This window comes from Peribacillus sp. TE19612 (assembly GCF_056279465.1).
On sequence record NZ_JBWCCL010000005.1, the window covers coordinates 1 to 57,671 of the forward strand.

A 57,671-nucleotide genomic window follows, 5' to 3' on the forward strand; every position below is an offset into this window, starting at 1 on the left:
CTCGTAATTATCCTTAGAAAGGAGGTGATCCAGCCGCACCTTCCGATACGGCTACCTTGTTACGACTTCACCCCAATCATCTGTCCCACCTTAGGCGGCTGGCTCCATGAAGGTTACCTCACCGACTTCGGGTGTTACAAACTCTCGTGGTGTGACGGGCGGTGTGTACAAGGCCCGGGAACGTATTCACCGCGGCATGCTGATCCGCGATTACTAGCGATTCCGGCTTCATGCAGGCGAGTTGCAGCCTGCAATCCGAACTGAGAATGGCTTTATGGGATTCGCTTACCTTCGCAGGTTTGCAGCCCTTTGTACCATCCATTGTAGCACGTGTGTAGCCCAGGTCATAAGGGGCATGATGATTTGACGTCATCCCCACCTTCCTCCGGTTTGTCACCGGCAGTCACCTTAGAGTGCCCAACTGAATGCTGGCAACTAAGATCAAGGGTTGCGCTCGTTGCGGGACTTAACCCAACATCTCACGACACGAGCTGACGACAACCATGCACCACCTGTCACTCTGTCCCCCGAAGGGGAAAGCCCTATCTCTAGGGTTGTCAGAGGATGTCAAGACCTGGTAAGGTTCTTCGCGTTGCTTCGAATTAAACCACATGCTCCACCGCTTGTGCGGGCCCCCGTCAATTCCTTTGAGTTTCAGCCTTGCGGCCGTACTCCCCAGGCGGAGTGCTTAATGCGTTAGCTGCAGCACTAAAGGGCGGAAACCCTCTAACACTTAGCACTCATCGTTTACGGCGTGGACTACCAGGGTATCTAATCCTGTTTGCTCCCCACGCTTTCGCGCCTCAGTGTCAGTTACAGACCAGAAAGTCGCCTTCGCCACTGGTGTTCCTCCAAATCTCTACGCATTTCACCGCTACACTTGGAATTCCACTTTCCTCTTCTGCACTCAAGTTCCCCAGTTTCCAATGACCCTCCACGGTTGAGCCGTGGGCTTTCACATCAGACTTAAGGAACCACCTGCGCGCGCTTTACGCCCAATAATTCCGGACAACGCTTGCCACCTACGTATTACCGCGGCTGCTGGCACGTAGTTAGCCGTGGCTTTCTGGTTAGGTACCGTCAAGGTACCAGCAGTTACTCTGGTACTTGTTCTTCCCTAACAACAGAACTTTACGACCCGAAGGCCTTCTTCGTTCACGCGGCGTTGCTCCGTCAGACTTTCGTCCATTGCGGAAGATTCCCTACTGCTGCCTCCCGTAGGAGTCTGGGCCGTGTCTCAGTCCCAGTGTGGCCGATCACCCTCTCAGGTCGGCTACGCATCGTCGCCTTGGTGAGCCATTACCTCACCAACTAGCTAATGCGCCGCGGGCCCATCTATAAGTGACAGCGTAAACCGTCTTTCCATCTTCTCTCATGCGAGAAAAGAACGTATCCGGTATTAGCTCCGGTTTCCCGAAGTTATCCCAGTCTTATAGGCAGGTTGCCCACGTGTTACTCACCCGTCCGCCGCTAATCTCAGGGAGCAAGCTCCCATCGATTCGCTCGACTTGCATGTATTAGGCACGCCGCCAGCGTTCGTCCTGAGCCAGGATCAAACTCTCCGAAGAAATGTTTGACTTGCTCATTTGCTTTTTTGATAGTGTGTGCTCACTTAAAATTTAACGTTGGCGCTTTGTTTTGTTCAGTTTTCAAAGAGCAATTTCGATGTTGTCTACTTCGTAAGCGACTTTTACATCTTATCATGTTTTCAACTCTGTTGTCAACATGTTTTTTTAATTTTTTTGTTTTGATGAAGCTGCGAAAGCTGATGTCCCGCAGCGACATGTATTAATATAACACCTATATTATTATTGGTCAACAATAAAAATGCATTTTTTTAAAAGTTTTTTGATACACGATAAAACCGATGATATACATCGTGCCCTTTTGTCTCCGCTTTGATGACGTCGATTACCTTCTTCTCTATCAAATATTCCAATAAAACGCCTAGGTCGACTGAATAAAACTTAACTTCCGGATGCTCCATAAGCTCCGCAATCGTCCACGGATCTTCTTTCATCCCCATTATTTCGACCAAATGCTGTGAACCTGCATTCGTCCTCGAATATATAAGAAATTCGCTCGCAAGGAATAGAAGCTCCAATCTTTTTTCGAGCGTTTCCTCACTGCTGATCAATTCTTTGTACAACTTGTAAATTTCAGGTTCCATATGCTTCACTTGGTTCCAGACAGTAACCTCCGGATAAAAGCCCTGTTCTATTATCTCCAAACGGGCCAAATGATGCAGGGAATGAACGATATGATTGTATGCCTCAAGATGATGGCCCTTTTCAAAGAAGCTTTTCCCATCCATGTACCTGCGAATTAACTTCGCGAACTCCATCCCCATCTTTAACTTCCTTCCATAGAAGGGGAACTCCCGGATTTCGGTTTTCAAACGATCCAAATATTCATTCCGGTCAAAAAGGACCTTCCCATTATATATCCAGTCAACCACTTTGCGGTTCGTGCCTAATAGGAGCCATTCTTTTAATTGGTCTTCCTTTACGATATGCAGGGCCGCCTTTTTATCCTGGTATGTGTAATGTTTTAAAAACACGGCCTCTTCTGCTTCGTCTGCAATTACAAAAAGGATGTAGTCAAACGTATCGGTAATCGGGCTATTATCATCTCTTTTTTCTACTAACAAGATTCCAAGTGTAGATTTTAAACTTGCTCGCTCTTGATAAATCGGGCGAAGGATATCTTCCATCATAAATTCCTCCAAAACCTTTTTTTTAGATTTTCGACAAAACTCTTCAAATTCCTGCTTAGTTCACTTACCCCAAACCATTTCAATTCAAAAGTAATATGTATCCTTTATTTCTTTTTTGTTCCATCCATTGTTTATGTTATAGTTAAAGTTATATTTTAGGAGGGACAATCCATGGCTAAATATTCTAGCAAAATCAATAAAATACGCACTTTTGCTTTGAGTTTGATCTTCATTGGCTTTATCGTAATGTACCTTGGGCTTTTCTTCAAAACACATCCTGTTGTCATGACGATTTTCATGGGGCTGGGCCTTTTATTCATAATCGCAAGCACAGGGGTTTATTTCTGGATTGGAATGCTTTCTACAAAATCGATCCAGGTTGTCTGCCCTAACTGCAGCAAACCTACAAAAATACTAGGACGTGTAGATATTTGCATGCATTGTGAAGAACCATTGACACTTGACAAAAAGTTGGAAGGCGAAGAATTCAATGAGAAATATAACCGAAAAAGCCTGCATGACTAAGTCGATTAGCTGAATTCCCTTTCAAGAAGGCTTTAACAATTGTATCATTTCTTCATAACATGAAAAAAAAGTTCCAACCAAGTGGAGGAACTTTTTTTAATGCGATTCTTTTTTCGCACAATCCATACAGTCGCCGTAGATTTCCATCCGATGGTGACTAACATTGAAACCAGTGACTTGTGCTGCGAAATGCTCGACTTCATCCAAAGCAGGATAATCGAAGTCCACAATTTTCCCGCAAGTTTGGCAAATTACATGATAATGATTCGTCGTCACAAAATCAAACCTTGCCGAAGAATCACCATACGTAAGTTCTTTTACCAAACCTACCTCACGGAACACACGCAGGTTGTTATAAACCGTTGCCACACTCATATTCGGAAACTTGCCTTCCAGCGCTTTATATATATCATCAGCGGTAGGGTGGGACATGCAGCTTATCAAATACTCAAGTATCGCATGGCGTTGAGGAGTTATTCTTACACCGGTATCTTTTAAGGAATCCAACGCTTCTTTTAACTGAACTTCAGACACCGTCATCCACCTCTTTTTCTCATTAAGTATGCATTCTTAAATTATAATGTTTATAAATAGTGTACCTTTTATGCGTTGAATTTGTCAATAATTCAATGGCTTAACCATTCTTTTTTAGTTTATTCATGAAGACTTTGATTCTTTCCCATTTTTGCATTGGGTTTAGTATCCCCTAGATAAGTCGATTACGTTGGTGAAGTCTTTTCCAGCTCTCAGGTATTCAAGCATATTTTTTTCGAATATGGCAAAGGTTCTTGGTAAATATTCTCCGCTTTCACTTGAAAGATGCGGTGTGACTGTAACATTCTCCATCCTCCAAAACGGATGCCCTTTTCCTAAAGGTTCCGGATCAAATACATCCAAGATGGCATGAGACAATTCCCCGGCATCCAGGGCTTCGATCAGCACTTCATCGTTAATCAGGTCGCCGCGGCCAATATTCACGAATACTGCAGATTCTTTCATGGCTTTGAAGTGTTCTTTTTGCAGAAGGCCCTTCGTTTCATCCGTACTTGGCAGGACGGATACAATATAATCGGCTCCCGGTATGGCTTCCAATAAATGCTCCAGGTCATAAAGGTAATCGATGGATTCCACCGGTTTCCCGCTCCGGTTCATTCCTATCGTCTTCATCCCAAAGGCTTTCCCAAGTCGAGCCACTTCCCCTCCAATTGCACCCACACCCATTACGAGCATAGTCTTGCCATTCAATTCCCCGACTTCAATCTTTCTATCCCACAATTCTTCCTTTTCATTCTTCATAAGCAGCTTCAATTTCTTTTCATATTGCAAAAGCATCCCTATCGTATACTCGGCCATCGGGATTTTATGAATGCCTCTAGCGTTGGTCACTATAATGCCTCGTTCCTCGATGGCTTTAAATGGCATTAGTTCCATCCCTGCACTCATGACCATGATCCATTTCAAGTTCGCTGCTTTCCCAATGATTTCTTCAGTTAAATCTTCACCATATGTAATTAAGATTTCCGCTTCAGGAAGCGGCCCATCCTTCCATCCTTTTTGATAAATGAAGTTCAAATCAGGAAAAGCTTTCATTATTTTCGTTTGGATACCTTCATTCGGAATGACAGTCGAAAGTATTAACATGTTTATCTCTCCCTTTTAATTAACATAAAAAAACACGGGCTCTATGTGTCCCGCGCAACTTTCTCTGAGGAGGTATTCCCTTAATAAAGCATATTCGGGTGTCCCCTTTTTGAGTTGGACAAAAGCCTTACCCTTATTAAAAAAGGCTTTATTTTAAAGAATTTGGGTTTAATGCATGTAATTCCGGCAAAACAAAAAAGCCATCCCTTCTGATCAGGACGTCGTCGAAATAGATGTCACCGCCCCCATATTCCGGACGCTGTATCAAGACCATATCCCAATGTATCGATGACCGGTTTCCATTATCCGCTTCATCATAGGCAAGCCCAAGAGCCAAGTGCAGACTCCCGCTTATTTTCTCATCAAACAAAATATCGTCCATAGGTTCCAATATGTATGGATTGATTCCAATAGCGAACTCCCCTATAAACCGGGACCCTTCATCAATATTCAGGATTTGGTTCATTTCAGGGTCACGATTGGAAGTCGCTTTAATGATTTTCCCCTTTTTGAAGTTTAATTCTATGTCACTAAAGGTGATTCCTTCATAGGTTGTGGGTGTGTTGAAGGATATCCTTCCATTGAGACTATCTTTTATGGGTGCCGTAAATACTTCCCCATCCGGTAAATTCTTTTTTCCGGCACATATGACGGCCGTCATGCCTTTGATGGAAAAGGTCAAATCTGTCCTTGGTGAAACGATCCTGACTTTGTCAGTACGTTGCATCAATTGTTTTAACGGCTTCAAAGCCGCCTCCATTTTCCCGTAATCCATTGTGCATACGTTCAAAAGAAAGTCTTCGTACCTATTGAAGGTCATGCCGGCTTTTTGCGCTGATGCCTTGGTGGGGTAATTAAGTAAGACCCAACGTCGGTTGTTTACATAAAAAAGTGTAGGGGAATTCATGGCCTCCCCTTGAAGACGGTGCCTCTCGATGGGAACATCAGTCATTTCCGCATTGTTTTCTTCCCCAGTGATGATGATGACCGCATCGATATCCGTATATTTCTTCAAGGCCCATTGTGAAGCTGTGTCAAGCTGCTCCTTCACATTCCCTAGTAACAGGTGGCGGCTTATCTCATCGTCCTCGAGTTCCACATATGGATAAGCACCCACTCTGTATATTTCATCAATCAACTCTTTCAATAATGGTTTCGTGTTGATATGCCCCCGTATGAGGATTCTCTCTTTAGGCTGTAATTGTATCGAATGATGAATCAGCCTGGCTGCAAGCTTCGTTATCCTCTCATCCTTCATCTGCCTATCCCTTATTTTTCGAGTTCGCGAAGAGTTTCAAGCGCTTCTTCGACGTGGCCTTTAACCTTTACTTTACGCCATTCTTTGACTACATTTCCAACCTTATCAATCAGGAAAGTTGAACGTTCAATGCCCATATACTCCTTGCCGAAGTTCTTTTTCAATTGCCAAACATCAAATGATTCAGCTGCTTCATGATTTTCGTCAGCCAGCAGCAGAAAAGGCAATCCATGTTTTTCGATGAATTTTTCATGACGTGCCGCTGGATCTGGGCTGATACCAAGGATGACCGCGTTCAATTCCTCGAATTGCTCATTATGGTCCCGGAAATCACAGGCCTCCGTCGTGCAACCTGGCGTCATGTCTTTTGGGTAAAAATATAAAACAATGTTTTTCCCCTTAAAATCCGATAGGGAAACCATTTCACCATTGTTTGCAGGGAGTTTGAAATCAGGTGCTTTTTCTCCAATTTTAACAGTCATATTGAACCCTCCATTTCTTTCATTATGGTAAGAGTACCCAATAATCGAAAGAAACACAACTTTCATTTATCCTTCCTATCTTTCTGCTCCAGATCGATCACCGTACGAATCACGAACGCTGCCGGCAGTGTATACCCAATGAAGGCCTGAATGGTAGCTATCATCCTGCCCATGCCAATCGGGGCTATATCTCCATACCCTACAGAAAACATCGTCATCGCACTAAAATAAAAAGAAGTCTTCAATTGTTCATAGAAAGTCCCATCCAACCGATTGCCCATATCAAGAATCACCGAATGATTCTGAAGCTCGTATAATAAATATATCAGTGCAAATCCAACTAATATCGTCGCATATAAATTGCCAAGCCACAGCATATCCTCAAGAGAAAACTTCTTTCCTCCCGACTCAACAAGAAATAACGTACGAATGCTCATCACCATGCAAAAAATGATTCCTGCAATCAAGATGTAGAAAGTCATCCCCCACGCCCCATTTCAAAACGCCACTCCCTCTATACATACTCCCTGTCCAAACAATATATTCTTTTTTAGGAATCAGCCTTATCACCGACAAACTTTAAACGGAAACTTTCCCGAATCTTTTTTCCATGTTGACCCTTTTGGTCGGATATGTTAAGATTGTCTAAATTTTTATAATAATTTTTATTTTATAAATATTTGACCTGCAAACAATTAACAAGGCAGGTTTTGCAAAATTTCATATGTGGAAATAGGTTCCTAATTTTCATTAGGATTAAAAGGGAAGTCCGGTGTAATTCCGGCACGGTCCCGCCACTGTAATGGGAATGTTAGCGTCAATCAATATGCCACTGATCAACGGATCGGGAAGGCCAGCCGCTAATGATATTCCCTAAGTCAGGAGACCTGCCTATCTCGACAACACTGTTTTAACCTACGGGAGATAGGGAGGTGTTAGGGACCTTATAATTGTAAGGGGCATTTTGCATGCCTCTTTATTTTAAGCATTTCTAACTTTCTTTTTTGACGGTTAGGAATGCTTTTTTTATTGTTCGAACAAATGAATGTAGGAGGATGGGAATTTTGAAAAGCAGCAGTTTGGGTTACCCTCGAATCGGGGAAGATCGTGAATGGAAACGTACATTGGAAGCTTACTGGTCCGGTAAAATCGATGAAGCGGAATTTACGTCACAACTAAAAGCCATCCGTTTAGGCAACTTACAAAAACAGAAGCAACAAGGCATTGATATCATCCCTGTCAACGACTTCACTTTTTATGATCAAATGCTCGATATGTCCGTCATGTTCGGTCTTGTTCCTGAACGTTATTCAGCATATGAAGGCGGAAGCGTCCCCCTTTCCGTTTATTATTCAATGGCCCGCGGAAACAATGATGAAGTCGCTTCCGAAATGACGAAATGGTTCAATACGAACTATCACTATATTGTCCCTGAATTAAAACTGGCACAGCTTACTTTAACAGAAAATAAACCACTTACAGCATATCGGGAAGCCAAGGAAAAGCTAGGAATCGAAACAAAGCCCGTTTTGATCGGACCTTATACTTTCCTCTCCCTTTCAAAAGGCTTCAATAAACAAGAAATCCCTGGCATCATCCTGAGCCTGCTTCCCCTATACACGCAAATCCTGCGGGAGTTGGAGCAAGAAGGCGTGAAGTGGGTTCAAATGGACGAACCTTCCCTTGTTTCATCCATTTCCAAGGATGATATGCAAACCGTTACTTACCTCTATGAAAAACTGAATGAAGCAGCACCAAACCTGAACATCATGCTACAAACATACTTTGATGCGGTGGAACATTACCAAGAAGTCATCGAATTACAAGTCCAAGGGATCGGTCTTGATTTTGTACATGATAAAGGGAGGAATTTAAGTAACCTTGAGGCATTCGGTTTCCCGAAGGACAAAGTGCTTGCAGCGGGTGTGATTGACGGAAAAAACATTTGGCTATCTGATTTATCCCAAAAAATCGAATTGATCGAGACACTTAAGAAACAGGTAGCCGAGGACCAAATCTGGCTACAGCCCTCTTGTTCCCTGCTTCATGTCCCGGTGACCGTTCGTAATGAAACCGCCCTTTCAAAAGAAGTGAAAGAGGCCCTTGCTTTCGCTGATGAGAAACTTGAGGAAATCACACTTTTGGTCAAAGGGAATAATCAAGGCATTGAAGCAATCGCCGAAAAAGTCGATGCCAATATATTTACGATTCAAACGTTAGCCAATTCAAATGTCCGTAATCACGGGTCTGTACAATCCAATGTCGAAAAGGTTAAAACCAGGACCGCCGGCCGTCAGCTTCCATTTAAAGACCGTTACCAAAAACAACAGGAATTTTTCAAATTGCCTTTTCTCCCTTCGACTACAATCGGCAGCTTTCCGCAGACATTTGAAGTTAAACAAGCACGCGGGAAATTCAATAGAGGAGAATGGACAGCCCAGCAATATGAAACATTCGTTAACGAAGAAATCGGCAGGTGGATCGAAATCCAAGAAGAAATCGGTTTGGATGTTCTCGTTCACGGGGAATTCGAACGGACGGATATGGTTGAATACTTCGGCCATAAATTAGGCGGATTCGTCTTTTTAGAAAAGGGTTGGGTACAATCCTATGGGTCCCGCTGTGTGAAACCGCCAGTCATCTACGGCGACATCCATTTCATCGAACCGATGACAGTCAAGGAAAGTGTATACGCACAATCACTGACGAAGAAGACGGTGAAGGGAATGCTGACAGGTCCTGTTACGATTTTGAACTGGTCATTTGTCCGTGATGATATTTCCAGGGAGAATGTTTGCTATCAGCTGGCGCTCGCTTTGGAAAAAGAAGTCATTGCCTTGGAATCTGCTGGAATTAAAATGATTCAGGTTGATGAGCCTGCACTTAGAGAAGGTCTGCCATTGAAAAAAAGCGATCGCGACGAGTATTTGAACTGGGCAGTGAATTCATTCTTGATATCCACATCAAGCGTGGAGGATACAACCCAAATTCACACGCATATGTGCTATTGCGACTTCAACAGTTTCATGGACGTCATCTCCTCCCTCGATGCCGATGTAATTTCCATCGAAACATCCCGCAGTCATGGGGAGCTCGCTTCCGCATTCGAGGAAAAAACATATGAAAAAGGCATTGGCCTGGGGGTGTATGATATTCACAGCCCTCGTGTGCCGGCAGTGGAAGAAATGGTCGATATGATTGAACGGGGCATAAAGGTATTGGATAAAGACCAGTTTTGGATTAATCCCGACTGCGGCCTGAAAACAAGGGGTATCCCGGAAACCGTCGCTTCCCTGAAAAACATGGTCGAAGCAGCAAAAATCGTCCGTGAAAACCTTTTAGTAAACCAACAGGCAAATGATTGAGAAAAACGTTGCCCATCCAACACAGCAGTCACGGACTTTTTTAACCGACCTTGTTTTTCCACCGGATACAAATCATCATAATACCATCTTTGGCGGAAAAGTAATGGCCTATGTTGATAAAATAGCTTGCATTTCCGCTATGCGCCATTGTCGAAAACCCGTTGTGACTGCTTCAAGCGACTCTTTTGATTTTTTGGCCCCCATCAAAACAGGGGACGCGATCAACCTTGAAGCTTATGTCACCTGTGCTCATCGCACATCAATGGAGGTATTCGTGAAAGTGGAACGTGAGAACCTATTAACAGGTGAAAAACAGCTAACGGCACGCGCTTTTTTAACGATGCTTGCCATTGATGAAGACGGTAAGCCGACAAACGTACCTCAGGTCATTCCGGAAACGGAAGAGGAAAAACAGCAATATGTTCAAGCCCAAGCAAGATATATCGAAAGAAAGAAAAAACGGAACTAAACAAAAACCCCTTCAACATGAATGCTGTTGAAGGGGTTCTTTCAGTTCCCTGCCCCGCGGTACCTCTTCACTCCCTGATTCCATATGAAAACGGATATCACGAAAAAGGCAACCCCAATTACAGGTGTGGCAAATGCATATGCATACCACTCTTCTTTTCTTAGGAAATAAGATGCCGGATAGACACCGACAAACGCAAATGGCAGCACCCATGTAAGGACAAAACGGATGACCTTATTATAAATATCAACAGGATAGCGCCCGTAGTTCCCGATATTGTACATCATTGGCATGATGGATGTTTTCGCATCCGACCAGAACCCAATGCTTGCTATCGCAACGAATATGGCTGCATAGGCAAGGGCACCGCCTATTGCAAAAATGATGAAAAGAATCGGGTCATACCACGCAAGCTGCAGATCCAATGAAATCCCCGAATAGAATATGATGATCAAACCGGTCACAACACCAAATAACGCTTCAAGTTCGATTCTTTCTAAAATGACTTGAAACAGGCTATGGATCGGTCTTGTTAATATCCGGTCCATTTCACCTTTGACGATATAGCGGTCATTAAAGTCCCAGATGTTGAAAAAGGCTGAAAAAAGGGCGAATGGGATAAGGAAAAACCCATAAATGAATATGATTTCTTCACGGCTCCAGCCGCTTAAAAATTGGGTATGTCCAAAAACGACTAAGATAAATACCAGATTCACGACCTGATTGAGCAGGTCAGATAGGATTTCCATGAAGAAATCCGCTCTGTATTGCAATCTTGTTTTCATATATTGACTCACATATTGAAAAAACATCGATACATAAAACATCCCGTCAACCTCCTTGAATAATCAGCTGTTTTTTTGCGACTATCCATAAAAGCTGAATCGGTATTATGAGAATGATGCACCAAATTAACTGCTGTAAAAGCGCCATGCCAATTTCGCCTGAACTGTAACCGTTCGTAAAAATCATGCTTGGTACATAGCTGATCCCTTGAAAGGGTAAATATTTCATCACTTCCTGCGCCCATATCGGGTAGAAACTGATGGGCAGCAGCAGACCGGAAAATAAATCAATGATAACCCTTTTAGCGCGGATTAATCCGGCATTATTATATAAGAAAAAGGTAGTGATTCCCGTCAATAAGTTAATTTGTGTATTGATGATGAAGCTGAACAGCAATGAAATGCCGAACATCCCCCACGTAGCCGGCTCATGCGGCAATTCGATAGGAAAAATGAAAGCTACCAGCAGCATCCCCGGAATCGAGAAGAAGAAGAAACGGAATATCCCTTCCCCAAGTCCTTGCATCGTTTTCATGCCTAAATAGTTATAAGGCCGGATCATCTCAATGGCAACCTTGCCGTCTTTAATCTCAGTGGCGATTTCGCGGTCAATATTATTGAAATAAAAAGCGCGCGCCATCCATGCAACTGCGACATAGGTTGTCATCTGCATGCTTGAAAGTCCTTCGATGGAGCTTTTTTCTCCATATATCGCATTCCATAAGAAATAATAAGCACCGATATTAATGCTATAAATTAAAATGCCAGTATAATAATCCGTTCGATACGCAAGCATCATTAAAAAACGCATGCGGATCATGGCAAGATACTTCCCCATGGCCCTCCCCCTTCTTGATAGACACGTTGTTTCTTAATGATAAGAGAGTCAGACAGTGCCTTCTTCGTAAATATTGCGAACGATCTCTTCAATGGACGTTTCATGTATTTTGATGTCTTTTATTTTAAAATGAGATACGACAGCTGAAACAAGCTGTGAAATATGATCACCTTCTTCTTTCAACAAGGCAATGTAAGTTTGACTTTTCTCATCATAAACCCAGTTAGCGGTAAATGGGAGCGCTAATGATTGTAATTCCTTCAATGCGATCGGCTCGATGAATTGAAAATGGATCTGTTTTTCCTCAGCCCAGTTATCTTTCAAACTCTGCAATTCCCCATCATAGATGATTTGCCCTTCATCAAGCATGATTACACGCTCACATAATGCTTCAATGTCCCCTAAATCATGGGTGGTCAAAAGGATTGTCGTATTATATTTCTCATTGATTTCTTTCAGGAACTCACGAATCTTCATTTTCACGAGCACATCAAGTCCAATTGTCGGCTCATCCAGGAACAGCAAAGGCGGATTATGGATCAAGGCTGCCGCAAGTTCGCAGCGCATTCGCTGACCAAGCGAGAGTTTACGCACTGGTTTGTCCAGCAAAGGACCGATATCAAGCGTCTTGATGACATGTTCCATATGATCGTTATATTGTTCATCCGTTACCTTATAGACCTTTTTTAGCAGCCTAAACGATTCTTGAACTGCAATATCCCACCAAAGCTGTGAGCGCTGACCGAATACGACTCCGATAGTCTGAGTGAACTTTTCCCTCTCTTTATGTGGATTCATGCCATTGACCGTGATTTCGCCTGCTGTCGGTTCCAAAATACCTGTCAGCATTTTGATCGTGGTCGATTTCCCTGCACCATTTTCCCCGATATAAGCTACCATCTCACCCTTTTTTACAGTAAAATTGATATCATTGACGGCAGGGACGACCTTATAATTTCTGGTAAGTAAATCCCGGAAGGCACCCTTTAGCCCTGAACGGCTTGATGCCGACTTAAATTCCTTCCGAAGCTGTTTCACTTGAATTGCATCACTCATCCTGTTACATCCTCCGTAATCTCTTGTCCTAATGAATTAGTTTATCCAAACCAACCTTTTTAGACAATAAAAATGCTTGGATGCTATATACCATTTTCAGGGAGGAAATGGCCGTTGTACCAGATACATATATAAAGGAGACGAGTATGCTATGAATATCAAAAAATTATTACTATCCCAAATTGAAAAGGTCGTTTTCGACCTTCGATATGACTTCCTTTATGAAGATGAGTACGGTGAATTATTATGCCAGGTCATCCAAAGGGATTCCAGCGGGTCGATCGAAAGCACACCCATCAGTTTCCACCTTCGCATTAATGAAGAGAAAGGAACCGGGCAGCTAATCTATTACCAAGCCCAGGGCGAAATGAACCGCCAATCCTTCGACATCGAAAATCCTGACACCATCTTGGCCATCCTTACTTTCATAACAGGAGTTTTGGGATCCCCCCAAAAAAATGTTGGCCCGGAATCCTGATTCTTCTGGGGGCGCTGCGTTTCCACCAGGGTACGAATCACATTTCCTAGCCTTCCACCCCAGATTTCCGGAGAGAAAAGTGCTATGATTAAGGGGAAATATGTTTATATTTATAGGAGGTTTTAAGATTGGATTTTAGAAATTCGGAGCTTTTACATAAAGAGGCATTGGAACATATCGTTGGCGGGGTTAACAGCCCATCCCGTTCTTACAAAGCTGTAGGCGGCGGTTCGCCAGTTGCGATGGATCATGCCAAAGGGGCTTATTTCTGGGATGTTGATGGCAATAAATATATCGATTATTTAGCTGCATATGGCCCGATCATCACAGGGCATGCGCATCCACATATTACGGAGGCTATCGTTAAAGCAGCGGAATCCGGCGTTTTATACGGCACTCCGACAAAACATGAAGTCAAATTTGCCAAAATGCTGAAAGAAGCCATACCTTCCATGGATAAAGTCCGCTTCACCAATTCAGGCACCGAATCAGTCATGTCCACCATCCGTGTTGCCCGCGCTTATACAGGGCGGGATAAGATCATCAAATTTGCAGGCTGTTACCATGGACACTCCGACCTTGTTCTCGTCGCTGCAGGTTCCGGCCCGTCCACTCTAGGTACACCGGACTCTGCAGGCGTTCCAAAAAGCATTGCACAAGAAGTCATCACGGTACCTTTCAATGATATCGGTTCATTTAAAGAAGCACTTGATAAATGGGGCAATGAAATTGCAGGCGTGTTGGTAGAACCGATCGTCGGCAACTTTGGAATCGTGGAACCAAGTCCCGGCTTCCTGGAAGAAGTCATTTCATTATCTCACGAAGCCGGATCACTCGTCATTTTCGACGAGGTCATCACAGCGTTCCGATTCATGTATGGAGGGGCACAGGACTACTTGGGAATTCAACCCGATTTGACCGCGCTCGGAAAAATCATCGGGGGCGGGCTTCCCATTGGTGCCTATGGCGGTAAAAAAGAGATCATGGATTCTGTCGCACCTCTGGGACCAGCCTACCAAGCTGGTACGATGGCAGGAAATCCGGCTTCCATGCTTTCCGGGATAGCTTGCTTAGAAGTACTTAGAGAAGAGGGGCTTTACGAAGAGCTTGACCGCCTGGGGAAAATCCTTGAAGAAGGTATCCTGAAAGCGGCTGGCCAATATAATGTTCCGATCACCATCAACCGCCTTAAAGGGGCATTGACGATTTATTTCACGACAGAAAAAATTGAAAACTATGAGCAGGCGGAAAATACGGATGGCGAAATGTTTGCCAAGTTCTTCAAACTCATGCTCAATCAGGGAATCAATTTGGCACCGTCCAAATACGAAGCCTGGTTCTTGACAATCGCTCACACGGATGATGATATCGCTTATACTCTAAAAGCGGTTGAACATGCATTCAAAAACCTAATATAATAAATCGAATCAGCATAATTATGCATTTTTTATACACCCTCAGGATGTACATCTATCTTGAGGGTTTCTTATTTCCCTGTAATAAATCTTTAATATTAGCATTTGAAGCCAATCCTCACAAAAATCCCATCAATCACAGCATCCATCCCATTGTATAAAAAATTGATTTCTGAATATTTAAATGATATGATATGGATACATTTATACACTTTCTTTCAATCTATCAAAACTTGGACTATTGTTCGGGTTTACTAATATTTCCCCCATTAAACACATGCTACAGGAGGTGAAAGGCAGAGAATAAGGGTAACCTTATTCAAGCCACAAATATGGCCCAACAATGGACACCTGCTACATTCAAAGAATTTCACAAGGAAGAACATGATGCCTGCGGAATCGTTTCCTGCATCGAAAAAAAGAAGATCCCTACTAACGAAAACATCTTTGCCTGTATCGACGCCCTGGTTAAAATGAACCATCGCTGCGGCTTCATCAATGGTGAGGGCGATGGCGCCGGCATCCATATCGATATTCCCCGGGCTCTTTGGAAAAAGAAACTTGAAGCGGCAAATGTCGATTCAGGCATCGTCGATCAAGATACCTTCATAGTCGGCCACTTATTTCTAAGCAAAAAAACAGAAGCGAACGACTTAAAGATCGAAGTTAAGGAGAAACTGCTCCAACATGGTCTCTCATTGATATTCGAAACGGATAAAGCCTACCGTTCCGAGGCATTGGGACCGATTGCCATTCAAGAAGACCCAGTGTTCTGGCAATTTGCCTGTTCCTCAACCATCAATAACAACCAGGAGCTTTCAAATGTTCTTTTTGAGCTGACTTCCGACATCGAAAAAAGCGATTTCATCCATGTTGCCTCTTTAAGCCAGCATCATGCGGTATACAAAGTGATGGGTGCGGGGGATACGCTCCCTGCCTATTATCTTGATCTTGCCGATCCTTTGGCTGCCTCCACCATGACACTGGGACATAATCGTTTTTCAACCAATACTCTATCAAGCTTCTTCCGGGTCCAGCCTTTCAGCGTGCTTGGTCATAATGGCGAAATCAATACCATCGCCAAATTGCGTGATGAAGCGAAAATGATCGGAGTTCCCATCGCTAAAGACGGAAGCGACTCTCAGGATTTAAACAAGACGATCGAGACTTTCATCTGCCGTCATGGCTACTCTTTATTTGAAGCTGTTGATCTTATGTTTCCGCCAATCATCAATGAAATCAAGGAATATCCCGAGCACTTACAAGACTTATATACGTATTTAAGGGAAGCATGGGGTCATTTTGCACAAGGTCCGGCAGGCATCATCTCCCGTTTCGGCGATGAAGCCGTATTCTCTGTCGACTCTCTAGGCTTGCGCCCGTTATGGAATATTGAAACGGAATCATCCTATATGTTCACTTCCGAACCAGGAATCATCCCTTCCAGTGAATATACCGGAGATCCGAAACCGATGGGTCCAGGGGAAAAAATCGGGTTGAAATGGAACGGCGACCGAATTGAATTGTACACATACAAGGATTACCAGGATAAAGTGTTTGAACTATTCAATGATCGTTTCGTCCTTTCCAATGACCGAGTCCGCTTACAGCCCCAGGCTTTTGAAAAGGTTGTCTCCATGACAAACACGCAAGCCATTCATAATGGTCAGTATAAAGCCTTTGGGTGGGAAAGGGAGCATGTCCAATTAGTGGAGCAGATGGCCGAAAAAGGCGCTGAGCCCATTCGTTCACTTGGTCATGATGCGCCGCTGGCAGCACTTAATCCCCAACGGACCAACATTGCTGATTTCATCAAGGAAAGCGTGGCCGTTGTAACCAACCCGGCGATCGACCGGGACCGGGAAACCGAGCACTTCTCAACAAGGACGATCATAGGAAAGCGCCCTTCCCTATTCGAAGCGAATAAGGCAGGAAAGGTGACGGAGCTGCTGACTCCCTTATTGATCGAAGGATCAACGGGTTATGAGTGCTCATCCATCGTATCGCAGCCAAGCTACGACCAGTTCATTAAATATAACCAAGATCAAAAACTCGTGCACATCATTTCAAGCACATTCAAAGAGGATGAAAACATCACGGATGCCCTGACCAGGATTACGGATGAAAGTGTCAATGCTGTGGATGAAGGAAAAACGCTGCTCGTTCTGGATGATGCCCTTGCCCATCAAAACGGCAACCTTTGGCTTGATCCACACCTGGTCACTTCAGCCGTCGACCAAGCGTTGGTCCGTACAGGCAAGCGTCGTGATTGTTCCATCCTTTTACGTTCAGCATCGCTAAGGTCACTGCATGATATCATCGTTTCTTATGGTCTTGGGGCCAACTTAATCAGCCCCTATTATATGTTCCTTTCCTTATCTTCAGATGACCATAAGGGGGTTACCAATCTATATAACTCCTTGACGAAAGGGCTTGAGAAAGTCATCTCCACCATTGGCATTCATGAGCTGCGCGGCTATGGAAGACTTTTCTCAAGCATCGGTTTACATGAGGAAATCGCAAAATATCTAAATGTGGCTAATTTCTTCGGATCCAATGATCTGGACTATAATTTTGATAAAATCAAGGCAGATGCCATCCAGCGTGCAGAGGATTACGGCAATGAAAAAGAACGGATGGGCAAGACCTTTCATCTATTCCCTAGAATCTGGAAATCCATCGGGGAAGTTGCTTCAACCGGGGACTATGATGCTTATCGCGAAAAAATCACTGAACAGGAAGAATCCAATCCGACGACGATCCGCCACTTGACATCATTAAAAACTTCAGATGCTTCCGTCCCTTCGGAAGAAGTCAGCCTTTCGGTCGGTGAACAGGAATTGCCGTTCGTCATAGCCTCCATGTCCTTTGGATCACAAAATGAGATTGCTTTCCGGGCCTATGCAGAAGCTGCCGAGAGGCTAGGCATGATCAGCATGAATGGCGAAGGCGGGGAAATAAAGGATATGCTGGGCAAGTACCCGAAATCCCGCGGACAGCAAATCGCTTCCGGACGTTTCGGTGTCAATGCAGAACTCCTGAACTCTTCAAATCTATTGGAAATTAAAATTGGTCAAGGGGCAAAACCCGGTGAAGGCGGTCACCTTCCCGGATCCAAGGTCACAGCGAAAATCGCAGAAGCCCGAAATGCAACAATCGGTTCCGATTTGATCTCCCCTTCCAATAACCATGATATATACTCAATTGAAGATTTGGCCCAAATGATCCATGAGCTAAAAACGGCAAATGACAAGGCAAAAGTTGCCGTCAAAGTACCAGTCGTTCCAAACATCGGTACGATTGCTGTCGGCGTCGCAAAAGCCGGGGCCGATATCATAACGCTTTCCGGTTTTGATGGAGGAACGGGTGCTGCCAGGATCCATGCACTCTCACATGTCGGCCTACCGGTTGAGATCGGTGTGAAAGCGGCCCATAATGCACTGCTCGAATCAGGTATCCGGCAGAACGTTGAAATTTGGGCTGACGGTGGGTTAAAAAGCTCGATGGATGTTTTGAAGGTGATGCTGCTTGGAGCAAATCGTGTAGGCTTTGGGACCCTTTCGATGATTGCAGTCGGCTGCACAACGTGCCGCGGATGTCACCTTGATACTTGCCATGTGGGCATCGCCACCCAAATTGAATCGGAAGCTCAGGCGAAAGAACACGGGCTGCGCCGTTTTGTTCCACGTAAATTTGATTTAGCCGTTCAGGGGTTAACGAATATGTTCAGTGCATTTGCAAAAGAACTCAAATCTTTGACCGGGTCACTTGGGGTGAAGAATCTTCAGGATATCGTCGGGCGTTCTGATTTGCTGCAGCAAGTTAAAGGTCAACAATCATTGGATTTAACCTATTTATTAAAAAATCTGGATATAACACCGTTCTCGCATAAGGAAGCGGCGGCATATTTGAATGAAGGCTCCATGCAGGTAGCCGTTGGCGCCGAATATCTTGATTCGCATGTAGATGACCTGCAGCAATCCCGCAGCTATAGCTCGATCACTTCCGAGCAGCGTGTACTCGGCAGCAGGGTCTCCTGTCACCGCGTTAGGGGCAGATTGGATGGATCATACAAAAAACTTCCTCCCGTTCACCTATCCTACCAGGATGGTTCCATTCCGGGTAATGGACTTGGGGCATACAATACGGAGGGAATTTCAATCAGCGTGAATGGCGGTGCCCAGGATGGTATCGGCAAAACATCGATTGGCGGTAACATTGCCATCTTTAAATCTCCAGGAAAAGATGGGAAGTTTTACAATGGCTCTGTCGGTAAGGGCTTTGGTTACGGTGCACAGCATGGTCTCCTCATTGCCCAGGGAGATGCCGATGCCAGGGCGGGAATCCGGCTTTCCGGTGCGGATATGATCATTGGCGGATTATTGAAACAACCGCTTCCTAACAAGGAAAACGGTAATATTGCGGTAACATCCAATATTAAGGGATTCGCTTTTGAATACATGACAAATGGAAGAGGTTTAGTTCTTGGTGATCCCGGTCCATGGATTTGCGCAGGGATGACAGGCGGTGTCGTTTATTTACGGCAACAGCCTGAATCTGGATTAACCAAAGAGGTCATTAAGAAACGGGTTGCGAAAGGGGCAAAGATTTCCATTGAGTCCCTATCTGCAAAAGGCCTGCAGGATGTGGCCGAACTCCTTGGCAAATATACGGCCCTTTTGAAAGATCATGGCCAAACCGAAGAAGCGGCCTCTTTAGAGACACTGCTTCAGAATCCTGGAGAGCACTTCCTTCAGGTCGTTCCAGTTAAAGAACAGGCGGATCCTGCTGTATCCACGGAGTGATGCCGAAAATATATATTAAAAAAGGCTGATGCTCTTCAATTCGAGCATCAGCCTTTTCCCGTCATATACCTCTGGGCTCGTCTTCAAACGCTTGAAAAACAATGTTGAAAGCAATCAAGAAATTGCCTATCGTTTCTTTATATATTAAACTTGATTTTAACTATTGTAACTCTTAGGAAAATCCTGTATATTACTTTTTGTTTACATCATCTTATTTTAGTGTAAAGTACTAGCAAATAAGTTAGAATACAACTTTAAGCAAAGGCCTATATATTAATAGAGCCTTCTTGCCAGATCCATTACAACACAAAGAAAGGATTAACCCATATATGAAGTTTGGTGCCCGCATTCTCAAAACAGGAATAGCAATTGTTTTAGCGCTATACCTATCGGAACTGCTTAACCTTCCTGCTCCTGTCCTTTCTGGGATTGCTGCAATTTTTGCAATACAGCCGACCATTTACCGTTCATATCAAACGGTATTGGAGCAAATTCAAGGAAATATCATTGGCGCATTGGTTGCTGTCTCCTTCGTTTTGTTGTTCGGAAATGATATTTTTATGATCGGTCTTGCCGTAATGGTTGTCATAACCATCAATTTAAAACTGAAAATGGATAAAACGATTGTCCTTTCCATCGTGACGGTCATTGCCATCATGGAAAGCCAGGACGGGGAATTCCTTAATTTTGCCTTTATTCGTCTCTCATCCGTTTTGCTTGGAATCGTTTCTTCGTTTATCGTGAATCTTGTTTTCATTCCTCCAAAGTACGAAGCAAAGCTTTATACACGCATTACAGATGTAACGGAAGACATCTTGAAATGGATCAGAATCAGCACAAGACATGCTACAGAACACACTTTATTGAAAAAGGACATCAGCCGATTGAAGGCGGAGTTGCTCGATTTGGAACATATCTATTCCATGTACAAAGAGGAACGGGAATATTTCAAGAAGAACAGTGTTGCTAAAGCACGAAAGCTTGTCGTTTATCGGCAAATGATCATAACGACGAAAAAAGCGTTTGAAACCTTGAAGAGAATCCATAAATTCGAGAATGAAGTATATCAAATGCCTGAAGATTTCCAACGGAGCATCTTACAGCAGCTTGATTCCTTGATTCGCAAGCATGAGCAGTTGATATTACTGCATATCGAAAAAATCAAGTCAATCGAGGAGATTGAAGATTGGGACCAGGATTGTTTAAGTCGTAAAGAGCTGCTCGCCCATTTTTTCGAACAGCAGAATCAAGTGGACGAAATGCATGATAACCTAGGCCACCTCTCTGCCCGCCTTGTTCCATTGATTTCTGCAGTCATAGAATATGACGAACAATTGGAACACCTTGAAAAGCTGATCGTCAGCTTCCAGTCCTTCCATAAGGAAGATAACGAAATATCTGTCCAATATGAAGAAGATTAAAAAAAGACGGTTCCCGGGAACCGTCTTTTTTTCGTCTCTATTTAGAGCATGCCCTCATTCAATCATCCAAAAGGTTCTTATCAGCAGCTTTTTCAATCGTATCCAATTTCTTCAAAAGATCCTGCAGCTCGTCTTCCGAGAATGAATTGAAGTTCTTGCCCATCAATTTGTTATGATCCGCAAGGACTCTCCCCAAAATCGCTTCCCCAGCTTCTTTCAATTCAAGGTTGATGACCCTGCGATCCTTATCAGAGGGCTGCCGTTTCACATAATCCATTTCGACCAGCTTATCTACAAATACGGTAATCGCACTTGGCTTTACGGTTAAGAAGTCAGCCAGCTGGGTCGATTTAATCGACCCCTCTTTTTTCAATATCAATAAAATGAAAAACTGAGGCGATGTTAATCCATAAGGCTGAAGATTTTTTGCTACGATGGCCCTAAGCTTCTTCCTAATCCGAAAAATCTGCATCTCTATACTATTAGTTACTTCCCATTTAAATTCCAGCCTTCTCACTCCTTATATAGGACAATCCTACCTCTTAAATTTAATTAAATGGCATTCCAATGTCAACTTTACTTTCCATATATCCTTAAAACTAAAAAAAATTCAAATTTTTACTATTTCACTGTATTTATTTCCCACCATTATTCCGAATAAATTACATGACAAAAAATAATTAAACTGGTAAACTCTTTACTTAATAATATTAATACTTATAAAAATTAATATTTATTAAAATTAATAAATAACATTTAGAATAGGAGGCGATGTCATTTCTAGCTAATGAACGTAAATCAAAAAAAGGAACACATCATCAATATATTTTTGGAGGCGAAACAAGTGAATAGAGGACGTTTAGTTTTAATCAATGTCATTGGTTTGGTTATTATAATAGCGGCATTGGCCGGTGGGGCTTATTACTATTATGAAAGCACGAATTTCATTAAAACGGATGAAGCGAAAGTGTCAGGTGAGCTATATACCATCGTTGCCCCCGCTGCCGGTAAACTAGCAGATTGGGACTTACACGAAGGAGACAGTGTAAGTAAGGATGACAAAGTTGCCAATGTAACTACCTTAGACGGTAAAGAAGCGGTAAAAACCGCAGCACAAGGTACGATCGTTAAAACACAAGTGCATGATGAGCAGCTTGTTCAAGCAGGTCAAACGCTAGCTCAAACCATCAATATGGAAGATCTGTCCATAACGGCTAATATTGAAGAAAATAAATTGAAGGATATCGAAAAAGGTGACAGCGTCGATATTATCATCGATGGAGATCCCGATACGGTCTTCGAAGGTACATTGGAACAGATCGGTTATGCTACAACGTCTGTCTTTTCAGTGATGGGCAATCAAAACAGCAGTGGGAACTATACGAAAGTCACTCAAAAAGTACCAGTGAAAATTTCCATCAAAGCACCATCCGATAAAGTTCTGCCTGGAATGAACGCAGAAGTGAAAATTTCGACTAAATAAACCGGCTACACAGTTATACAGAAAGGAGGCTTTTCTTTAAATGGCTTCTCAAACCATCACAGTAAATGAAAACAAGGGAATGAAACAGTTTGCCCCCATGTTAATTATCCTAATGCTAGGTTTGTTCATGGTCATTTTGAATCAAACCCTGCTTAGTGTCGCCATGCCTAGGATGATGGCAGAATTCAATGTAGCTGCGACTACGATTCAATGGTTATCAACTGGATTCATGCTCGTGAATGGAGCCTTGATTCCACTTTCCGCTTTTTTAATAGAACGGTTTGGCACGCGCATTTTATTCCTGGCTGCCATGTTTCTATTCACCGTCGGGACATTCATCTGCGGCATCGCACCAAATTTCCCCGTCATCCTTACAGGCCGGCTGATTCAGGCCGCTGGCGGCGGAATCCTGCAGCCTTTGGTCATGACGATCATTCTTTTCATCTTCCCTCCGGAAATGCGCGGGAAAGGTATGGGGATCTTTGGACTTGCCATTATGTTTGCGCCTGCAATCGGCCCGACTTTATCAGGTTGGGTCATTCAGGAATATAGCTGGCGGGTCATGTTCTACGCAATGGTGCCATTAGGCATGATCGTCATGACACTCGCCTTTTTAAGTATGCGTAATGTAGCGGAACCAAAGAAAATCAAATTGGATTTGCTTGGTGCCTCTCTATCCTTGCTAGGTGTTGCATCATTACTATATGGTGTCAGTGAAGCAGGTTCCAAAAGCTGGACGGATCCAATCGTTCTGGGAACGATCATCACTGGGCTGATCCTTTTGACGCTTTTTGTGGTTCAACAGCTAAAATCGGAAACACCTATGCTCGACTTCCGTGTATTTAAGTATGACATGTTCGTATTATCCAATATCATTTCTGCAATCGTCACAGTGGCCATGTTTACCGGGATATTCTTATTGCCTATATATTTGCAGATTTTAAGAGGCTTCACACCAGTTCAATCCGGCCTGTTGATGCTACCCGGAGCCCTTGTGATGATGGTGATGTCACCCATTTCAGGAGCATTATTTGACAAAATCGGACCTCGTCCATTAGCACTGATTGGGTTGGCGATCACTGCCGTCACAACCTTCGAATTCGCTAAATTGACTACGGAAACAACCTATTCGACTTTGGTCATCATCTATGCCATCCGCGCACTTGGAATGTCTTTACTGATGATGCCGATCATGACTGCTGGGATGAATCAGCTACCTAAGCATTTGAATACACATGGTACGGCAATGAGCAATACGCTGAAACAAGTGACCGGAGCCATTGGTACGAGCTTCGTGACGACCATTTATACAACCCGTGCTTCTTTCCATGGAACTGCTTTAGGAACGGAAATGAGTACGAGTGATCCCGGTTTTGTTCAGAATTTCCAAACTATCGTTCAATCCATCATGACTTCGATGAATCAAACTAGTGAACAGGCACAGGAAACTGCCATGTCGCTGATTTCTTCTCAAATCCAGGGTCAAGCAAATGTGATGGGAATCAATGATGCATTCTTTTGGGCAACAGGCTTCGCAATTGCCGGCATCGTTCTCTCACTATTTTTGCGCGACGTTCGGAAGGATAAAGCAATGAAACAAGCTAAACAAGAACCTTTGGATGTACCTTTGCTTCCTTCGCCAGTAAAAAAATCGGTTTAATTAAATGGAGGAATTAAAATGAAGATCTATGTTGTTTACGACAGTGAAGGAAACCATACGAAAGCACTTGCCGAATCAATAGCTCAAGGAGCCGCTGCGGTTCCTGGGGCTGAGGTTCTCATTGACCATGTAAACGAGGCGGATGTTTATAAGCTTCAGGAAATGGATGCGATCATTTGGGGCTGTCCCGGTCATTTCGGAACCATCAGTTCGAGTTTGAAAACATGGATCGATAAACTTGGGTATCTATGGGCGGAAGGTGCGCTGATCAATAAAGTGGGTGCTGTGTTCTGTACCACGGCCACCGTACATGGCGGACTCGAGGCTACCATGCTGAACTTAATCACCCCTATGCTTCATCAGGGCATGATCATTGTCGGCTTGCCCGGCACTGTCCCGGAAAATGCCTTATATGGTTCCTACTATGGAGTAGGGATAAGCTGTCCGCCCGGTGTGGATGACAATATCACCCAAAATGACTTGAAGCTTGGAGAAGCATTAGGAAAACGGGTAGCCCATGTCACCCGTTCATTCATAAACGGGCTCTAGGAGGCTTGATTCAATGGGCATAATTCTAATTATCATCGTTGCCATATTAGCGGTTACTGGCTTGATCACATTCAATATCAAAGCCTTATCACCTGAAGGTAAGCCGCCTGCAGTCGAGGAAGAGAATTCGTCGGAAGAGTCCGCTTTCCCGACTGCAGATGATTCCATTACCGAAATCATCTCCCCGACAGACAATGATGAATTGAAAATGAAAGATCAGGATTATCGTTTGGCACTTTCCAAGCTTCACAATCAAAAGCCAAATGATGAGCCAACTGCAGAAAAAAAGCCTGATATTCGAAAAATGAAAGACGAGGAATACCGTGGTACATTGGAAGACTTCCGGCAAAATGGCGATTGAAACACCCCCCCATTAGGCTAATTTGCCATTTGGGGGTTTTGTTTTATATGCCATTGAATGGATCTTCTCTTACCTCTGCAACCATCTTCAACTTAGTGATCGATGTGCAGGCTTTAACTTTATTTTCTGGTTGACAAATATTCACAAAGACTTTAAGCTAAGGTAATGCAACGCATACAATTTGTTAAACTCAGCTTTTGTTGAGAGACGGAATTTTAAAAGGATTTCCTTTTTTCGTTCGTCACTTGCCTTTTTGGCAGGTGGCGATTTTTATTTTTATAGGGGTGAAAAATATGCAACTTTTGAAGTATTCCATAATGGTCTTAATCGGTTCGATTTCATATGGCACTTTATCCACCATGATGAAGTTTGGATTCATGGATGGCCATTCTTCTGGAGAACTGGTCGGCAGTCAATATCTTGTCGGTTGGCTGATTGTCTCCGTTATATTTCTCTTTTCGTTTAAATATAAAGTTTCATGGAAGAGTGCCGGATTACTTTTAATCACGGGCATGATGTCCACTTTCGTCGGAAAGGCATATGCCGTTTCCGTATCCGAGCTTCCCGCTTCGATTGCCGTTGTCTTTTTATTTCAATTTACCTGGATAGGCGTTCTTATTGAAAGCTTCTTAAATAAAAGACGCCCGGATAAAAATAAACTCATTGCCATTTTCGTTCTTTTCATCGGTACATTATTGGCAGGGGCGATCTTTGGTCAGCCTCTATCTGGCCTAAGCCTAAAAGGCGTATTGTTCGGACTATTGTCTGCATTGCTTTTTGCGCTGTATATGTACTGCAACTCTCAATTCGCTGTTGGGGAATCTTCCATGAAACGGCTGTTTTTCATTGCAACGGGTGGTATGCTGACTGCTGTATTCACGACTAACCCCGTCACACTTGTGACGAATCTTGTCCAGACGAACCTATGGTACTACGGTCTGCTGCTCGGCACATTGGGTGTTTTAGTTCCTTTCTTTTTCTTTGCGGTCAGTTTACCGAAAGTGGGGGTCGGGCTTGGAACGATTCTTTGTGCTGCGGAACTGCCTTCAGCGATGGTCGTTTCCGTCATCTTCTTGAATGAACAGGTTACGTCACTGCAATGGTTCGGGATGTGCTTGATCATCGTCGGCATCGCCTTGCCTGAGGGAATAAAGCATCTGCCGCATTTCCTTCCTGAAAAAAAAACGCTGCATGAAAAAAGGATTTCATAACGTGCATGCACAAGTTCGTTTCAGAATAAAAAAGAAGACCATTCCTTTACGGAATGGTCTTCTTTTTTATCTTGTATTCCTTAAGAATCCAATTGTTGTACTTGAAATAGGTTGTAGTAATGCCCTTGCTTTTTCATAAGTTCTTCGTGTGTTCCCATTTCCGTAATTTCCCCATTATCGATATGAATGATCCGATCGGCATGGGTGATGGTTGATAACCGATGGGCGACGATGATCGTGGTCCGGTTTTTCGCCAAAATATCCAGCGCCTCCTGGATAAAGTGTTCACTTTCCAAATCCAATGCGGAGGTGGCTTCGTCGAGAACAAGGATTGGCGGGTTTTTCAAAAATACCCTCGCAATGGCCACCCGTTGCTTTTGGCCCCCGGATAATTTAACTCCCCGCTCCCCGACTTTCGTTTCATATCCTTCTTTTAGACCCATGATGAAGTCATGGGCATTCGCCGCCTTTGCCGCTTCAAATACTTCTTCATCACTTGCATCAGGTCGTCCCATAAGGATGTTGGCCTTAACCGATTCACTAAATAAGATATTATCCTGTAGAACCATTCCTATTTTATCTCTTAGGCTGCGGACTTGATATTTACGGATATCCGTCCCATCCAATAATACCCTTCCCTCCGTCACATCATAGAAACGGGAAATCAAACTGACGATTGAGGATTTCCCGCCGCCGCTCATACCGACAAGTGCAATGGTTTCCCCTGGTTTAACATCCAAGTTTATATGTTTCAAAACGGGTGCCTCTTTCTCGTCATAAGCAAACGATACATCCTGAAAGGTTATTCGGCCATCTACATGCTTCAGCTCTTTCGCCCCTGGTTCGTCATCGATATCATACTTCTCATCCACAAACTCAAAAACCCTGTCCATGGACGCCAATGTCTGGGTCATTGTCGTCGAAGAGTTAACTAAACGTCTGAGGGGATTATATAGCCGGTCAATGAAACCGACGAAAGCAACCATGGTACCCAGTGACAATTGTTCATGAATGACCTGATAACCGGCAAAACCTATCACGAGCAAGGGGGCAATATCCGTGATCGTATTCACGACAGCGAATGACTTGGCATTCCAGCTCGTATGCTTTAGGGCCTTATCGAGGAAATTCTTGTTCTGCTTCGCAAACAATTCCTGTTCCCTGTCTTCTATCGCAAAACTTTTGATGACTGACATCCCTGAAACCCGTTCATGAAGGTGACTCTGTACATCCGCTAAGGCTTGGGACCGAATCCTTGTATAGGTTCTCAGCTTGCCAAAGAAATGCTTAATCGAAAATGCGTAAAATGGAAGCATGATGATGGATACAATGGTTAATTTCACGTCCATCGTAAACATGATGACTATCACTATGATGATCGTTGCGATATCGAGCCAAAGGTTCATCAAACCCGTGATGACAAAGTTCTTCGTTTGTTCCACGTCCGTGATCATCCTTGAAATGACCTCGCCCACCCTTGTATTGGAATAATATTTAAAACTCAGTTTCTGTATATGAGTAAATAAATCATTACGAATATCATATAAGATTTTCGTTCCGGTCCATTGAGCGAAATATTGTCTGTAATACTCAATCGGCGGTCTAACTGCAACAAAAATGAATATCATGATAGCCATCGCCCATATAAGGCGTTCGGACTTCACGGCTTTGGACAGATCACCGTTTCCAATGATGTCATCCACTATATACTTACTGAGCAATGGAAGCAAAAGCGGAATCGCGAACTTTAGCAATCCAATCAGTACCGTTCCGATTATCTGCCATTTATATGGTTTGACGAATTGCAAATATCTCTTAATGCTCCCCACGGAATTCCTCCTTTTCTTAATCAACAAATGCTAAAAAAAGCCCATAACGGTCAATTGGGAATCTTATATGCACTATTCAATTATATTTTCCTTTTCGGTAATTAACTATCAAAAGGATCACTTTCATAAACATTTGTAGGAGGTTAAATGGTTCCTGCGTATTGAAAGATTGAATCAGATGATGTAGGTACGATACACAATGAAAAAGCCTGCCAATTATGCAGCAGGCCTTTTCTATCATCGATAGGTTAAAAAGCGTTCATACCAACTATCAATAAACTCTGCGGAGAATGGTCCTTTTCGCTGGCGTATCATATAAATCAAATAGTCTACGTTCTGTTTCAATATTGAATCGATGGCATCCGGGTAATTCATTTCTTTCCGATGCCTTTCATATTCATCCTCATCCAGCAAATTAAACGTCATATCTGGGAATACTTTAATGTCCAGGTCATAATCAATGTATTTCAATGCTCCCGAATCGTATGTGAACGGCGAACTGATATTGCAATAATAATAAACCCCGTCCTCTCTCAACATACCAATAACATTAAACCAATACTTTGAATGAAAATAGCAAATCGCCGGCTCTCTCGTAATCCAGGTCCTTCCATCTGATTCCGTTACCATAGTACGGTCATTCGCTGCTATCACCAGATTTTGGGTCCCTTTTAAAACGGTTGTCTCTTCCCAGATACGATGGATATGTCCATTATGTTTATAGCTATGGATTTGGATTTTTCCTCCTTCGGCAGGAACAATCCCCATTTATCTCTCCCTACTTTCTATAGACACCCTGACAGCGTACTGTGCCCTATTCCGTTTGCAGTTGTTGTGTGTATTTAAAATATATACTTTTTTCCATTTACCCTATATTCCTATATTATAGCGATTTATTCATAAATTTAAAACAAAAGTGGCTAATCTCCCAGTGAAAATGTGTAAATAAGTCGAAAAAGTCTGACCATCCACCCATTTCATCTAAGAAATTAGCCGGTTATTTATCGTATGGCTGCCTGTCCTTGCTGAAAATAACGGATGACTTCTTCCGTTTGCTTTTCGAACATATCATGGATACTTTTCAATTCCTGCTTTTTAAGTTGAATCTCTTCCTGAATGGTGAGCGCTTCATTCTCCTCTTCAAGGGTAAGGAGTTGCTTCTCTATATCTTGGCATCTTTCGATTTCGGATTGTAAAAGTAAAAGCTTATCCATCGTTTTCAACTGGTTGTTTATAAGCCGGTTAAATTCCTCCATGAATGCACCTTCCTAATCTGTATTTTTTCTATAGTATGTATATTCTATTTTTATCAGCTTTCTCCTTTGACATAAAATGTAAACGCGACGAAACATTTGTCGAATCCAATGAAAGACAAAAAAAGCACCCTTCATAAGAAGGATGCTTTTCATCGCAATTAGCCTTGGCTTTTATTGCTTTGAGATTTTTGGTTTTGTTGTTTCACTTCTTGAACGTTAGTTTCAGAAGCAAACTCTGTACCGTATTGGCCTTGTGCTTGTGCTTGACCTTGGCCTTTTTTTTGTTGAGATTGCGCGTTTTGTTGTCTCACTTCTTGAACGTTAGTTTCAGAAGCAAATTCTGTACCGTATTGGCCTTGACCTTGCTGAGATTGCGCGTTTTGTTGTCTCACTTGTTGAACATTAGTACCTGCTTGTGATTTATTCATGTTGTTTTTAGCCATTGATATCACCTCCACGATAATAAGATAACCATTATCCAGGAGTGCTATCCTACAAAAATCATTTAAATTTTTCCAGTTACATTAAACAAGCAATGAAATGCCTCCATCAACTATTACGGTTTGTCCACGAATCATCCTGGCCCCATCGGAAATTAAAAACAGGATGGTATTCACCATATCCTCCACCTCGACCATCCGTCCAGCGGGAGTCTGTTCTGCCGCCTCAGCAAGCATTTCATCCCGATTCGGGAAAGACTTCAGGGCATCCGTATCGATCACGCCGCCTGAAACGGCATTGACACAAATATTTTTAGCAGCCAATTCGACCGCTAAATATCTTGTCAGGGCTTCAAGCGCAGCTTTGGAAACGCCAACAGCTGTATAATTTTTCAAATAGCGAATCGATCCTAGTGAACTGATGCTGACGATTTTCCCCCCGCCGTTCCTCTCCATTAATTTCGCCGCTTCCTGTGCGCAGAAAAGGAGGGCTTTTGTATTGATGTCCATGGTCCAGTTCCAATGGGATTCCTCCAGCTCCATCAATGGACGCTGCACGCCGGAGGCCGCATTATTGATGAAGATATCCAAACGTCCGTAATAAGCATCGATTTCCTCGAACATGCTTTTCACTTTCGCAACATCACCGACATTTGCCTTGACTACAAGGGCTTTTCGCCCCAACGCTTCAATTTCGGCTGCCACTTCTAATGCTTTCGACTTGCTCCGGGCATAATTAATAACGAGGTCGTAACCCTCCTCTGCAAGCCTTATTGCCGTGCTTCTGCCTAAACCTTTACTGCTACCTGTAACGAGTGCCACTTTTTGTTCCATTTGTTTATTCATCCTTTCTGAGTAAACACCGAGTAATAAAAATCTTTTTTAAGGAGTGTTACTGTTATGTATGTTGGACGTGATATGACTGAGTTGTCGATGATGAAAAAATCGGATTGGGAAAATAGTGAACTTGCCTATTTTCATCACTCCCTTCAACAAATGGTACCTTATTTAAACCAAGAAGGACAGAGTATCCATAGCGAAATCGTCAAAGAAATTGAAAATAGAGGCGGACTTAACAGGCAAGAAGCCGATTATACTCATGGAACGAAAACCAGTTACGAATGATTTTATACGGATATTGCTTTGAAAATCAACAAAAGGAAGAGGATATCTTATCGGATATCCTCTTTCTATGCATATATCACGATTTCATTATAAGGCATTATCGCCATGGCACAAATCAGGGCTGTCCCCCAATATTGTTAACGAATATCTCATCGCACGCCCAAAATTGAATGAACCTATTTACTCATCTTTCCATAAAAAGCAAATAAACCGCTTATTCAATACACTCTTTTTCTTTATACGCCTTCATCATTTTTTGGTGGGAGACCGGAAATGCCAACTCCTCCATCTCTGCTTCACTCACCCACTTAAGTTGCTGTTCTTTTAGCGTCTCTTCACCAATGTCCTCTTTGACCACACCGATATACGTGTCCACTTTCCAAACGAGATGAGAGAAAACATGTTCAATTCTCACAAGTGATTCAATGATTTCCGGTTTGACGCCATACATTTCCTTAAACCGACTCTCGAAGAATTCCCTCTTATGCAAGAGGGATGTATGGTTTTCGAAATTCGGATATTCCCAAAGATTAGCTAGCAATCCTTCTGACGCTCGCTTGTGAATTAAAAATTCACCTTTTTCATTCGTTAAAACTGCAGCTACAATTGGTACATCCCTTGTTTTTTTCTTTTGGATTTTTACCGGCAATTCCAACTGAACCCCTGCTTCAAATGCTAGACAATGACTTTGAACGGGGCATAATAGGCAGGCAGGCTTACCAGGTGTGCAGATTAATGCTCCAAGTTCCATCAAGGCTTGATTGAAGGCAGAGGTATGTTCATGATCGATCAGCTTCCTGACGGCAGCTTCGAATGTTTTTCTTGTCTTTGGCTTCGCTATGTCTTCATATATCATTAATATCCTTGATAAAACACGCATGACGTTTCCATCAACGGCTGGCTCCGGCTTGCCGTATGCGATACTTAGAATCGCACCGGCAGTATATGGGCCGACACCTTTCAATTTGGAGATTTCCTCGGGATCATCCGGTACAATCCCATTGTAGGATGCCTTCACTTCCTGAACGGCACTATGCAGATTCCTTACACGCGAGTAATATCCCAGCCCTTCCCAAGCTTTCAGGACCTTCTCTTCATCTGCATTGGCAAAGTCCTCGAGTGTCGGGAACCATTCGATGAACCGGTTGAAATAAGGAATCACCGTCTCCACTCTCGTTTGCTGCAGCATTATTTCAGAAACCCAAACGCGGTAAGGGTCCTTATTTTCCCTCCATGGCAATTCTCTTTGTTCTTCGAGAAACCAGGAAACCAAATCTTTTTGAAATTCATCGATTTTTATTTTTTCTATTGTCGGGATCGTTATTTCTTTCACATCAGTTCCTCCAAAGATGTTACACTCTAATCAAAATTGGGAATACCTATAGTAGGCCATTCTTTTTTTAATATCATGTTCATATCCATTTATTTGTAACGGGTCACTTGAAATAAATCAAAATTATATTCATTTGATGGTTAATATATAAATACGGTATGATGAAAGAAGACCATTTTTTTCAAATTGTGGCAGGGAGGTTAGTTTTTTGGATACAGGTACTCACTTTGTCATGGGAATTGCTCTTGGAGGTCTTGCCACACTAGATCCCGTCATTGCGCAGAGCCCAGTTACTGCAAGTGCAGTCATAGCAGGTACGATATTGGGATCACAAGCTCCGGACATTGACACCGTTTTAAAATTAAGGAATAACGCTGTATATATACGTAACCACCGTGGAATCACGCATTCCATTCCCGCTGTTTTACTTTGGCCCTTGATTATCAGCGGAGCAATTTTCGCCATCATACCTGAAGCAAATTACCTTCATCTTTGGCTTTGGACCTTTTTAGCCGTATTCCTTCACGTATTCGTGGATATATTCAATGCTTATGGGACCCAGGCTCTTAGGCCGATTTCGTCAAAATGGGTAGCTTTAGGGGTCATCAATACATTCGATCCATTCATTTTTGGAATACATGTTGCAGGCCTGATATTATGGGGCTTCGGATTTCCTCCAGGCTATTTATTTCTTTCCATTTACGGGATACTCGTCATTTATTACATTTCCAGGTTCAGGGAACAAGCTTTTATAAAAAGAGTGGTCAAACAGCAAATTCCTGGAGCAAGGAAAATTCTTTTATCACCGACGATGCGTTTTCATCGCTGGAAAATTGCGGTGATTACCGAAAAGAATTATTATGTGGCACGAGCCGATAATGGATATGTGAAGATTCTTGATACGTTCGATCGAGTGCCCTTGCCTGAAAGTGAAATTCTCGAAGCCGCCAAGAAGGATATCAACTTGGCAGCCTTTCTGTCCTTTTCTCCGGTTTACCGCTTCGAAATCGAACAGATAAAAGAATATTACGAAGTCCGTTTTATCGATCTAAGATATCGCAGCAATGGATATTACCCGTTTGTGGCAGTTGTCCATTTAGACAGCGAATTGAATATCTTGAATTCTTATACCGGCTGGATCTTTAGCGAAGCGAAGCTGCAGAAGAAATTGAATATTATTTTGTAGTATATTGAAAAAGAGCTGATTCCAGGGAACTCCTCTGGAATCAGCTTTTTTAATGCAGTCGATTCTGCTGATTTAATAACTGCTGATATTTAGGGTTCTTTGCAATGAATTCGTGGAATTGCTCACCGTAGTTATCAATCCATGTCCTTACAACGCGCGATGTCATTTCTTCACCGGCATATTCATGCCCAGCCTTTGCATAGGTCGCTTCGAAATCTTCCCATAATAATTCCACCCAAGTCAAAGCTTGCTCATACGTGATGTGTTCATTTTTCTCAAGCAGTATCTTGGTTAATCTTTCATGGTAATCATTCATTAGAACCACCTCATTGCCAATATTTTTACAGAATGAACTATACTGTCCCATACCCATACTAGTTGTAAGCGGAAACGCTTCTTTCTTAATCTGATGCTTGGAGGAGAAAAAATTTGCGAAATAAACAAAAAGGATTCCCCAACCAAAACAATAACAAATTCCAAGGCGAGCCCCGTGCAAAGGCAAGATATGCTTCAAAGCGTGCAGATGGAAGTATTAATACACACCCTCAAGAAAGAATGAAAGCTTCAAACGAGCGATCGAATTAAAAGGTACATCAGAAGGAACCGGGTACATCCCCGGTTCCTTTTTATTTCAGCATTGAAATCGGGAGTGCTTCTTCCTTACCGCTACCGCCCAAGCGGTAACCCCAAGCGAATACGCCGTTCATATAATCAATTTTGAAATAGACACCGGGATCTCCGTCAATTTGATATATTTCACCTTTTTTGAAATCATCAGGATTTAACAAATAGGCCTTGGCCATCGTCACTTTTCGTTCCAATACTGAATATTCATTAACCATTCCCAATTGCTCTGCTTTTCTCGCTTTTTCAGTCAACGCTGCGATTTCCTGTTGTAGTTCATAGGCAGACAGCTTGCTGTATCTTACGTCGCTCATATATATGACTCCTCAAATGAAATAATTAATTTACTTCTATATTAAACAAAATTTTGTGATTTGGCTATTGATGCACTTAATCACCATCAGGATTAGAAAGATAACGCTCAATCAATTCTATTGGAAAACCTTTTCGGTATAATGCCTGCTTCATTTTTTGTTCATATTCGAAGCCTTCATGGTTTTTATATCGGCGATGCATTTTTTCGGCATGGTGGCAAAGGGAATCCCATTGTTCATCCTCATCCTTTTCAACCGTCACATCTTCAAGTGCTTCATGGATGACATCTCTTGGGAAACCTTTCCGTAACAAGGTTTGTTCAACCTTCAGCCTTAAAGCTCGTTCGGAAATGTTTTTTTCCTTTTTGACCGCTTTTCCAGCCAGATTCCTTGCATGTTCAATTTGAATATCATAAGGGTATTCCTTCAATGCCTCGACAATCAACTTATCTTGCACCCCCTTTTCCTTAAGCTCAAGCTTAAGGGTAGTGGGCCCTTTATTCCCTCCATTCACATGGGTCCGCACGTAAGCCTTGGAAAATTCAAGGTCGTCTAAATAGTTAAAACTGTATAGTTTATGTATCGCTTCCTTAATGATCGGCTCTTCCGTTTCCTTCTTTATTAAATAAAGGCGAATTTCCGATTCCGAGCGCATCCGGTATGATAAATAATTAAGTGCATCGGTAAATGCTTTTTGGATTTCATCATGGAATTGTATTTCGGCCAAAAGCAGGTCATCAAGTTCCATACCCTTTTTCAACTGAAATTTCAATAGCACTTCTTCGTCTACACTGAAGGCATACTTTTCGTCGACGAAGATGTTATAACGATCTTTACGTTTCTTTTGGGTTGTTATTTTTGTTATGTTTGGCATAAATCCACCCCCCACACCTACTTTACCCCTTTACGTTTACCATTTCTATATATAGCATGCCTAAAAATGAAAAAAGAACATGGGCATGTTAAAGTGAAGGAAAGACAGGGAAAGGAAGTGGTTTTCATGAAAATAGCCATTGCTGGTGGAAGCGGTTTTGTCGGCACAGCCCTAATTGATGAATTATTAAAAGAGAATCATGATATATATATTTTGACCCGTCATCCCGAAAAATTTAAAAAACAGACTAATTTAACATATATCGGCTGGTTGACCAAGGAGGCAACGCCGGAAATGCACTTGGAGGGGCTCGATGTGTTCATTAACCTTGCTGGTGAATCTCTGAACAGCGGCCGTTGGACACCTGAACGAAAGCGCCGGATTGTCGAAAGCAGGATCGAGGCTTCCAAAGAGATGAACCGGATCATTTCCATACTGCCCTCTAAAGTGTCCGTCATCATTAATGCAAGTGCAATCGGATATTATGGTATTTCGGACGATGAGACCTTTACCGAAACCTCTGAATCCATTGGTGATGATTTCTTGGCCCGTACTGTTCAACTATGGGAAAAGGAAGCGGCTAAATCACGCTCTTACTGTAAAAGGTTGATCTTTACAAGATTCGGGGTGATTCTTGGAGAAAAAGACGGAGCACTGCCAATGATGGCCTTCCCCTATAAACTATTTGGCGGAGGAAAGATTGGCAAAGGGAATCAGTGGCTTTCCTGGATTCATATCCATGACGCGGTCCGTGCAATCATCTTTTGCATGAATGATGCTAGGATAGGAGGTCCAGTCAATTTTACGGCACCGAACCCCGTTCAGATGGATACATTCGGAAAAACGATAGGAACTGTCCTGCACCGGCCCCATTGGATAACTGTCCCCCCCTTCTTCCTCAAGAAATTGTTGGGGGAAATGAGCATCCTTGTACTTGAAGGGCAAAATGTCCTTCCCACTAAACTTAAAGAGGAAGGATTCACCTTCTCCTTTCCAACCCTTAAAGAAGCCTTACAAAATATCTTAAAAGAAGATTCCCACGTATGAAAGGGTCATTTTAGGAAAAAATAGGGATATTAAGTGAATGGAGATGATCTAATTGCTCAAAAAACACGATAAAGAAAAAAGTAACTTAACTAGTACACAAGCGATTCTTTATGCCCGCGAATTTAAAAAAGCAGATCGAGCTGGTGGATATACCGAGAAGAAATCCCGTCGTTAGGTTTGGAGTTTTTTCCCTTACATTTTGAACAGCCACTCAACACAAAATAAGCTGGAGATGATTAGAATTCATCTCTAGCTTATTCTATTTTCCAGGGGGCGATAACATGGGACGAAATAACATACACCATAATCGGGATAAGAACAAACAGAAACTTCCTCAGGTTCCCAAAAACCTGAAAAGTGACGGACTTGACGTTGAATATTCTTCCGAACTGGCTGATCAGGAAGATATCGAGGCACAAGCCCGTGCAAATGCGGCTGACCGCCGTGCTCATAATCGCCGATAAGCAGAATAAACCAACCCAAGGGGCTATAAATCAGCCCCTTGGTTCTCTTTATTTACATAGCTTATCCACAACCCTGTGTATATTGTGGATATATTCTGAAAATACTGACAAAAAACAAGTCCAATAACTCACCTTATCAACATGAAAATAATGTTATTTCTGGATAACCCTGTGGATTATGTGGATAAATGAGAGATTGGGCTAATCACGCTGCATTTTCGTTGTGGATAACTATTCTCTCTCCTTCATTTGTTCCATAAGATTATTATTTATAAAATAATTCATCCATATCTGTTTCCAGCAATTCTAAATTCCACCCCTAACTTGGTATTGCATCGGCTGCTGCCCCCGGCATTTAAAGAAGGTTCCCCAAACCTTTGCCATCAACATTTTCTTCCAACTGTTTACGAAGCAAGAACTTTTGTATCTTCCCACTTGCGTTCCGAGGCAGCTCATTACAGAAGATATATCTCCTTGGACGTTTATAGTTCGCCAAACTATTACTGTTCTTACACCAAGTTTCTAAATCGCTTTCGGCAAGCATTGGGTCTTTGGCTACGATGAAGGCCGTTACCGTTTCCCCCCATTGATCATCTGGCTGACCAAGTACCGCACAGTCGAGAACTCCTTGATGCTCATATAGTGTATCTTCCACTTCACGCGGATAAATATTTTCCCCTCCAGAAATAATCATGTCGTCCACACGGTCCTTGACCCACAGATATCCATCTTCATCTAGGAAACCGATGTCACCGGAATGGTACCAGCCTTTGTAAAGCGCCTTTTCGGTCTCTCTATCTTTTTGAAAGTAACCCTGCATGATACACGGACCCTTTACAAGGATTTCCCCTGTTTCCCCAGGTTCCAGCATATCCTCGGGATCTGATGGCCCTTCGTCATTCGGACGGGCAATGATGATTTCATGTTCGGAACATGCCTTGCCGGCAGAACCCGCTTTCCTAATTTGATCTTCCTCCAATAGGAGAGTTATGGCCGGCCCCATTTCAGTCATTCCATAGGCTTGGATGAACTGGATGCCGAGTTTCTCCTGACAGGCACGTACAAGGGATGGAGCCATCGGGGCTGCTCCATAAAGCCCTAACTTCAAGCTCTGGAATTTATACTCCTCCAATTTTTCCTGAATGAGCATGTTCCACATCGTAGGTGCAGCAAAAAACTTGGTGACCCCCTCGGATTCAATCAGTTCCATGACCTTTTGGGGATGAAACTGATGTAATATGACATTAGCTGCACCGACCTGTACACGAGGTAAAAAAGAGCAGTGCAATTCAGCACAATGAAACATCGGTGCAGTAATCAAACCGATATCAGAGCGTTCATACTTCATGGCCTCTATTAAAATCTCGGTTTGTTTGACCATGTCTTTATGAAGGTGAATGACCCCTTTGGGACGTCCGGTAGTTCCGCTCGTATACATGATGGCATAAATGTCATCTTCGTGAACTTCCACTTCATCTGGCTTTGAGGAGATACTGGCCAATTTTTGGCGGTAACCTTTGGCATACCCAGGCACATCGTCATCAATATACCAGAAGGCCATTTCCGGAAATCGCTTTTCAACCGCGGCAACGTTCGTTTCCAATTCGCGTTCGAATAGAACGACCTTTGGAGCAGCGTCTTTCAAGATGAAGGCCAACTCTTCCGGCATTAAACGGAAGTTGATAGGATTAAAGATTGCACCGATTTTTGCACAGGCAAAGAACGCTGTTGCAAGCTCTTCATTGTTGTAAAGGTACGTAGATACCCTGTCCCCTTTTCGCACCCCTTCCGCTTGAAGGGCCGCCGCCAACCTATTCACCTGTTCATTCCATTGGATGTACGTATAGCGGATATTTCTTCTCACGTCGTAGATAGCTTCTTTAATGGGGAATTTCTGAACCGTCTGATCAAAGATATTTTTAATCGTTACTGACAAATCATTCTCCTCCTCAAGTAACCACCATCAACAGGAAGAATTCAGCAAAGCCTGCCGATGGTCGACTTCATCCCTTTTTCAGCTTTTACTTTCGTGCGAATTACGAATTTTCATAAATGGATAGTCCAGCTTCAGTCCATTCTTTCAATGATGGTGGCATTCGCCATGCCGTGGCCTTCACACATTGTTTGCAGCCCATAACGGCCGCCCGTCCTTTCTAATTCATGGATCATGGACACCATCAATCGGGCCCCGCTGCCGCCAAGAGGATGCCCCAATGCAATCGCCCCGCCATTTGGATTCAGCTTCTTGGGGTCTGCCCCCGTTTCTTTTAGCCAGGCAATCGGTACAGGAGCGAAAGCCTCGTTCACTTCAAAGATATCGATATCATCAATTGTAAGACCCGCTTTTTCCAAAGCTTTTTGGGTGGCGGGAATCGGTCCCGTTAGCATCAGGGTGGGATCTGACCCGACAACAACCCGTGTATGCACTTTAAAGCGCGGTTTCAATCCAAGTTCTTCTGCTTTACTGCGTTCCATCAATAATAAAGCGGCAGCACCGTCACTGATCTGACTAGAGTTCCCTGCATGGATTAAACCGCCTTCTTGAAATGCCGGTTTCAATCCAGCCAGCACTTCAAGCGTAGTTCCGCTCCTTGGGCCTTGATCTTCCGTAACTTCGATTTGATTTCCTTCTTTATCAGTACCCGTTACTGATATCATTTCACGGTTAAAATGTCCTTCTTTTTGAGCACGTATTGCCTTGGCATGACTTTCAACGGAAAACCGATCACAATCTTCACGTGTTATTCCCCACTTATCGGCGATTCTTTCAGCTGATAAACCTTGGTTGATCACCTCGTAAAGGTCCATATACTTTTGGCTTGTTACAGCACCTAGAAGATTTGACCCCATGGGAACTCGTGACATGTTTTCCACTCCGCCGGCTACTACCACATCCATATCACCCGACAGGATGGCCTGGGAAGCAAAATGGACTGCCTGCTGACTTGATCCGCATTGACGGTCAATCGTCGTTCCCGGCACTTCAATCGGAAATCCGGCTATCAGTGCGGCAACCCTTGCTATATCACCGGCCTGTTCGCCCGACTGTGAAACACAACCTAAAATGACATCATCGACAATGGCAGGATCGATGCCCGCTTTTTCAATCAGCTTCTTCAATACTTCCCCTGCCAGGTCATCAGGGCGAACATCTTTCAAGACACCGTTCCTTCTGCCTACCGGCGTGCGAATTCCTTCAACGATAACCACTTCCCGCATATACTCTCTCCCCTTCTGATCTTTATTATAGGCCCAGATTCTTAGCGATGATTTTCTTCATGATTTCATTTGTGCCGGCATAGATGCTTGCTACTGGAACATCCCGATACCTTCTGGCAATTTTGTATTCCTCCATATATCCATAGCCGCCATGGAGCTGCATGCATTCAATGGATATTTTTCTGGCAGTCTCCGTCAAACGCCATTTCGCCATCGAAACTTCCGTTACAACCTGTTCACCAGCCATATGTTTGGTGATCAATTGATCTAGGAAGGCACGCCCCATTTTAATCTCCGTGGCCATTTCCGCTATTTTGAATTGAGTATTTTGAAACTGACTTACAGATTTTCCGAACGCTTCCCTGCCCTTCACATACTCAATCGTATCGGCCAGCATATCCTCAGACGCGGTTTGAGCACAAATTGCCACCACAAGACGTTCCTGCTGCAGTTTTTCCATTAAATAAATAAACCCCTTGCCTTCTTCACCAAGCAGGTTTTCCTTTGGAACACGGCAATCCTCGAAGATGAGTTCTGCTGTATCCTGACTGTGCAAGCCAAGTTTCTTCAGTTTTCTCCCCCTGGAAAACCCGGGTGTATCCCTTTCGACCACGACTAAGCTAACGCCTTTATGTTTCGGAACGGCGCTGGGATCCGTTTTACAGGCAACAATGATCAAATCCGAATGAATGCCATTTGTGATGAATGTCTTTTGACCATTTAATATGTAATGATCTCCATCCAAAATGGCAGTCGTTTTAATATTGGCCAAATCCGAACCTGTACCAGGCTCTGTCATGGCAATGGCTGTAATGATTTCCCCGGTCGTGCATTTAGGAAGCCAGCGCTGTTTCTGCGACTCATTTCCGTAGGCGGAAATATACGGTACGGTGATGTCACTGTGAAGTCCGAAACCAATGAACCCAGAACCAACTCTTTCCAATTCTTCATTAATTATAACGGCAAAGCCCCAATCTACCCCGGAACCCCCATAATCTTCTTCAAGGTCCGGACATAAAAAACCCTGTTCCCCCATTTTCACCCAAAAAGATCGGGGAATGATCCTCTCTTCTTCCCATCGTTCATAGTGGGGAACTGCTTCTTTCTCTAAAAACTTTCGGAAGGACATACGGAAAATTTCATGTTCTTCACTTAGGTATGGATGCTTCATCTGTTTTATCTCCTCTCCATTCCTTTGTCCGAGGTTCTTTTTCTAGATTTACAATGGTTTGCCCTGAAGGGATTGACAACTTACCTTGGTGACATTCTAATGGCCCCATCCAGTCTGATGGTTTCCCCATTCAGCATTGGATTCGTTATGATGCTTTCCGTTAGTTTAGCGTACTCTTCTGGATACCCGAGCCTTGATGGGAATGGCACGGTTTTCCCTAATGACGTCCTGGCTTCTTCAGGTAATGAATCGAACATCGGTGTATGGAATAGACCCGGTGCAATCGATACGACACGTATCCCTTTGATGGCAAGCTCCCTCGCGATTGGCAGAGTCATACCGACAATCCCTCCCTTTGAGGCACTATATGCTGCTTGTCCGATTTGTCCTTCAAAGGCAGCGACCGAAGCTGTATTGATGATGACTCCTCGCTCCCCCTCTTGATTCGGTTCATTTTCGACCATTTTTTCCGCCGCAAGCCGGATTACGTTAAATGTACCGACCAAATTGATTTGCACGACTTTTGAGAACGCTTTCAATTCATGTATGCCTTTCCTGCCTATGACCTTCTCTGCAATGGCAATGCCTGCACAGTTGATGACAGTATTGATGCTACCGAATTTTTTTATTCCTTCATCCAATGCTACCGATACGCTATCTTCACTAGTTACATCCGTTTTAATAAACAGGACCGAATCTCCCAACTCCTGAGCCATTTTAGCGCCATTTTCCTCCGAGAGGTCAAATATGACCGCTTTTCCACCTTTTTTAATGATGTTTCTTACTGTCGCCGCTCCCAGACCTGAAGCACCGCCTGTCACAACTGCAATGGTTTCTTGAATTTCCAAATTCTCACCCCATCTGTTTCTAGAATATATATTCATCTTTCACTATCATCAAAACCTATTTTCAAGATTAATTTCACCGCTTGCCTGTTTTATCGTTCATTTTCAACTCATGAAGGGTTTCGGTAAAGCCTTTGATTACCTGTTCAAAATCCTGCTTCAACCCATTCAGCTCTTTAATTCGTTCATTAAGTTCGTTTAACTTCTGTCCTGCAGTTTCAATCGTTTTTTCCAATTGCTTAATGCCTGTCCTATCCTTATCGAATAAAAGGACTATATCCTTTATTTCCACTAACGAAAAACCATACTTCTTACCGCGCATTATGATTTTGAGCTGTGCATATTCTTTCTTTCCATAAACTCTTTTTCCCGTTTCGGTACGCATTGGCCTAAGCATACCCAGTTCCTCATAATAACGGAGGGTCCTTGTCGTCAATCCGAATTCTTTTGCTAACTCAGAAATGGTGTACATGTTAAAACCACACTTTGCAAAGGGATTATTTACCTTTATTTTAACATTAACGTTAACGTAAACTTCAATGAAATATTCACAAATTTTATAATATATGAAACTGCATGAAAGATTTATATTGATATACTAGGGATATATTCTTTTATAGAAGGGAATGATCGATCAATGCTATGCTCAAAAATATTAGTTGCTTATGATGAATCTGAATTGGCACTTAAGTCTTTAGAAAAAGCGATTGAATTAGCGAAGCTGGATCCCGCTATCGAAATCCAGGTGCTTCACGCTGTTACACTGCCAATCAAGCCAAATATATATGGCAATGCTTTTCAGGAAATTGAAGAATCCATGCTTAAGTATGGCAAGGAAGTGATTAAAAAAGCGGAAGCGCTTTTATCCGAAATCCCGAATGCATCCCAAACATTTGTCGTAGAAGGTTCAGCCATCACGACTTTATTGGAACATGCAAAATCCGAGAATTGTGACCTTATTATCATGGGCAGCCGCGGATTGAGCGGCTTCAAGGAATTCCTGGGCAGCGTGAGCCACTATATCGTTCAACATTCTCCAGTTCCTGTCTTGTTGGTCAAATAAAATTTTCGGCAGATATGGCCAGCCCCTTCATAGGCTGGGTTCCCCTTTGGAATCCAGCTTATTTATGCGTGTATGAACTCCAAACTTATCATGTTTTACAAACACTTCCGTTTACGGGTAAAATGAAACTAATTTCAAACGAGGATAACAGGTGACGCAATGGATATTAAACATTTGCAATACTTTATAGAGGTTGCCAATTTCAATAGCTTCACTCGGGCTGCCGATCATTTATTCATTACCCAGCCGACCATCAGCAAGATGATCAAAAACCTGGAAACCGAGCTAGGTGTTGAGCTTTTTGATCGTTCACGCAAGCAACTGATCTTGACCGATGCAGGCAGGGTTGTCTTAGAGCAGGCAAAATTGATCGATAAGGCCTTTCACAATTTAGAAACGGAAATGGACAATTTATTAGGTTTAAAAAAGGGACATATACGCATCGGGCTGCCGCCGATCATCGACGCTTCTTTCTTCCCCCGAATTCTTAGCCGTTTTCACCAGGACTATCCCAATATCACCTTTCAATTAGTAGAGGATGGTTCAAAGAAAATAGAAGAATCCGTCCAAAATGATTTAATCGATATAGGCGTAATAGTCCTGCCAACCAACAACGCGATTTTTCATCATTTTGCTTTTTTGGAAGAAGACATCAACTTGATTGTTCATCCCTCCCACCCCCATGCTTGTGGGGAAGAAATTGATTTGGCCGACTTGGAAAATGAATCTTTCATCTTATTCAATAAAGATTACGTCCTTCGAGACCTCATCATTTCATCCTGTAATGAAGCTGGTTTTTCTCCACATATCGTTACTGAATGCTCACGCTGGGATTTTATTGAGGAAATGGTTTACTCTAAACTTGGCGTTGCTCTATTACCGGAAAGCTTATGCCGTCATGATGAACGCATAAAGACAATCAAGGTTAGAAACCCCTCCATTAGTTGGAATTTAGGATTCATATGGAGTAAGGACCATTACCTTTCATACGCTGCAAAAGAATGGCTGAAATATACTAGGGAAGCATTATCCCATAAGTAGTGGATCATCCAGCATGATTGATGTAAGCACTATCATAGATTTGGGTTATGCACGTGATAACATCTAACCATTTTACAATCCGTTACGGCGGGGGTAGACTAGTATTAGTAAAAAGCACGTTGAATGCTGATGGATTCCATATGTTCTAAAAAGGAGATATTCATGATCACTTTATCTAATGTCGATGAGTTACAGGCATCAGAAGCAGCTCTGGAGAAAATTAAATATTCATACCCCGAACTATTTAATAAACTGCTCCATGTCGTTGCCTTAACACGGGCTCTTCAATTTAAATATCAATTTATGGGCACATTAATCATGGATGAAAACCCTAACGAATACACCCCTGAATTCGTTATGCCCTCCATTATCGAATTATATATAGAGGAAGTTCAAAAGTTAAAGGATGATCCGAATATCCAGGTATTACTTCAGACCTTTTCCCAAAGTAAAAATATTGGATATGCCAAAATCAGTATGCTTGTGCTCGGTAAAAGCCCTGAATCGCTTTTAGGCGCTTCATGCATCAAATGAAGCCCCTGATATGCCCCGAAAAAAAACCTCCCATAATGGAAGGTTTTTTTCTTTACGTGTAATTAAAGCACTTTACTCAAAAAGGCTTTAGTTCTTTCCTGCTGGGGATTATTAAAAATCTCACTAGGAATATTTTCTTCGATAATATAACCTTCGTCCATGAAAATCACGCGATCTCCAACTTCTTTTGCAAACCCCATCTCATGAGTCACAACTACCATAGTCATGCCTTCCTTAGCCAGTTGCTTCATGACCTCAAGGACTTCACCGACCATTTCCGGATCCAGGGCTGAAGTGGGCTCGTCGAATAGCATGATTTTGGGTTCCATCGCCAACGCCCTTGCAATTGCTACGCGTTGCTTTTGTCCCCCTGATAATGAATCCGGATATGCGTTCGCTTTCTCTGCAAGTCCGACTTTCTTAAGCAGTTCCATCCCTCTTTGGGAAGCCTGTTCTTTGGATATCTTGCGGACCTTTATCGGCGCAAGCATTATATTCTCAAGAACAGTCTTATGTGGAAATAAGTTAAAATGCTGAAATACCATGCCAACTTCCGTCCGGACTTTATTGATATTGACCTTCTTATCTGTCGTATCAAGCCCTTCAATGAAAATATGGCCTCCCGTTATCGTTTCAAGTTGATTGATGCACCTTAGGAAAGTGGATTTTCCCGACCCAGAAGGACCAATCACCACGACTACTTCCCGAGGGGAAACGATTGCATTGATATTTTTCAATACATCATTATCGCCAAATGACTTCTTAAGATTCTCCACCTTTATCATTCTGTTTTCAACCTACTTTCGAGTCTATTTAATACAAAACTTAAGATGAGGGTAAGGAATAGATAGATGAAGGCACACGCCAAGTATGGCTCCCATACTTTAAAGTACTGACTCCCCATCGCTTTCCCCCAATACATCAATTCCGGGGCAGCAATGACACAAAGCAGGGATGAATCCTTCAATAATACGATGAATTCATTTCCTAACGGAGGAATCATTCGTTTGAAAGCTTGAGGCAATACAACATGTATCATTGTTTGGGCATGGGTCATCCCCAATGAACGCGCCCCTTCCATTTGCCCTTTATCGATTGATTGAATGCCCGCCCTGAAAATTTCTGCGATATACGCGGCTGCATTTAACGATAAAGCAATGACACCGGCGGTTACTGCATTGGTTTCCCCGGTAAAAAAGGGCACGATTCCAAAATGGATTAAAAAGATTTGAACTAAAAGCGGTGTTCCGCGAAAAACCGTGACATATCCGTAAAAAGGAAGGGCAAGCACTTTGTTTCTCATGATTTTCCCTAAACCGATCAATAACCCCAAAAAGGTTCCGATCAGGATGGAGGAAACCGAAAGCCCAATAGTAAGCAATGTCCCTTTTAATAAGAAAGGAGCATATTCAAAAATAATATCCCAGCGAAAACTCATTTCGTTCCCCTCCTAAAGACCAAAAAAACTGCGTAACTTCACACGTAAAGTTACGCAATCTTTTACTATCCATTTGTTTTATTGTTGTGCTTTCAACGTTTCAATATCTGGGTCAGTACCAAACCACTCTTTATAAATTTCTGCATATTTCCCATTTTCATAAATGGCATTCACGGCTTTATCGAACTCCGATTTCAATTCACTGCCTTTTGGGAACATAAGACCATAAAACTCCTCATTGAAACTTTTGCTGTCTTCAACGACTTTCAGTTTTTGATCGGGGTTATTTTTCACATATTCTTCAACAACCGTATTATCAGCTACGACAGCCGATGCTCCGCCTTTCAGTAATTCCTGAATGGCCAGGTTATTATTTTCGAATTTTTTGATATCCTTGTGATTCTTTCCAAGGAGTTTCTCTACCGCTTCCTGTCCAGTAGTACCGGTCTGAACGGCAATGACGTTTCCTTTCAATTCATCTCCAGATTTTATATCACTATCCTCAGGAACGAGAATTTTGTTTGTGGATAAGAAATACGGAACCGAGAAGTCATAAGATTGTTTTCTTTCGTCATTCACTGTAATCGCAGATATGGCGACATCCGCTCTCTTACCTTCGATTTCAACAAAAATCGGATCCCAACCGACACTTTCCAATTTAACTTCATATCCCGCTTCTTTTGCAACGGCATTGATGAAATCAACATCGAATCCTACAATCTTATCGCCTTCAAGATATTCAAATGGAGCATAGTTGGCGTCAGTCACGATCCTGAGTGTTTTCCCATTGGACTCTTCTTCTTTACCAGTTGTCGAGACTTCCTTATCCTTCCCGCATCCTGTCATGACTAGTAACAAGGAAGCAACCATGGCAAACACTAAAAAAGAAACCTTTTTCAAAATAATCCCCTCTTCTCTCTCGTAAACTCTCTTTTTTGAAAAAACAGATAAATCTAACTTTAGAGAACTTTCAGTATATTCTTTTAAGAATATTATACGTTTATTTGTTTTTTTATGCAATAAAAAGTCGATAAATAACTTTAGTAAAATAAAATTTTAATCAATTAACTCGGTAAATTAAAAACGCAACTGTGCTCTAATGGGGAAAGAGGCAACTTTCTCCCCTTCACTCGAATTAATGGATATTATATTGAAAACAGATAGTGCCACCGTTCAAAAGATTTAATGGAACAAAAATAAGCAGCGGCCATATTAGCGTGGCCGCTGTTTATATATTATTATGGAACTTCCTTATTGCCCTCTTCAATATCTAACATATCTAAAAGGAAGATGAAGATCGGTATCCCGATGATCAATCCCCATATCCCTAGGAAATGCTCAGAAAACAATAGGATGATGAAGGTGAAGAATGTTGGAAGATTTGTTTTTGCCGACATGAATTTCGGATTTAAAATATAGCTTTCAAGTGCATGGATCACAACAATCATGATTAATACAGCAATCACTTTGGGCATGCCGCCGATGCTATAGGCAATCATGCTAAGCGGGATGAGGGAGATGATGACCCCTGCAACCGGAATCAAACCAAGGAAGAAAATCATGATTCCTAGACCAAGCAACTGCGGGAAGCCAAGAATCCATAAGAAAGTTACGGATAGGACAGCATTCGTAATAGCTATCAAGAACTGGACCTCAATTACCTTTCCGAATGAATTAATAAATTTGACGCCAAAGTGGCTTAAGTTTATAAAGAAAGATTTAAATTTGGCCCGCTTGAATTTAGAAGTGAAACGAATGATTTTATCTTTTTCCAATAAGAAAAATAGACTAAGCAACATGGAAATGAAAATTTGAAATGCCAGTTTACCGAAATCGGATATATAAAGATAGAGTGTATTCATCTGTGTTTGAAGATCGAGCGGCGATCGCAGCTCGTTCATTATATTAATGGCATATTGAATGACCCTGCTATCTGGTGGATGTTGAAAGAAGAAAACGATCTGTGTCACTAATTCCGTGAATTGTAGCGTAATGACCGGTAGATATTTATAAAGTACGATGGCTAAACAAGAAATGACGACTGCATATAAAAAGCTTATGACAACCTTAGAGTTGATATGCACCACTTTATTCAGCCGAATCATGATAAATTGCTCCAGCCTCCCCATCAGGAAAGTGAAAACAAATGTGAATAACACAATATTAACCATACTGCCGATGCTTATTAAAAAGAGGACTAACACAATTAATGTAATTAACCTTGAAAAACCTTCGCTTTGCAAATACTCTTTTACCACTTACCTATCTCCTAACTACCATTCTGCCGTGATAATTCCTATTACCTTTCATTTTACACGGAATTGAAGGATTCTACTACAATTACCTTCCATTGACAACAAAATTATTTGAATGATCAGTAAAGCCCCTGATGCAGACGTAGTTAAGACCTTTTCGGAAATTCGACCATTACTTTCACAGCCATTTCCTGCATGAAAAAAACATCTGCCAAATCGGTAGATGCCAGACCTTGGACAACTCACTGAAAATACGATTTTTTATTGGTTTGTACAATTTGGACGTTGATTTCCGCTCCAGGCACTCGCTTTCCGCGGGCGGTCGCGAAGCCTCCTCGGCTTGCGCCTGCGGTGTCTGTCTCCCCTAGACGCGCTTTTCCCACAGGAGTCTCGTACCTTTTGCTCCAATCAACTCTGTATAAAATTGAGATAGAACCATACCTATGGAGTTGAAGGTGTTGCTTTGGATCAATAGGTCCGGACCTTCACTTTGATGAAAATATGTTTTCCGGGCCCCCTTCTATCTACAAGCAAAAGCTGAGGCTATGGCCTCAGCTTTTGTTATGGCTGTACAATTTGGACGTTGATTTCCGCTCCAGGCACTTGCTTTCCACGGGCGGTCGGAGCCTCCTCAGCTTGAGCCTGTGGTGTCTTACCCTAGACGCGCTTTTCTAAGCAGGATTCTCGTACCTTCCTCCTTTTTGAAACTCAACATCTGCCAAATGGACAGATGCTAATCTTCATCTTTGACATCGATATCTTCGGGGATGGGTTCGTTATAATAATCCGCTAAATCCTTCTTATATTTCTCCATCTGTTCAAGATGCATATTAAATTGATCTTTAAAAATCAAATGCTGCTCACCATCATGAACGGTGCGAATTTTATTTTGAACGATTAAACTTTCTATATAAGATTCCGGCATCGATAAATATTCCGCAGTCTCTTTTACTGTCAAGTACATGCCTTCACCCCTTTTCCCCTCTAACTATACTAGATATGAGGCATTATTTGAAGCGCTTGATTTTTAACTGAAAACCCCTTACATGCCAAGGAAAGGACGATACCCGATTCAGGGTATTGTCATGCAACCTCACCAGCTTAATCAATTTCCCCCAATGGAACATTTTAGATAAAACAACTTACAATCCCTTCCATTAACATGTAAGATAATATTAAAGAAATATATCCATAGATTAAGAGGAGTGGACAAAGATGACCTTCTTTTATGTCATTCTTGCGGCAATTTTTGCTGTTTTCCTGGTCAATTTCGTTAAAGGGCTAAGTGAACCGGCTAAAATGGAACGCTATCAAAATGAATTCCGTAAATACCATGGTGAAACTTTAGATCTTCATGCAACGGAAATCGTTTCAGAAGCATTGATAGAAAAGCTTAATAAAGCACTGGATTTCTATTATATGGAAAAGGTCAATACTGAATTCCGCCTGAAGCATCCACGGGACTCACAGTTAAAGGTCAATCAGGCCTGGCGTGAATTGAAACGCTATTTGATTATGGCTGCAGTGTTTGGAAAAGTTGAAATGTTTAATTCAGTCATCGATGAGTTATGGCATATCATGCTGAACTATAGACAGGAATATGATGAGTTTTGCCAGGTTTTCATCGGTAGGACCATTCAGCACCATCCTCATTCAGAACCTGTTTTCAAACCCGATGAGCGCACTCTTTTTGACTTTTACTATGTACAGCTATTTACGGTGGACTCCCATTCCATTCAAAAATGGGGCAAATTTTTCAAACATGATAAAGGGCTAACGCTTCTCCGCGATTTTAAAACGTTGGAGCTGGAGCAGTTAAAAAAGAAATATATGCGGAAACCGACAAGTATACAGGCGGAACGGACCTTTGAAGCCTTCACTTCACAATTTAAAGAAAATCGCCCCATGACAGAATTGAATTGGCGGAAAACGTACGACCAGACGGACTACGCAGCTCCTGCCTATTTCACTTATGCAAGCACCGATGATTTTGACAGCGAATTTAAAGATATATTCGGGAATGAACCGAACACAGTTTCCTCTGGATCCGGCCATGCCGATCATGATGGCCATAACGGGTCCCATGACAGCAGCCCTGATTCCTCTTCCAGCTGTTCTTCATGCAGTTCTTGTTCGTCTTGAGCTTTTCGCTTGGAGAAATCCAAGCGTTTTTGTATACACAAGCATTAGACGAACTGATTGATCGTGCTTAGTTTTTCACTCAATTTTAAAGGAGTTACAACTGATATGGATGATAATGAGATCCGAAAATTCAGGCCAGTTTTTGTCTATGTAAATTTGGAAAACAAGAAAAAACTAGTACAAGGTTTAACTGAAGATCGAGTGAAATTAATTCAAGAACTAGAAAAATACAGAAATGTCCTTTCACCATTTTTAATTAATGTTTTGCAAACTAATATAGATCAGTGGGAAATAGAAATTCATGATTGGGAAGAGGAAATAAAAAAAATAGAAGCAAAAAAAGAGAGCTTTTAAGTGCTCTCGGTTTACAGGCAAAAGGGGTTCGGAATTAATAAATTCCGAACCCCTTTGAATTTTCGTCCAAGGTTAAGAGCTTGGGTATCTGACGCATTCCATTTCCTTCTTCATTAATTCCACCGATTGAACCAATTCTTGATCCTTTGTTTATTTTTCTCAAGAACCTCCTTAGAGGTCCTGTTGTCTTTTTGTTTTTTCCATTCAAAGAAAGATGCAATTCCGATAAGCAGCCCCCCGCCGATGATTAAATACAGCCACCACGGCATCTCGCTCCACATCGAATTGGTATTCATATAGACATTGAATAAAATCGTCCCAGTTCCAGCGATGAAATAGGATTTGTATTTCATCATGAATCCAAAGAGCATTGCTGCCAATGACACGGTTCCGATAATGAGGGCATCATATAAGGTGTTTCCTGCCATTGCATCAATGATCAGGGCTAAAAACAAAAGGAAAACAATACCGCTTTCGATATATTGTGTGATTTTGCCTTCAACAAAGATTTTCCTCAGCAGAGTGGTGCTGACAATGAACAGCGGCAGAATATTCACCTCCTCCTCAAGTACAGGAGGGATCGTGAGCTGATCGACAATGACCCAATACGGATATAGGCTGAACAAAATCGCTGCTGCCAACTGGGATTTTCTTTCCAACATCCCTGTCGTCGTGCTTCTCATCAAAATGAAATAGGCCGGAATCAGAAGTGCCGCGATAATTTCCAAAATGAAATGTGCCGGTCCCCCCGTCAAAACATCCATGTTCATGGCAATAAGAAACAGCAGACCATAGACTCTGTAAAAATCCAATTGAAATCCTGCCCCGCCTTTATCAAGCAAGCCTTTAAAGTATTTCTTGCTTAGCAAGACCATTATGGCCGTACACCCAAAAAGGACTGCCGTTCCAACGAAAGGCTGCAATGTGTCGGCGTACATGATGATGATCCAATACGGATACAAACTGAGAATTCCCGTCAGCCAAACGTAGATGCCCTTTTCTTTTACATCCTTTGTGAAACTTCCAATCAAGATGAAGTAAACCGTGATCAAGAGCGATACAAAAACTTCGAGTAACTGGGTCAATGTTTCAGTTGCTGGAAATCCCCGATTCATGGCCAGTAAAAACAGCAGGCCATATATCCTGTATGCATCGATGGTCATACCTGCTTCTTCCTTTTTGATTAAACCATCGAAATAACGCCGGCTTAAAAGCAGCATCCCTGACATACAGCCGAAAAGGAACAGCAAGCCCATTACAACAGATAGGCTGTCGGCATAGCCGACGATGATCAGGAAGGGATACAGACTGACTAGTGCAGCAATATTGGAATAGATTTTCCTTTCTAGCTTTTCCGCTGTCAAGCTTCTCAGGAAAATGAAATAAGCGGTTAACAGAAGCGATACAATGACTTGGAGTAACTGATGTTTAGTATCGTTAAAAACCTCCGCATTCATATCGATCAAAAAGAATAAACCATAAATCCTGAAAGGATCAAAGCTGATGATGCCTGATCCGTTTTTCTTGAGTGAACCGCTGGAATACAGCCTGCTCAGTAACAACATTCCTGCCATACAGCCAAAAAGAACAGCCAAACTCGTGACGATTGGGAGTGTATGGGCATAAACTATGATATTGATGAAGGGGACAAGGCCGATGATTGCCGCTATTCCCGAGTAAATGCTTTTTTCTTTCTTATAGATTGTGAATCTTCCCATCAGGATGAAGTAACTAGGCAACAGCAGGGAAACAAAAATCCCCAAAACCGCAGAAGCTGTATCGCTCATAAACACTTCCAGATTCAGAGTACACAGATATAACAAGCCAAAAATCCGATAATGATCAATGACTCTCTTCGTTCCCTCTTGGTTGAGCAATCCTTTGAAAAGGCGTCTGCTAGCCATCAACATCACAACCATACATACTAACAATACGATAATCGCCATAACCAGAGGCAATGTATTTACATACATATTATAGAAGATGAACGCAAGGCCTAGAGGAACCGCAACATAGTTCCGCCAATTCCTTTGCATGAGCAGATACCAGGCAAACAAGAGCTGTACAGTCATCACTCCTACCCAGACTGACTCGCGGTTAAGTGGAAAGCCCCGGATCGCCGTTTCCAAAATGGATATGCTTATCCCTAAATGAATGAATGGAATAAGGTAATACTCCATGATGCCTTTCCAATTCTTATTGGATAACCCCCACAGAATGGTTATGAGTCCTGCTGTAATCATCATGCATATTGATGTAATGAATACTATTTGCTCCATGTTTACCACAAATAAATGGACCTGTAGGAAAAGGACTGAAAACCCTAGGTACGTAAAAACGTATTTTTCCCATTTCACATGCGCCCTTAAAGCACTCAAAATATAAATCGACAGTTGTGCAACATATAGTAACGGTGAGCTTTCCGTAAAAATAATGAGCAAATATCCAACGGGAATCGCCAGTAAATTGGCAAGGTGACTTGCGTAAAAGAAATACAGTTTCCCATTTTTCGAATATTTCCCAAGCCATTCTCCTAATAGGAAAAAGATAATGGGGCCGAGCAACACGAACGCAATCCTCAGTACCATTGAAGCAAAATCAAAAACATCGTAGAGTGAAGCATATAAGCTGGCACTTGTAATCACGACAGGCACCCAGAATATGTGCTTCCGATGGATATGGACGGACCAGCCGTTTATTGCAGTAGCTACGGCAATCACTTCGCTTGCCTCCAAAGGATTTTGTGAATCGAATGGAATCGATATCAAGGAAAGGAAGGAAAGAATCTGTCCGCTATATGCAAAAACAGGAAAGAATTTATGGTATCCCTTTTTAAATGTGTAAGCTGCACCGATGGAAACCAGTGAAACACCTATTAAATAGACGCTGAGCGGGATATTTGACCGAACCCATTCTAAACTCTCCGTCAAATATGGATAGAAAGCAACCAAAGCCAGTACGAAAGTGATTGGAAATCCGTATAAGGCATTTTCCTTCATATGCTTTGTTTCGTCTTTTATAAATGTGATGAAGAAAAGCCCAGAGATCATGGCGAGCGCCGCACTAACTGCAAGCCAATCCATTTCGCTGAATTTAATGGTCAGTATCACTAACATGATCATTGGGGAGATAAGTAAGGTACTCTTCCTAAACAGGATGTACCTTGGGTGACTGTTATATAAATATACTCCAAGATATTGAATGACCTGAACAACAAATAACAGATTTAAAATGGTAGAAAAAGAGATTGGCAAGGCAAAGAAAAGGTATAGTAACGCTAAGTCGAAAATAACAACAGCCGGGTACGTGAGGCTTGAGTTTCTCGATTGAAGGGAAACATAGGCAAGCTGGGCAGATAATAACATGAGCGCGACGAATATTTGCGCATAGTTCTCCTGGTACACCATCGCGTTACTATATAAGAAAACGATCCCGCTCTCAATCAAACTGGTAATCATGAAGTGCTTCGAAAGCTTAGTTCTTTTGGCTTTAGCCAGATATTTCGATAGCATGGTAAAAATGATTGGAACAAGTGCAAATGCAATGATCATGTATTCACTTATAAACGAGTTATAAACTAGATGGATATATCCATACGTGAAAACGCCGCTAAAAGCCATTTCATAATATTTTTTTTTGAATTTGACCGAAATAATTAAAAACAAAACAGAAAAGACCATCAACGTTAGCGAATACACCAAGTTGCTTGAAAATAACGTCAGGATCACAAAGGTCTCCACGATAATCTTAAACTGGATAAATTGAAAAATGAATGGTTTGAATAACGTTAATGCTTTTTGATTTTTCAATTGCTCAATATTCCATAATAGCAATAAATTAAGAACGCCAATCGCCAAAAACATCCACTCGATAGTCGGCGTCACAAAAGCCAATCCGAAATAGCATGTAATGGCAAAAGTGAATATTGAAATGAAAATGAATATTTTCGACTTGAAGTAGTCAGCAATCTTACAATAAATGGCTAAGCAGAGTAATCCCCCAAGAAACCCCAGAAGTCCCCGCCCCCCACCATTAAATGAAAGGTACTCTCCAAAAATCCGATAATATGAAGCTGATAAAATCGTAATCGGAATGAATAAACCCGCTAGCGTCAGGAATGCAAAAGAGGTCTGTTCAATTTTCAGTTTCGAAGCGATGAAGGCCATCCCTGCAAAAATGACGGATACCATTCCAATGAAGAGAACTTTCAGGACCGCATTCAGATCCCCCCATGAAGTGGTTGCTAAAATCAACCCGCCAAACAGAAGCAATATGACCCCAGTGAGCAGGATGACAGAAATATTCCGTTCCCTGATTTGTTCAGGTGTTTTCTTCGGCTTTGCCGGTTTTACCGGTTTCTCCCGCTTGATGGCCTGCTTTTGAATAACCGGTTTCCTATCATTGATCTCCTTGACAGGTTCATGGCTCTCCTCGAAACCAGATTCAATAGGCGCATACTCGGCCTCCTCATCTTTCATTATCGATTCATTCAATCCACTGGATTCCCGTAATTGGAATGAAGATTCTTCGATCAGGCTATCCTGAATCCTCTTATCGGCACTTTCACCGATTATCGTTTCAGTTCCATGGGTGGATTTCTTCTTTTCTTGCTCTAAGCGCTTTTGTTTATGGAGGGCTAATTGGAAATGCCGATTGTAAACCCTGCTAATCCGGATATATTCTGATTTAGGGATGATCCGCCTTTCCCATAAAACATCCAGCTCTTCTAGGAAAATACGCTTCCTTCTTTCTAATGTCATTTCTTCGTTTGAAGAGTCATTCATTCCAAGCTTCCCCTTCCTTCAAATAGACCTTCTATCATCTTATGTATAATCTCTTTTCGGTAATAACAAAGTTTTTCCATTTTTAAAATATTTAGGATAATGCACCAAGGGTGTTCCTACTGACTCAAAAAAAAGAATGACTTCCATTGAAGCCATTCAACATCCTTATATTGATTTTCCTTTATCCTCGCTCCTGATGATGAATAAATAAACGATCATCGAAATGAAAATCGAGGCGGCTGCCGTGATATAGATGCTCCTATATCCGAAGAGGAAGCCAATCTGCCCGAACACGATGGCACCTATGCCCACTCCAAGATCGAAAAATGAAAAGTATGTGGCATTCGCCATCGCCTTCCGATTGGGTGCTGTCTTTTCAATCGACCATGCCTGCAGCGCCGGCTGAACAGAACCGAATCCAAATCCATAAAGCACTGCCGCAATGTAAAGTACCGCTTCACTCGGCATCCATGCAAGCAGCAGCATTCCAGCCATGATGAGTACCGTTGAAGGCACGAATACGGCTCGATGTCCCCTTCTGTCATATAGTCGACCCGCGAATAATCTCGTGACCATGAGGGCCATTGCATAAACTAAAAAGTACCACTGAATTCCATCTACACCTTTTTCCGCTGTATACAGGGGAAGGAAGGTTGCAATTCCACCAAATGTAACGGAGATGAAGAAAATGAGCAAAGATGGCTGAAGGGCACTTTTTTCATAAATATCAAACCTTTTGGCTCTGACAGCCGCCGAAGGATCACTTTCCACTTTTTGATACCGAATAAGTGATGCTGCAATGATGGCAAGCAATCCTAATAAAGAGCAGATCAAAAACAACTCTTGAAACGGAAGGACCGTAACTAGGAAAAGACCCAATGATGGCCCGAATGCCAGTGCTAAGTTACCCGATAATCCGTAATACCCCATCCCCTCACCACGCCGTTTCGCAGGGATTATATCGGAAGCAATCGTTCCTGAAGCCGTTGAAGAAAATCCCCAGCCGACGCCCTGTACAATCCGCATCATGAATAACAAGCCGATGCTCCCCATGAAACCGAAGGAACCCACTGACAAAGCAAAAATGGCTAACCCGGCAAGAAAAACGATGCGCCTTCCTTTCGTCTCCAATAATCTTCCGGCAATTGGCCGGACAAGCAAGGCCGAAAAAGTGAAGATTCCAAGGACAGCCCCCACAAGACGGTCATCACCGCCAAGCTGTTCTACAAACAACGGGAGGGTCGGCATCGTCATTTGAAAACCCATGAAGATGCACATATTTGCCAAACAGATCATGATGAAATCACGTGTCCAGATTTTATCAGTCCCTCTTACCCGTTCATCCACTAAGGTTTCCCTCATATCCCTTCACCTTCTAATTATAATAGTCATTGCCAGTTTACTAAAATTGCTTAAAATAAGCGAATGATTTATTTCGTGTACCTAAATATATATATATAAATAAAAGCCCAATATGACACCGGGCTCCCCTTTTAACATTCATGATCATTTCCGTCCACTTACCTTCCGTATGCAAACCAATAATTTAAGATCTCCATGCTGTAATGCATTAAACCATTGCCTCTATTCATCCGTAACGGCTCTTAGCTGAAACGCATCCCGCCAGCATAATGGATTTTCCTTACATTCAAATTTTCATAAAACATCCCCTGAAACAACCAATCTGCAAGTGAAGAATGGTTCTACACCCTATCTTATTGTTTCCATTTCTTTCATCTGCCCGCCCGAACGAGTTTCTGTTCCTTTCTTCGCCGTTTATCTTGAAACATTTTTTGATCCGCTTCCATGAATAAG

The 57,671-nt window shown here is 42.4% G+C and carries 55 protein-coding genes, 1 rRNA gene and 1 riboswitch (1 of these 57 running past the window's edge); of the genes, 23 read left to right on the top strand and 33 right to left on the bottom strand.

Going from position 1 to position 57,671, the window contains the following annotated elements:
• Positions 1–17 precede the first annotated feature (17 nt).
• Positions 18–1,568 (bottom strand): 16S ribosomal RNA (locus ACZ9AO_RS10215).
• A gap of 269 nt (positions 1,569–1,837) precedes the next feature.
• Entirely contained in the window at positions 1,838–2,713 is an 876-nt protein-coding gene (locus ACZ9AO_RS10220) for a nucleotidyltransferase-like protein (protein ID WP_251541569.1), read from the bottom strand.
• A 174-nt stretch (positions 2,714–2,887) separates the two neighbouring features.
• Here ACZ9AO_RS10220 and ACZ9AO_RS10225 point away from each other — a divergent pair, with 174 nt between their 5' ends.
• Positions 2,888–3,241, top strand: a complete 354-nt coding sequence (locus ACZ9AO_RS10225) for a YgzB family protein (protein ID WP_034305326.1) — start codon at positions 2,888–2,890, stop codon at positions 3,239–3,241.
• A gap of 96 nt (positions 3,242–3,337) precedes the next feature.
• Here the strand turns inward: ACZ9AO_RS10225 and perR are convergent, their stop codons facing one another.
• The 5 genes from perR to ACZ9AO_RS10250 form a co-directional block, all read right to left on the bottom strand.
• Positions 3,338–3,781: a peroxide-responsive transcriptional repressor PerR gene (perR, locus tag ACZ9AO_RS10230; RefSeq protein WP_034305329.1), complete on the bottom strand. Its 444-nt coding sequence runs from the start codon at positions 3,779–3,781 to the stop codon at positions 3,338–3,340.
• A 156-nt stretch (positions 3,782–3,937) separates the two neighbouring features.
• Entirely contained in the window at positions 3,938–4,882 is a 945-nt protein-coding gene (locus ACZ9AO_RS10235; protein ID WP_476109005.1) for a D-2-hydroxyacid dehydrogenase, read from the bottom strand.
• Between the two features lie 148 nt (positions 4,883–5,030).
• On the bottom strand, positions 5,031–6,140 hold the full coding sequence (locus ACZ9AO_RS10240; RefSeq protein ID WP_476109006.1) for an aminopeptidase: 1,110 nt from the start codon (positions 6,138–6,140) through the stop codon (positions 5,031–5,033).
• A gap of 11 nt (positions 6,141–6,151) precedes the next feature.
• Positions 6,152–6,622 carry a thioredoxin-dependent thiol peroxidase gene (bcp, locus tag ACZ9AO_RS10245; RefSeq protein WP_048678326.1) on the bottom strand — a complete coding sequence of 157 codons (471 nt, stop codon included), beginning with the start codon at positions 6,620–6,622 and terminating at the stop codon, positions 6,152–6,154.
• A gap of 62 nt (positions 6,623–6,684) precedes the next feature.
• Positions 6,685–7,104, bottom strand: a complete 420-nt coding sequence (locus ACZ9AO_RS10250; protein ID WP_034305333.1) for a potassium channel family protein — start codon at positions 7,102–7,104, stop codon at positions 6,685–6,687.
• 235 nt (positions 7,105–7,339) lie between these two features.
• Positions 7,340–7,531: riboswitch (cobalamin riboswitch) on the top strand.
• A gap of 146 nt (positions 7,532–7,677) precedes the next feature.
• Between ACZ9AO_RS10250 and metE the strand changes: the two genes are divergently transcribed.
• Both metE and ACZ9AO_RS10260 read left to right on the top strand, forming a co-directional pair.
• Positions 7,678–9,987 carry a 5-methyltetrahydropteroyltriglutamate--homocysteine S-methyltransferase gene (metE, locus tag ACZ9AO_RS10255; RefSeq protein ID WP_476109007.1) on the top strand — a complete coding sequence of 770 codons (2,310 nt, stop codon included), beginning with the start codon at positions 7,678–7,680 and terminating at the stop codon, positions 9,985–9,987.
• Entirely contained in the window at positions 9,980–10,456 is a 477-nt protein-coding gene (locus ACZ9AO_RS10260; protein ID WP_054397787.1) for an acyl-CoA thioesterase, read from the top strand. The genes metE and ACZ9AO_RS10260 overlap by 8 nt, the downstream gene beginning before the upstream one ends.
• A 41-nt stretch (positions 10,457–10,497) precedes the next feature.
• Here ACZ9AO_RS10260 and ACZ9AO_RS10265 read toward each other — a convergent pair whose 3' ends face one another.
• The 3 genes from ACZ9AO_RS10265 to ACZ9AO_RS10275 are packed head-to-tail and all read right to left on the bottom strand — an operon-like array spanning position 10,498 to position 13,135.
• Complete coding sequence (locus ACZ9AO_RS10265) at positions 10,498–11,283, bottom strand: ABC transporter permease (RefSeq protein ID WP_048678294.1); 786 nt, start codon at positions 11,281–11,283, stop codon at positions 10,498–10,500.
• 4 nt (positions 11,284–11,287) lie between these two features.
• Positions 11,288–12,079, bottom strand: coding sequence for an ABC transporter permease (locus ACZ9AO_RS10270; RefSeq protein WP_072272421.1), 792 nt, complete (start codon positions 12,077–12,079; stop codon positions 11,288–11,290).
• Between the two features lie 48 nt (positions 12,080–12,127).
• Positions 12,128–13,135, bottom strand: coding sequence for an ABC transporter ATP-binding protein (locus ACZ9AO_RS10275; RefSeq protein WP_072272420.1), 1,008 nt, complete (start codon positions 13,133–13,135; stop codon positions 12,128–12,130).
• A gap of 151 nt (positions 13,136–13,286) precedes the next feature.
• Here ACZ9AO_RS10275 and ACZ9AO_RS10280 point away from each other — a divergent pair, with 151 nt between their 5' ends.
• From ACZ9AO_RS10280 to ACZ9AO_RS10295, 4 genes are all read left to right on the top strand, one after another.
• Positions 13,287–13,613, top strand: a complete 327-nt coding sequence (locus ACZ9AO_RS10280; protein ID WP_258249766.1) for a hypothetical protein — start codon at positions 13,287–13,289, stop codon at positions 13,611–13,613.
• A 128-nt stretch (positions 13,614–13,741) separates the two neighbouring features.
• Positions 13,742–15,031 carry a glutamate-1-semialdehyde 2,1-aminomutase gene (locus ACZ9AO_RS10285; RefSeq protein WP_034305346.1) on the top strand — a complete coding sequence of 430 codons (1,290 nt, stop codon included), beginning with the start codon at positions 13,742–13,744 and terminating at the stop codon, positions 15,029–15,031.
• Positions 15,032–15,360: 329 nt separating this feature from the next.
• Complete coding sequence (locus ACZ9AO_RS10290) at positions 15,361–19,833, top strand: glutamate synthase-related protein (protein WP_476109008.1); 4,473 nt, start codon at positions 15,361–15,363, stop codon at positions 19,831–19,833.
• Positions 19,834–20,162: 329 nt separating this feature from the next.
• Positions 20,163–21,254 carry an FUSC family protein gene (locus ACZ9AO_RS10295; protein ID WP_048678310.1) on the top strand — a complete coding sequence of 364 codons (1,092 nt, stop codon included), beginning with the start codon at positions 20,163–20,165 and terminating at the stop codon, positions 21,252–21,254.
• Between the two features lie 58 nt (positions 21,255–21,312).
• Here the strand turns inward: ACZ9AO_RS10295 and ACZ9AO_RS10300 are convergent, their stop codons facing one another.
• Positions 21,313–21,771, bottom strand: coding sequence for a MarR family winged helix-turn-helix transcriptional regulator (locus ACZ9AO_RS10300; RefSeq protein WP_082196714.1), 459 nt, complete (start codon positions 21,769–21,771; stop codon positions 21,313–21,315).
• 327 nt (positions 21,772–22,098) lie between these two features.
• Between ACZ9AO_RS10300 and ACZ9AO_RS10305 the strand changes: the two genes are divergently transcribed.
• The 5 genes from ACZ9AO_RS10305 (at position 22,099) to ACZ9AO_RS10325 (ending at position 26,518) form a co-directional block, all read left to right on the top strand.
• Entirely contained in the window at positions 22,099–22,737 is a 639-nt protein-coding gene (locus ACZ9AO_RS10305; protein ID WP_057278723.1) for a biotin/lipoyl-containing protein, read from the top strand.
• 55 nt (positions 22,738–22,792) lie between these two features.
• Positions 22,793–24,397: a DHA2 family efflux MFS transporter permease subunit gene (locus tag ACZ9AO_RS10310; protein WP_476109129.1), complete on the top strand. Its 1,605-nt coding sequence runs from the start codon at positions 22,793–22,795 to the stop codon at positions 24,395–24,397.
• 18 nt (positions 24,398–24,415) lie between these two features.
• Positions 24,416–24,946, top strand: coding sequence for an NAD(P)H-dependent oxidoreductase (locus tag ACZ9AO_RS10315; protein ID WP_134784200.1), 531 nt, complete (start codon positions 24,416–24,418; stop codon positions 24,944–24,946).
• A 13-nt stretch (positions 24,947–24,959) separates the two neighbouring features.
• Positions 24,960–25,307: a hypothetical protein gene (locus ACZ9AO_RS10320; RefSeq protein WP_476109009.1), complete on the top strand. Its 348-nt coding sequence runs from the start codon at positions 24,960–24,962 to the stop codon at positions 25,305–25,307.
• Between the two features lie 293 nt (positions 25,308–25,600).
• Positions 25,601–26,518 (top strand): EamA family transporter, encoded by a 918-nt coding sequence (locus ACZ9AO_RS10325; RefSeq protein ID WP_034305362.1) that lies wholly within the window; start codon positions 25,601–25,603, stop codon positions 26,516–26,518.
• Between the two features lie 80 nt (positions 26,519–26,598).
• Here the strand turns inward: ACZ9AO_RS10325 and ACZ9AO_RS10330 are convergent, their stop codons facing one another.
• From ACZ9AO_RS10330 to fabL, 5 genes are all read right to left on the bottom strand, one after another.
• Positions 26,599–28,347, bottom strand: a complete 1,749-nt coding sequence (locus ACZ9AO_RS10330) for an ABC transporter ATP-binding protein (RefSeq protein WP_134784203.1) — start codon at positions 28,345–28,347, stop codon at positions 26,599–26,601.
• 237 nt (positions 28,348–28,584) lie between these two features.
• Positions 28,585–29,115, bottom strand: a complete 531-nt coding sequence (gene ntdP / locus ACZ9AO_RS10335; RefSeq protein ID WP_048685440.1) for a nucleoside tri-diphosphate phosphatase — start codon at positions 29,113–29,115, stop codon at positions 28,585–28,587.
• Between the two features lie 233 nt (positions 29,116–29,348).
• Positions 29,349–29,603, bottom strand: coding sequence for a YgaB family protein (locus tag ACZ9AO_RS10340; protein ID WP_283867120.1), 255 nt, complete (start codon positions 29,601–29,603; stop codon positions 29,349–29,351).
• A 158-nt stretch (positions 29,604–29,761) separates the two neighbouring features.
• Positions 29,762–30,046 carry a gamma-type small acid-soluble spore protein gene (locus ACZ9AO_RS10345; RefSeq protein WP_476109010.1) on the bottom strand — a complete coding sequence of 95 codons (285 nt, stop codon included), beginning with the start codon at positions 30,044–30,046 and terminating at the stop codon, positions 29,762–29,764.
• Between the two features lie 81 nt (positions 30,047–30,127).
• Positions 30,128–30,877, bottom strand: coding sequence for an enoyl-[acyl-carrier-protein] reductase FabL (gene fabL, locus ACZ9AO_RS10350; RefSeq protein WP_048685448.1), 750 nt, complete (start codon positions 30,875–30,877; stop codon positions 30,128–30,130).
• 66 nt (positions 30,878–30,943) lie between these two features.
• Between fabL and ACZ9AO_RS10355 the strand changes: the two genes are divergently transcribed.
• Entirely contained in the window at positions 30,944–31,168 is a 225-nt protein-coding gene (locus ACZ9AO_RS10355; protein ID WP_034305377.1) for a hypothetical protein, read from the top strand.
• Between the two features lie 214 nt (positions 31,169–31,382).
• On the opposite strand, the gene mutY is transcribed toward ACZ9AO_RS10355, so the two are convergent.
• Positions 31,383–32,501 carry an A/G-specific adenine glycosylase gene (gene mutY, locus ACZ9AO_RS10360; protein WP_476109011.1) on the bottom strand — a complete coding sequence of 373 codons (1,119 nt, stop codon included), beginning with the start codon at positions 32,499–32,501 and terminating at the stop codon, positions 31,383–31,385.
• Between the two features lie 208 nt (positions 32,502–32,709).
• On the opposite strand from mutY, the gene ACZ9AO_RS10365 reads away from it, so the two are divergent.
• On the top strand, positions 32,710–33,687 hold the full coding sequence (locus ACZ9AO_RS10365; RefSeq protein ID WP_048685454.1) for a metal-dependent hydrolase: 978 nt from the start codon (positions 32,710–32,712) through the stop codon (positions 33,685–33,687).
• Between the two features lie 49 nt (positions 33,688–33,736).
• Here ACZ9AO_RS10365 and ACZ9AO_RS10370 read toward each other — a convergent pair whose 3' ends face one another.
• Positions 33,737–34,003, bottom strand: a complete 267-nt coding sequence (locus ACZ9AO_RS10370; protein ID WP_034305384.1) for a YfhJ family protein — start codon at positions 34,001–34,003, stop codon at positions 33,737–33,739.
• 113 nt (positions 34,004–34,116) lie between these two features.
• On the opposite strand from ACZ9AO_RS10370, the gene ACZ9AO_RS10375 reads away from it, so the two are divergent.
• Positions 34,117–34,272, top strand: a complete 156-nt coding sequence (locus tag ACZ9AO_RS10375) for a small, acid-soluble spore protein K (protein ID WP_034305387.1) — start codon at positions 34,117–34,119, stop codon at positions 34,270–34,272.
• Between the two features lie 41 nt (positions 34,273–34,313).
• Here the strand turns inward: ACZ9AO_RS10375 and ACZ9AO_RS10380 are convergent, their stop codons facing one another.
• Complete coding sequence (locus ACZ9AO_RS10380) at positions 34,314–34,625, bottom strand: YfhH family protein (RefSeq protein WP_034305394.1); 312 nt, start codon at positions 34,623–34,625, stop codon at positions 34,314–34,316.
• A 76-nt stretch (positions 34,626–34,701) separates the two neighbouring features.
• Positions 34,702–35,499: a recombination regulator RecX gene (gene recX, locus ACZ9AO_RS10385; protein ID WP_476109012.1), complete on the bottom strand. Its 798-nt coding sequence runs from the start codon at positions 35,497–35,499 to the stop codon at positions 34,702–34,704.
• 126 nt (positions 35,500–35,625) lie between these two features.
• On the opposite strand from recX, the gene ACZ9AO_RS10390 reads away from it, so the two are divergent.
• From ACZ9AO_RS10390 to ACZ9AO_RS10400, 3 genes are all read left to right on the top strand, one after another.
• Positions 35,626–36,546 (top strand): TIGR01777 family oxidoreductase, encoded by a 921-nt coding sequence (locus ACZ9AO_RS10390; protein WP_476109130.1) that lies wholly within the window; start codon positions 35,626–35,628, stop codon positions 36,544–36,546.
• 52 nt (positions 36,547–36,598) lie between these two features.
• Positions 36,599–36,721: a YfhE family protein gene (locus ACZ9AO_RS10395; RefSeq protein WP_081088510.1), complete on the top strand. Its 123-nt coding sequence runs from the start codon at positions 36,599–36,601 to the stop codon at positions 36,719–36,721.
• A gap of 106 nt (positions 36,722–36,827) precedes the next feature.
• Positions 36,828–37,010: a YfhD family protein gene (locus ACZ9AO_RS10400; protein ID WP_034306455.1), complete on the top strand. Its 183-nt coding sequence runs from the start codon at positions 36,828–36,830 to the stop codon at positions 37,008–37,010.
• Positions 37,011–37,365: 355 nt separating this feature from the next.
• Here the strand turns inward: ACZ9AO_RS10400 and ACZ9AO_RS10405 are convergent, their stop codons facing one another.
• The 5 genes from ACZ9AO_RS10405 to ACZ9AO_RS10425 form a co-directional block, all read right to left on the bottom strand.
• A complete protein-coding gene (locus ACZ9AO_RS10405) occupies positions 37,366–38,946 on the bottom strand; it encodes a fatty acid--CoA ligase (protein ID WP_251541328.1) in 1,581 nt (526 codons plus the stop codon).
• A 131-nt stretch (positions 38,947–39,077) separates the two neighbouring features.
• Positions 39,078–40,229: a thiolase family protein gene (locus tag ACZ9AO_RS10410; RefSeq protein ID WP_340874413.1), complete on the bottom strand. Its 1,152-nt coding sequence runs from the start codon at positions 40,227–40,229 to the stop codon at positions 39,078–39,080.
• A 25-nt stretch (positions 40,230–40,254) separates the two neighbouring features.
• A complete protein-coding gene (locus ACZ9AO_RS10415) occupies positions 40,255–41,400 on the bottom strand; it encodes an acyl-CoA dehydrogenase family protein (RefSeq protein WP_063596582.1) in 1,146 nt (381 codons plus the stop codon).
• Positions 41,401–41,480: 80 nt separating this feature from the next.
• A complete protein-coding gene (locus ACZ9AO_RS10420; RefSeq protein WP_048685468.1) occupies positions 41,481–42,248 on the bottom strand; it encodes a 3-hydroxyacyl-CoA dehydrogenase in 768 nt (255 codons plus the stop codon).
• Between the two features lie 73 nt (positions 42,249–42,321).
• Positions 42,322–42,717, bottom strand: coding sequence for a MerR family transcriptional regulator (locus ACZ9AO_RS10425; RefSeq protein ID WP_251541334.1), 396 nt, complete (start codon positions 42,715–42,717; stop codon positions 42,322–42,324).
• A 165-nt stretch (positions 42,718–42,882) separates the two neighbouring features.
• On the opposite strand from ACZ9AO_RS10425, the gene ACZ9AO_RS10430 reads away from it, so the two are divergent.
• From ACZ9AO_RS10430 to ACZ9AO_RS10440, 3 genes are all read left to right on the top strand, one after another.
• Positions 42,883–43,308 carry a universal stress protein gene (locus ACZ9AO_RS10430; RefSeq protein WP_048685474.1) on the top strand — a complete coding sequence of 142 codons (426 nt, stop codon included), beginning with the start codon at positions 42,883–42,885 and terminating at the stop codon, positions 43,306–43,308.
• A 159-nt stretch (positions 43,309–43,467) separates the two neighbouring features.
• Positions 43,468–44,349 (top strand): cidABC operon transcriptional activator CidR, encoded by an 882-nt coding sequence (gene cidR / locus ACZ9AO_RS10435; protein ID WP_476109013.1) that lies wholly within the window; start codon positions 43,468–43,470, stop codon positions 44,347–44,349.
• 162 nt (positions 44,350–44,511) lie between these two features.
• On the top strand, positions 44,512–44,883 hold the full coding sequence (locus ACZ9AO_RS10440; protein ID WP_048685483.1) for a hypothetical protein: 372 nt from the start codon (positions 44,512–44,514) through the stop codon (positions 44,881–44,883).
• Positions 44,884–44,945: 62 nt separating this feature from the next.
• Here ACZ9AO_RS10440 and ACZ9AO_RS10445 read toward each other — a convergent pair whose 3' ends face one another.
• The 5 genes from ACZ9AO_RS10445 to ACZ9AO_RS10465 form a co-directional block, all read right to left on the bottom strand.
• A complete protein-coding gene (locus tag ACZ9AO_RS10445; protein WP_076371113.1) occupies positions 44,946–45,668 on the bottom strand; it encodes an amino acid ABC transporter ATP-binding protein in 723 nt (240 codons plus the stop codon).
• Positions 45,665–46,321: an amino acid ABC transporter permease gene (locus ACZ9AO_RS10450; protein ID WP_251541342.1), complete on the bottom strand. Its 657-nt coding sequence runs from the start codon at positions 46,319–46,321 to the stop codon at positions 45,665–45,667. Before ACZ9AO_RS10450 ends, ACZ9AO_RS10445 begins: the two co-directional genes overlap by 4 nt.
• A 78-nt stretch (positions 46,322–46,399) precedes the next feature.
• Positions 46,400–47,221, bottom strand: a complete 822-nt coding sequence (locus tag ACZ9AO_RS10455) for a basic amino acid ABC transporter substrate-binding protein (protein WP_034305421.1) — start codon at positions 47,219–47,221, stop codon at positions 46,400–46,402.
• A gap of 338 nt (positions 47,222–47,559) precedes the next feature.
• Positions 47,560–48,579, bottom strand: a complete 1,020-nt coding sequence (locus ACZ9AO_RS10460; RefSeq protein ID WP_476109014.1) for an AI-2E family transporter — start codon at positions 48,577–48,579, stop codon at positions 47,560–47,562.
• Positions 48,580–49,309: 730 nt separating this feature from the next.
• Positions 49,310–49,540, bottom strand: coding sequence for an excisionase family DNA-binding protein (locus tag ACZ9AO_RS10465; protein ID WP_048687214.1), 231 nt, complete (start codon positions 49,538–49,540; stop codon positions 49,310–49,312).
• 251 nt (positions 49,541–49,791) lie between these two features.
• Here ACZ9AO_RS10465 and ACZ9AO_RS10470 point away from each other — a divergent pair, with 251 nt between their 5' ends.
• Both ACZ9AO_RS10470 and ACZ9AO_RS10475 read left to right on the top strand, forming a co-directional pair.
• The gene (locus ACZ9AO_RS10470) at positions 49,792–50,718 is read left to right on the top strand and encodes a glycine-rich domain-containing protein (RefSeq protein WP_476109015.1); all 927 of its coding nucleotides are present in this window, start codon (positions 49,792–49,794) and stop codon (positions 50,716–50,718) included.
• Between the two features lie 105 nt (positions 50,719–50,823).
• Positions 50,824–51,072 (top strand): hypothetical protein, encoded by a 249-nt coding sequence (locus tag ACZ9AO_RS10475; RefSeq protein WP_251541347.1) that lies wholly within the window; start codon positions 50,824–50,826, stop codon positions 51,070–51,072.
• A 113-nt stretch (positions 51,073–51,185) separates the two neighbouring features.
• Here the strand turns inward: ACZ9AO_RS10475 and ACZ9AO_RS10480 are convergent, their stop codons facing one another.
• From ACZ9AO_RS10480 to ACZ9AO_RS10490, 3 genes are all read right to left on the bottom strand, one after another.
• On the bottom strand, positions 51,186–55,856 hold the full coding sequence (locus ACZ9AO_RS10480; protein WP_476109016.1) for a hypothetical protein: 4,671 nt from the start codon (positions 55,854–55,856) through the stop codon (positions 51,186–51,188).
• Between the two features lie 165 nt (positions 55,857–56,021).
• Positions 56,022–57,218, bottom strand: coding sequence for an MFS transporter (locus ACZ9AO_RS10485; RefSeq protein ID WP_048687223.1), 1,197 nt, complete (start codon positions 57,216–57,218; stop codon positions 56,022–56,024).
• Positions 57,219–57,589: 371 nt separating this feature from the next.
• Positions 57,590–57,671, bottom strand: partial view of a sensor domain-containing diguanylate cyclase gene (locus ACZ9AO_RS10490; RefSeq protein ID WP_476109017.1) — the final stretch only. 764 nt of this gene lie beyond the right edge of the window; 82 of the gene's 846 nt are visible here — the last part of the coding sequence; the start codon falls outside the window, past its right edge; its stop codon occupies positions 57,590–57,592.

Coding starts and splice junctions, on each gene's coding strand:
- ACZ9AO_RS10220 (WP_251541569.1), bottom strand. CDS start 2,713: ATGGAAGATATCCTTCGCCCGATTTATCAAGAGCGAGCAAGTTTAAAA.
- ACZ9AO_RS10225 (WP_034305326.1), top strand. CDS start 2,888: ATGGCTAAATATTCTAGCAAAATCAATAAAATACGCACTTTTGCTTTG.
- perR (WP_034305329.1), bottom strand. CDS start 3,781: ATGACGGTGTCTGAAGTTCAGTTAAAAGAAGCGTTGGATTCCTTAAAA.
- ACZ9AO_RS10235 (WP_476109005.1), bottom strand. CDS start 4,882: ATGTTAATACTTTCGACTGTCATTCCGAATGAAGGTATCCAAACGAAA.
- ACZ9AO_RS10240 (WP_476109006.1), bottom strand. CDS start 6,140: ATGAAGGATGAGAGGATAACGAAGCTTGCAGCCAGGCTGATTCATCAT.
- bcp (WP_048678326.1), bottom strand. CDS start 6,622: ATGACTGTTAAAATTGGAGAAAAAGCACCTGATTTCAAACTCCCTGCA.
- ACZ9AO_RS10250 (WP_034305333.1), bottom strand. CDS start 7,104: ATGACTTTCTACATCTTGATTGCAGGAATCATTTTTTGCATGGTGATG.
- metE (WP_476109007.1), top strand. CDS start 7,678: ATGGGAATTTTGAAAAGCAGCAGTTTGGGTTACCCTCGAATCGGGGAA.
- ACZ9AO_RS10260 (WP_054397787.1), top strand. CDS start 9,980: ATGATTGAGAAAAACGTTGCCCATCCAACACAGCAGTCACGGACTTTT.
- ACZ9AO_RS10265 (WP_048678294.1), bottom strand. CDS start 11,283: ATGTTTTATGTATCGATGTTTTTTCAATATGTGAGTCAATATATGAAA.
- ACZ9AO_RS10270 (WP_072272421.1), bottom strand. CDS start 12,079: ATGGGGAAGTATCTTGCCATGATCCGCATGCGTTTTTTAATGATGCTT.
- ACZ9AO_RS10275 (WP_072272420.1), bottom strand. CDS start 13,135: ATGAGTGATGCAATTCAAGTGAAACAGCTTCGGAAGGAATTTAAGTCG.
- ACZ9AO_RS10280 (WP_258249766.1), top strand. CDS start 13,287: ATGAATATCAAAAAATTATTACTATCCCAAATTGAAAAGGTCGTTTTC.
- ACZ9AO_RS10290 (WP_476109008.1), top strand. CDS start 15,361: ATGGCCCAACAATGGACACCTGCTACATTCAAAGAATTTCACAAGGAA.
- ACZ9AO_RS10295 (WP_048678310.1), top strand. CDS start 20,163: ATGAAGTTTGGTGCCCGCATTCTCAAAACAGGAATAGCAATTGTTTTA.
- ACZ9AO_RS10315 (WP_134784200.1), top strand. CDS start 24,416: ATGAAGATCTATGTTGTTTACGACAGTGAAGGAAACCATACGAAAGCA.
- ACZ9AO_RS10320 (WP_476109009.1), top strand. CDS start 24,960: ATGGGCATAATTCTAATTATCATCGTTGCCATATTAGCGGTTACTGGC.
- ACZ9AO_RS10325 (WP_034305362.1), top strand. CDS start 25,601: ATGCAACTTTTGAAGTATTCCATAATGGTCTTAATCGGTTCGATTTCA.
- ntdP (WP_048685440.1), bottom strand. CDS start 29,115: ATGGGGATTGTTCCTGCCGAAGGAGGAAAAATCCAAATCCATAGCTAT.
- ACZ9AO_RS10340 (WP_283867120.1), bottom strand. CDS start 29,603: ATGGAGGAATTTAACCGGCTTATAAACAACCAGTTGAAAACGATGGAT.
- ACZ9AO_RS10345 (WP_476109010.1), bottom strand. CDS start 30,046: ATGGCTAAAAACAACATGAATAAATCACAAGCAGGTACTAATGTTCAA.
- fabL (WP_048685448.1), bottom strand. CDS start 30,877: ATGGAACAAAAAGTGGCACTCGTTACAGGTAGCAGTAAAGGTTTAGGC.
- ACZ9AO_RS10355 (WP_034305377.1), top strand. CDS start 30,944: ATGTATGTTGGACGTGATATGACTGAGTTGTCGATGATGAAAAAATCG.
- ACZ9AO_RS10370 (WP_034305384.1), bottom strand. CDS start 34,003: ATGAATGATTACCATGAAAGATTAACCAAGATACTGCTTGAGAAAAAT.
- ACZ9AO_RS10380 (WP_034305394.1), bottom strand. CDS start 34,625: ATGAGCGACGTAAGATACAGCAAGCTGTCTGCCTATGAACTACAACAG.
- recX (WP_476109012.1), bottom strand. CDS start 35,499: ATGCCAAACATAACAAAAATAACAACCCAAAAGAAACGTAAAGATCGT.
- ACZ9AO_RS10390 (WP_476109130.1), top strand. CDS start 35,626: ATGAAAATAGCCATTGCTGGTGGAAGCGGTTTTGTCGGCACAGCCCTA.
- ACZ9AO_RS10400 (WP_034306455.1), top strand. CDS start 36,828: ATGGGACGAAATAACATACACCATAATCGGGATAAGAACAAACAGAAA.
- ACZ9AO_RS10410 (WP_340874413.1), bottom strand. CDS start 40,229: ATGCGGGAAGTGGTTATCGTTGAAGGAATTCGCACGCCGGTAGGCAGA.
- ACZ9AO_RS10415 (WP_063596582.1), bottom strand. CDS start 41,400: ATGAAGCATCCATACCTAAGTGAAGAACATGAAATTTTCCGTATGTCC.
- ACZ9AO_RS10425 (WP_251541334.1), bottom strand. CDS start 42,717: ATGTACACCATTTCTGAGTTAGCAAAAGAATTCGGATTGACGACAAGG.
- ACZ9AO_RS10430 (WP_048685474.1), top strand. CDS start 42,883: ATGCTATGCTCAAAAATATTAGTTGCTTATGATGAATCTGAATTGGCA.
- cidR (WP_476109013.1), top strand. CDS start 43,468: ATGGATATTAAACATTTGCAATACTTTATAGAGGTTGCCAATTTCAAT.
- ACZ9AO_RS10440 (WP_048685483.1), top strand. CDS start 44,512: ATGATCACTTTATCTAATGTCGATGAGTTACAGGCATCAGAAGCAGCT.
- ACZ9AO_RS10445 (WP_076371113.1), bottom strand. CDS start 45,668: ATGATAAAGGTGGAGAATCTTAAGAAGTCATTTGGCGATAATGATGTA.
- ACZ9AO_RS10450 (WP_251541342.1), bottom strand. CDS start 46,321: ATGAGTTTTCGCTGGGATATTATTTTTGAATATGCTCCTTTCTTATTA.
- ACZ9AO_RS10465 (WP_048687214.1), bottom strand. CDS start 49,540: ATGTACTTGACAGTAAAAGAGACTGCGGAATATTTATCGATGCCGGAA.
- ACZ9AO_RS10470 (WP_476109015.1), top strand. CDS start 49,792: ATGACCTTCTTTTATGTCATTCTTGCGGCAATTTTTGCTGTTTTCCTG.
- ACZ9AO_RS10475 (WP_251541347.1), top strand. CDS start 50,824: ATGGATGATAATGAGATCCGAAAATTCAGGCCAGTTTTTGTCTATGTA.
- ACZ9AO_RS10480 (WP_476109016.1), bottom strand. CDS start 55,856: ATGAATGACTCTTCAAACGAAGAAATGACATTAGAAAGAAGGAAGCGT.
- ACZ9AO_RS10485 (WP_048687223.1), bottom strand. CDS start 57,218: ATGAGGGAAACCTTAGTGGATGAACGGGTAAGAGGGACTGATAAAATC.